The sequence below is a fragment of the Craurococcus roseus genome, assembly GCF_039523795.1.
In the GTDB taxonomy this organism is placed as follows: Bacteria; Pseudomonadota; Alphaproteobacteria; order Acetobacterales; family Acetobacteraceae; genus Craurococcus; species Craurococcus roseus.
The window spans coordinates 38973-94879 of record NZ_BAAAFZ010000028.1; the positions used below are offsets into that span (position 1 = coordinate 38973).

Annotated in this window: 53 protein-coding genes (1 of these 53 only partly in view); 29 read left to right on the forward strand and 24 right to left on the reverse strand. The window is 71.9% G+C overall.

The window, feature by feature from the left end:
• The 3 genes from minC to minE all read left to right on the forward strand — a co-directional run.
• Positions 1-385 (forward strand): septum site-determining protein MinC (gene minC / locus ABD067_RS11360; RefSeq protein WP_343895406.1); only part of this gene is annotated, 385 nt, incomplete at its 5' end.
• A gap of 73 nt (positions 386-458) precedes the next feature.
• Entirely contained in the window at positions 459-1280 is an 822-nt protein-coding gene (gene minD / locus ABD067_RS11365) for a septum site-determining protein MinD (protein ID WP_343895407.1), read from the forward strand.
• On the forward strand, positions 1280-1594 hold the full coding sequence (gene minE, locus ABD067_RS11370) for a cell division topological specificity factor MinE (RefSeq protein ID WP_343895408.1): 315 nt from the start codon (positions 1280-1282) through the stop codon (positions 1592-1594). Before minD ends, minE begins: the two co-directional genes overlap by 1 nt.
• A gap of 44 nt (positions 1595-1638) precedes the next feature.
• Here minE and ABD067_RS11375 read toward each other — a convergent pair whose 3' ends face one another.
• The 4 genes from ABD067_RS11375 to ABD067_RS11390 form a co-directional block, all read right to left on the reverse strand.
• On the reverse strand, positions 1639-3186 hold the full coding sequence (locus ABD067_RS11375) for a SpoVR family protein (protein ID WP_343895409.1): 1548 nt from the start codon (positions 3184-3186) through the stop codon (positions 1639-1641).
• Entirely contained in the window at positions 3183-4493 is a 1311-nt protein-coding gene (locus ABD067_RS11380) for a YeaH/YhbH family protein (RefSeq protein ID WP_343895410.1), read from the reverse strand. Before ABD067_RS11380 ends, ABD067_RS11375 begins: the two co-directional genes overlap by 4 nt.
• Positions 4494-4531: 38 nt before the next feature.
• Entirely contained in the window at positions 4532-6466 is a 1935-nt protein-coding gene (locus ABD067_RS11385) for a PrkA family serine protein kinase (protein WP_456305245.1), read from the reverse strand.
• Between the two features lie 272 nt (positions 6467-6738).
• Positions 6739-7560 (reverse strand): SDR family NAD(P)-dependent oxidoreductase, encoded by an 822-nt coding sequence (locus tag ABD067_RS11390; protein WP_343895412.1) that lies wholly within the window; start codon positions 7558-7560, stop codon positions 6739-6741.
• Between the two features lie 114 nt (positions 7561-7674).
• Between ABD067_RS11390 and ABD067_RS11395 the strand changes: the two genes are divergently transcribed.
• Genes ABD067_RS11395 through ABD067_RS11415 form a run of 5 tightly spaced genes read left to right on the forward strand, consistent with a single transcriptional unit; the run spans position 7675 to position 12683 of the window.
• The gene (locus ABD067_RS11395; RefSeq protein ID WP_343895413.1) at positions 7675-8568 is read left to right on the forward strand and encodes a dihydrodipicolinate synthase family protein; all 894 of its coding nucleotides are present in this window, start codon (positions 7675-7677) and stop codon (positions 8566-8568) included.
• Positions 8565-9350 carry an SDR family NAD(P)-dependent oxidoreductase gene (locus tag ABD067_RS11400; protein WP_343895414.1) on the forward strand — a complete coding sequence of 262 codons (786 nt, stop codon included), beginning with the start codon at positions 8565-8567 and terminating at the stop codon, positions 9348-9350. The genes ABD067_RS11395 and ABD067_RS11400 overlap by 4 nt, the downstream gene beginning before the upstream one ends.
• 30 nt (positions 9351-9380) lie before the next feature.
• Positions 9381-10697, forward strand: a complete 1317-nt coding sequence (gene hisD / locus ABD067_RS11405) for a histidinol dehydrogenase (protein WP_343895415.1) — start codon at positions 9381-9383, stop codon at positions 10695-10697.
• Positions 10694-11566: an isocitrate lyase/PEP mutase family protein gene (locus ABD067_RS11410; RefSeq protein ID WP_343895416.1), complete on the forward strand. Its 873-nt coding sequence runs from the start codon at positions 10694-10696 to the stop codon at positions 11564-11566. Before hisD ends, ABD067_RS11410 begins: the two co-directional genes overlap by 4 nt.
• 16 nt (positions 11567-11582) lie before the next feature.
• A complete protein-coding gene (locus tag ABD067_RS11415; protein ID WP_343895417.1) occupies positions 11583-12683 on the forward strand; it encodes an alpha-hydroxy acid oxidase in 1101 nt (366 codons plus the stop codon).
• 19 nt (positions 12684-12702) lie between these two features.
• Here ABD067_RS11415 and ABD067_RS11420 read toward each other — a convergent pair whose 3' ends face one another.
• From ABD067_RS11420 to ABD067_RS11430, 3 genes are all read right to left on the reverse strand, one after another.
• On the reverse strand, positions 12703-13131 hold the full coding sequence (locus ABD067_RS11420) for a hypothetical protein (RefSeq protein WP_343895418.1): 429 nt from the start codon (positions 13129-13131) through the stop codon (positions 12703-12705).
• On the reverse strand, positions 13132-13452 hold the full coding sequence (locus ABD067_RS11425) for a hypothetical protein (protein WP_343895419.1): 321 nt from the start codon (positions 13450-13452) through the stop codon (positions 13132-13134). It abuts the gene before it with no gap.
• An 89-nt stretch (positions 13453-13541) separates the two neighbouring features.
• The gene (locus ABD067_RS11430; RefSeq protein ID WP_343895420.1) at positions 13542-14708 is read right to left on the reverse strand and encodes an acyl-CoA dehydrogenase family protein; all 1167 of its coding nucleotides are present in this window, start codon (positions 14706-14708) and stop codon (positions 13542-13544) included.
• Between the two features lie 164 nt (positions 14709-14872).
• On the opposite strand from ABD067_RS11430, the gene pepN reads away from it, so the two are divergent.
• Entirely contained in the window at positions 14873-17527 is a 2655-nt protein-coding gene (gene pepN / locus ABD067_RS11435; RefSeq protein ID WP_343895422.1) for an aminopeptidase N, read from the forward strand.
• A 113-nt stretch (positions 17528-17640) separates the two neighbouring features.
• On the opposite strand, the gene ABD067_RS11440 is transcribed toward pepN, so the two are convergent.
• Together ABD067_RS11440 and ABD067_RS11445 are read right to left on the reverse strand one after the other, a co-directional pair.
• A complete protein-coding gene (locus ABD067_RS11440; protein ID WP_343895423.1) occupies positions 17641-18840 on the reverse strand; it encodes a DJ-1/PfpI family protein in 1200 nt (399 codons plus the stop codon).
• A gap of 111 nt (positions 18841-18951) precedes the next feature.
• Positions 18952-19425: a VOC family protein gene (locus tag ABD067_RS11445; RefSeq protein ID WP_343895424.1), complete on the reverse strand. Its 474-nt coding sequence runs from the start codon at positions 19423-19425 to the stop codon at positions 18952-18954.
• Positions 19426-19643: 218 nt separating this feature from the next.
• Between ABD067_RS11445 and ABD067_RS11450 the strand changes: the two genes are divergently transcribed.
• Positions 19644-20711: a GlxA family transcriptional regulator gene (locus tag ABD067_RS11450; RefSeq protein WP_343895425.1), complete on the forward strand. Its 1068-nt coding sequence runs from the start codon at positions 19644-19646 to the stop codon at positions 20709-20711.
• Between the two features lie 58 nt (positions 20712-20769).
• On the opposite strand, the gene ABD067_RS11455 is transcribed toward ABD067_RS11450, so the two are convergent.
• Entirely contained in the window at positions 20770-21747 is a 978-nt protein-coding gene (locus tag ABD067_RS11455; protein ID WP_343895426.1) for a Bug family tripartite tricarboxylate transporter substrate binding protein, read from the reverse strand.
• Positions 21748-21926: 179 nt separating this feature from the next.
• Between ABD067_RS11455 and ABD067_RS11460 the strand changes: the two genes are divergently transcribed.
• Positions 21927-22910 carry a Bug family tripartite tricarboxylate transporter substrate binding protein gene (locus ABD067_RS11460; RefSeq protein WP_343895427.1) on the forward strand — a complete coding sequence of 328 codons (984 nt, stop codon included), beginning with the start codon at positions 21927-21929 and terminating at the stop codon, positions 22908-22910.
• 21 nt (positions 22911-22931) lie between these two features.
• Here ABD067_RS11460 and ABD067_RS11465 read toward each other — a convergent pair whose 3' ends face one another.
• Both ABD067_RS11465 and ABD067_RS11470 read right to left on the reverse strand, forming a co-directional pair.
• A complete protein-coding gene (locus ABD067_RS11465) occupies positions 22932-23081 on the reverse strand; it encodes a hypothetical protein (protein ID WP_343895428.1) in 150 nt (49 codons plus the stop codon).
• 187 nt (positions 23082-23268) lie between these two features.
• Positions 23269-24828 carry an acyl-CoA carboxylase subunit beta gene (locus tag ABD067_RS11470; RefSeq protein ID WP_343895429.1) on the reverse strand — a complete coding sequence of 520 codons (1560 nt, stop codon included), beginning with the start codon at positions 24826-24828 and terminating at the stop codon, positions 23269-23271.
• A 98-nt stretch (positions 24829-24926) separates the two neighbouring features.
• Between ABD067_RS11470 and ABD067_RS11475 the strand changes: the two genes are divergently transcribed.
• Positions 24927-25472 (forward strand): Uma2 family endonuclease, encoded by a 546-nt coding sequence (locus ABD067_RS11475; RefSeq protein WP_343895430.1) that lies wholly within the window; start codon positions 24927-24929, stop codon positions 25470-25472.
• On the opposite strand, the gene ABD067_RS11480 is transcribed toward ABD067_RS11475, so the two are convergent.
• Complete coding sequence (locus ABD067_RS11480; RefSeq protein ID WP_343895431.1) at positions 25473-25772, reverse strand: CopG family ribbon-helix-helix protein; 300 nt, start codon at positions 25770-25772, stop codon at positions 25473-25475.
• Between the two features lie 254 nt (positions 25773-26026).
• On the opposite strand from ABD067_RS11480, the gene ABD067_RS11485 reads away from it, so the two are divergent.
• The 5 genes from ABD067_RS11485 (at position 26027) to ABD067_RS11505 (ending at position 30444) form a co-directional block, all read left to right on the forward strand.
• On the forward strand, positions 26027-26665 hold the full coding sequence (locus ABD067_RS11485; RefSeq protein ID WP_343895432.1) for an imm11 family protein: 639 nt from the start codon (positions 26027-26029) through the stop codon (positions 26663-26665).
• A 195-nt stretch (positions 26666-26860) separates the two neighbouring features.
• Entirely contained in the window at positions 26861-28054 is a 1194-nt protein-coding gene (locus ABD067_RS11490; RefSeq protein WP_343895433.1) for an acetyl-CoA acetyltransferase, read from the forward strand.
• Positions 28051-28398, forward strand: a complete 348-nt coding sequence (cutA, locus tag ABD067_RS11495) for a divalent-cation tolerance protein CutA (RefSeq protein WP_343895434.1) — start codon at positions 28051-28053, stop codon at positions 28396-28398. Before ABD067_RS11490 ends, cutA begins: the two co-directional genes overlap by 4 nt.
• Positions 28399-29173: 775 nt before the next feature.
• A complete protein-coding gene (locus ABD067_RS11500; protein ID WP_343895435.1) occupies positions 29174-30115 on the forward strand; it encodes a DnaJ C-terminal domain-containing protein in 942 nt (313 codons plus the stop codon).
• Positions 30112-30444, forward strand: a complete 333-nt coding sequence (locus ABD067_RS11505) for a hypothetical protein (RefSeq protein WP_343895436.1) — start codon at positions 30112-30114, stop codon at positions 30442-30444. The genes ABD067_RS11500 and ABD067_RS11505 overlap by 4 nt, the downstream gene beginning before the upstream one ends.
• A 250-nt stretch (positions 30445-30694) precedes the next feature.
• On the opposite strand, the gene ABD067_RS11510 is transcribed toward ABD067_RS11505, so the two are convergent.
• Both ABD067_RS11510 and ABD067_RS11515 read right to left on the reverse strand, forming a co-directional pair.
• Positions 30695-31294, reverse strand: coding sequence for a phosphatase PAP2 family protein (locus tag ABD067_RS11510; RefSeq protein ID WP_343895437.1), 600 nt, complete (start codon positions 31292-31294; stop codon positions 30695-30697).
• 120 nt (positions 31295-31414) lie between these two features.
• On the reverse strand, positions 31415-32575 hold the full coding sequence (locus tag ABD067_RS11515) for a bifunctional 2-C-methyl-D-erythritol 4-phosphate cytidylyltransferase/2-C-methyl-D-erythritol 2,4-cyclodiphosphate synthase (protein ID WP_343895438.1): 1161 nt from the start codon (positions 32573-32575) through the stop codon (positions 31415-31417).
• A gap of 98 nt (positions 32576-32673) precedes the next feature.
• Here ABD067_RS11515 and dusB point away from each other — a divergent pair, with 98 nt between their 5' ends.
• The 10 genes from dusB (at position 32674) to ABD067_RS11565 (ending at position 44461) form a co-directional block, all read left to right on the forward strand.
• Complete coding sequence (gene dusB / locus ABD067_RS11520; protein WP_343895439.1) at positions 32674-33801, forward strand: tRNA dihydrouridine synthase DusB; 1128 nt, start codon at positions 32674-32676, stop codon at positions 33799-33801.
• Positions 33798-35006, forward strand: a complete 1209-nt coding sequence (locus ABD067_RS11525) for a two-component system sensor histidine kinase NtrB (protein ID WP_343895440.1) — start codon at positions 33798-33800, stop codon at positions 35004-35006. Before dusB ends, ABD067_RS11525 begins: the two co-directional genes overlap by 4 nt.
• Complete coding sequence (gene ntrC, locus ABD067_RS11530; protein ID WP_343895441.1) at positions 35003-36451, forward strand: nitrogen regulation protein NR(I); 1449 nt, start codon at positions 35003-35005, stop codon at positions 36449-36451. Before ABD067_RS11525 ends, ntrC begins: the two co-directional genes overlap by 4 nt.
• A 137-nt stretch (positions 36452-36588) precedes the next feature.
• Entirely contained in the window at positions 36589-38895 is a 2307-nt protein-coding gene (locus ABD067_RS11535) for a sensor histidine kinase NtrY-like (RefSeq protein ID WP_343895489.1), read from the forward strand.
• Positions 38885-40318 carry a nitrogen assimilation response regulator NtrX gene (gene ntrX / locus ABD067_RS11540; RefSeq protein ID WP_343895442.1) on the forward strand — a complete coding sequence of 478 codons (1434 nt, stop codon included), beginning with the start codon at positions 38885-38887 and terminating at the stop codon, positions 40316-40318. The genes ABD067_RS11535 and ntrX overlap by 11 nt, the downstream gene beginning before the upstream one ends.
• A 7-nt stretch (positions 40319-40325) precedes the next feature.
• Positions 40326-41201, forward strand: coding sequence for a D-amino-acid transaminase (locus tag ABD067_RS11545; protein ID WP_343895443.1), 876 nt, complete (start codon positions 40326-40328; stop codon positions 41199-41201).
• Entirely contained in the window at positions 41198-41884 is a 687-nt protein-coding gene (locus ABD067_RS11550; protein WP_343895444.1) for an HAD family hydrolase, read from the forward strand. Before ABD067_RS11545 ends, ABD067_RS11550 begins: the two co-directional genes overlap by 4 nt.
• Positions 41885-41938: 54 nt before the next feature.
• Positions 41939-42259, forward strand: a complete 321-nt coding sequence (hfq, locus tag ABD067_RS11555; protein ID WP_343895445.1) for an RNA chaperone Hfq — start codon at positions 41939-41941, stop codon at positions 42257-42259.
• Positions 42260-42323: 64 nt separating this feature from the next.
• Positions 42324-43622, forward strand: coding sequence for a GTPase HflX (gene hflX / locus ABD067_RS11560; RefSeq protein ID WP_408871542.1), 1299 nt, complete (start codon positions 42324-42326; stop codon positions 43620-43622).
• A gap of 38 nt (positions 43623-43660) precedes the next feature.
• Positions 43661-44461 carry an inositol monophosphatase family protein gene (locus ABD067_RS11565; RefSeq protein WP_343895446.1) on the forward strand — a complete coding sequence of 267 codons (801 nt, stop codon included), beginning with the start codon at positions 43661-43663 and terminating at the stop codon, positions 44459-44461.
• 228 nt (positions 44462-44689) lie between these two features.
• Here the strand turns inward: ABD067_RS11565 and mazG are convergent, their stop codons facing one another.
• From mazG to ABD067_RS11610, 9 genes are all read right to left on the reverse strand, one after another.
• Entirely contained in the window at positions 44690-45493 is an 804-nt protein-coding gene (gene mazG, locus ABD067_RS11570) for a nucleoside triphosphate pyrophosphohydrolase (RefSeq protein WP_343895447.1), read from the reverse strand.
• Between the two features lie 177 nt (positions 45494-45670).
• Entirely contained in the window at positions 45671-46468 is a 798-nt protein-coding gene (locus ABD067_RS11575) for an MBL fold metallo-hydrolase (RefSeq protein WP_343895491.1), read from the reverse strand.
• A gap of 20 nt (positions 46469-46488) precedes the next feature.
• Positions 46489-47265 (reverse strand): TatD family hydrolase, encoded by a 777-nt coding sequence (locus ABD067_RS11580; protein WP_343895448.1) that lies wholly within the window; start codon positions 47263-47265, stop codon positions 46489-46491.
• Positions 47266-47284: 19 nt separating this feature from the next.
• Positions 47285-48829: a methionine--tRNA ligase gene (gene metG, locus ABD067_RS11585; RefSeq protein ID WP_343895492.1), complete on the reverse strand. Its 1545-nt coding sequence runs from the start codon at positions 48827-48829 to the stop codon at positions 47285-47287.
• Between the two features lie 5 nt (positions 48830-48834).
• Positions 48835-49872, reverse strand: coding sequence for a DNA polymerase III subunit delta' (locus ABD067_RS11590; RefSeq protein WP_343895449.1), 1038 nt, complete (start codon positions 49870-49872; stop codon positions 48835-48837).
• Positions 49872-50516 carry a dTMP kinase gene (gene tmk / locus ABD067_RS11595; protein WP_343895450.1) on the reverse strand — a complete coding sequence of 215 codons (645 nt, stop codon included), beginning with the start codon at positions 50514-50516 and terminating at the stop codon, positions 49872-49874. Before tmk ends, ABD067_RS11590 begins: the two co-directional genes overlap by 1 nt.
• A gap of 9 nt (positions 50517-50525) precedes the next feature.
• A complete protein-coding gene (locus ABD067_RS11600) occupies positions 50526-51776 on the reverse strand; it encodes a D-alanyl-D-alanine carboxypeptidase family protein (RefSeq protein WP_343895451.1) in 1251 nt (416 codons plus the stop codon).
• 81 nt (positions 51777-51857) lie between these two features.
• Positions 51858-52781, reverse strand: coding sequence for a septal ring lytic transglycosylase RlpA family protein (locus ABD067_RS11605; RefSeq protein WP_343895452.1), 924 nt, complete (start codon positions 52779-52781; stop codon positions 51858-51860).
• The gene (locus tag ABD067_RS11610; protein ID WP_343895453.1) at positions 52778-53773 is read right to left on the reverse strand and encodes a lytic murein transglycosylase; all 996 of its coding nucleotides are present in this window, start codon (positions 53771-53773) and stop codon (positions 52778-52780) included. The genes ABD067_RS11605 and ABD067_RS11610 overlap by 4 nt, the downstream gene beginning before the upstream one ends.
• Positions 53774-53954: 181 nt before the next feature.
• On the opposite strand from ABD067_RS11610, the gene ABD067_RS11615 reads away from it, so the two are divergent.
• The gene (locus tag ABD067_RS11615) at positions 53955-55121 is read left to right on the forward strand and encodes a helix-turn-helix transcriptional regulator (RefSeq protein WP_343895454.1); all 1167 of its coding nucleotides are present in this window, start codon (positions 53955-53957) and stop codon (positions 55119-55121) included.
• A 93-nt stretch (positions 55122-55214) separates the two neighbouring features.
• Positions 55215-55907, forward strand: the beginning of a protein-coding gene (locus tag ABD067_RS11620; RefSeq protein ID WP_343895455.1) for an MmgE/PrpD family protein. The gene runs 708 nt beyond the window's last position; the window shows 693 of its 1401 coding nt (coding positions 1-693); the start codon lies at positions 55215-55217; its stop codon lies beyond the right edge, outside the window.

Here is a 55907-nt window from a genome sequence, read left to right on the forward strand (position 1 = left end):
GGCCCCCGTCGGCGAGGCCGCCGCCGCCGCGCCGCCGCCGCCGCCCGCGGACGTCCGCGCGTCCCTGATCATCTCGGACCCGGTGCGGTCCGGCCAGCGCATCCACGCGCAGGGTTCGGACCTCGTCGTGGCCTCCACCGTGAACCAGGGCGCCGAGGTCATCGCCGACGGCAACGTCCACGTCTACGGCGCCCTGCGCGGCCGGGCGGTGGCCGGCGCCGCCGACGACCACAACGCGCGCATCTTCGCCCTCACCTTCGATCCCGAACTGGTCGCCATCGCGGGATTCTACGCGGTGCGCGAGAACCTGGGCGAGGTGCCGAAGGGGCGCGCCGTGCAGGTGCGGCTCGACGGGGAGCAGATGCGCTTCGAGGCGCTTGGATAGGAACGGGCCGCGTCGTGGGGCACCGGGGACCGGGAACCGCCCGAGGGGGCATGGCACAGGGGGAAACAGCGCCATGGCGCAAGTGATCGTCGTCACGTCCGGCAAGGGCGGGGTGGGCAAGACCACGACCAGCGCCGCGTTCGCCACGGGCCTCGCGCAGCGCGGCAAGAAGACGGTGGTGATCGACTTCGACGTCGGCCTCCGCAACCTCGACCTCATCATGGGCGTCGAGCGGCGGGTGGTGTTCGACATCGTCAACGTCATCCAGGGCGAGGCCAAGCTCAACCAGGCCCTGATCCGCGACAAGCGCGTGGACACGCTCTCCATCCTCCCGGCCAGCCAGACCCGCGACAAGGACGCGCTGACCCGCGAGGGCGTGCAGACCATCATCGACGAGCTGCACGAGGACTTCGACTTCATCCTCTGCGACAGCCCGGCCGGCATCGAGAAGGGCGCGCTGCTGGCGCTCTACTTCGCCGACCAAGCGGTGGTCGTCACCAACCCCGAGGTGTCGTCCGTGCGCGACTCGGACCGCATCCTCGGCGTCCTCCAGTCCAAGTCGAAGCGCGCGGAGGAGAAGCGGGACAAGGTGAAGGAGCACCTGCTCGTCACCCGTTACGACCCGCTGCGCGCAGAGCGCGGCGAGATGCTGAAGCTCGACGACGTGCGCGAGATCCTGGCGATCCCGCTGCTCGGCGTGGTGCCGGAGAGCGAGAGCGTGCTCCGCGCGTCCAACACCGGCACGCCGGTGATCATGGACAGCGAGAGCATGGCGGGGAGGGCCTACAAGGACGCCGTCGGGCGCTTCCTCGGCGAGGAGATCCCGCACCGCTTCCTGGAACCGGAACGCCGCGGCGGCCTGTTCAAGCGCCTGTTCGGGGGGAGGGCCGCCTGATGAAGTGGCTCGAACTCTTCCGCGCCAAGAAGGCGGCCGAAGCGGAGCCGCCTGCCCCTTCCGCGTCCCAGGCCAAGGAGCGCTTGCAGATCGTGCTCGCGCACGAGCGCATCGGCCGCGCGCGCGAAGATTTCCTGCCCAAGCTCCAGCAGGAGTTGGTGGCGGTGGTGGCGCGCTACGTCGCCATCGACCCGGGCAAGGTGAACATCAACCTCGACCGCGGCGGCGACATGTCCACCCTGGCGATCGAGATCGAGCTGCCGGGCGCGAAGCCCGCCGGCGCGGCCATGCAGAGGGCCGCCGCCGCCGGCTGAAACGGGGAGGGGCGGCAGCGCCGCCCCGATCCGGGTCCGGAGTCTCAGCCGCCAGGCGGCGACACCGCGTGCTCGCGCAGCACGGCGCCGTTGGACGGGTCCACCTCGCGCAGCACCACGTCGTAGCCCCACAGGCTGGCCAGGTGGCGCAGCACCTGCCGCGCCTCGCCTTCCTGCAACAGCCGTCCCGCATCGGTGCGGTGCTCCAAGACCAGCTTGCGGTCGCCGATGAGGTCCACGTCCACCACCTGGATGTCCGGATCGGTCCAGGCCGGATCGTAGGTGCGGGCCAGCGCCCGGCGCACGTTCCGGTAGCCCTGCTCGTCGTGAACCGCGTCCACCCGCAGCACCGGCTCCGCGGCGTCGTCCACCACCTGGAACAGCCGCAGCTTGCGCATCAGGCGCGGGCTGAGGAACTGGAGCACGAAGCTCTCGTCGCGGTACTCCGCCCAGGCCTCGCGCAGCACCGGCATCGGGTCGCCGCAGCCGGCCCAGTCGGGGAACCACTCGCGGTCCTCGCCCGACGGCTCCCGGCAGATGCGCTCGATGTCCTCCATCATGGCGAAGCCGAGCGCGTAGGGGTTGATGCCGCCGTAGCGCCGGTCGTCGAAGTCCGGCTGCATCACCACGCTGGTGTGCGAGTGCAGCGCTTCCAGCAGCGCGCCGTCGGTGAGGCGCCCCTGCTCGTGCAGCCGGTTGAGGATGCGGTGGTGGACGTAAGTGGCGCAGCCCTCGTTCATCACCTTGGTCTGGCGCTGCGGGTGGAAGTACTGCGCGATGTTGCGGACGATCCGCAGGATCTCGCGTTGCCAGGGCGCCAGCAGCGGCGCGGTCTTCTCCAGGAAGAAGAGGATGTTCTCCTGCGGCAGTTGCAGCAGCGCGCGCCGCTTGTCGTCCTCGCTGGCCGAGGTCGCCGCGGCCGGCTTGTTGGGCAGGGTGCTCCAGAGCACGTCGTAGATGCGCTCGTCGTGCTCGCGCCGCTCGCGCTCGCGCTTCTCCTCGGAGCGCAGGTCGATCGGGCGCCGCCGCTGGCGGTGGACGCCGTAGTTCATCAGCGCGTGCGCCGAGTCGAGCAGCCGCTCCACCGCCGCCTCGCCGTGCTTCTCCTCCGCGCGCTGCACGTAGGCCTTGGCGAATTCGAGGTAGTCGAGGATGCCCTTGGCGTCCGTCCAATCGAGGAACAGGCGGTTGTTGCGGAAGAAGTGGTTGTGGCCGAACGCCGCGTGCGCGATCACCACGGCCTGCAAGGTCGCGGTGTTCTCCTCCATCACGTAGGAGAGGCAGGGGTCGGAGTTGATGACGATCTCGTAGGCGAGGCCGCGCAGCCCCTTCCGGTACAGCGCCTCGTGGTGCGCGAAGTGCTTGCCGAAGGACCAATGGCGGTAGAACAGCGGCAGGCCGACCGAGGCGTAGGCGTCGAGCATCTGCTCGGCGCTGATGACCTCGATCCGGTTGGGGTAGACTGACAGCCCCATCTCGCCGAGCGCGATCTCCTCGCAGGCGTCGTGGATGCGGCGCAGCGTCCCGAAGTCCCACTCCGCGCCGGTGTACAGCGGCTCGTGGGCCTTGGCGGCGGCCGTGGTGGTGCTCATGCGCGCGCCCCTTCGCCGCCGGCCGGTTGCTTCTGGAACAGTTCGCGGAACACCGGGAAGATCTCGCGGCGGTGCCGGACCTTCTTCATCGCCATCGGCGCGCCCATGGCCACCAGCGTCTCGTAGGTGCGCCACAGGTCGGTCGGCCCGCGCGGGAAGCCCGGCATCCCGTGCTCGCCGTCGCGCCCGACCTCGATGTAGGCGTAGTACTGGCAGGCCGGCAGGATCTCCTCCGTCAGCAGCCGCGCCGTGCGCTGGCTGTCGCCGGAAGCGTTGTCGCCGTCCGAGGCCTGGGCGGCGTAGATGTTCCAATCGGCCGGCGGGTAGCGGTCCGCCACCACGCGCCGCATCTCCTCCAGCGCGGTCGAAACCAGCGTCCCGCCCGTCTCGCGGCTGTTGAAGAAGGTCTCCTCGTCCACCTCCGCCGCCTCGTGGGTATGGCGGATGAACACCAGCTCCACATGCTTGTACCGCCGCTGGAGGAACAGGTAGAGCAGCACGTAGAAGCGCTTGGCGAGGTCCTTCATGTCCTCCGTCATGGAGCCGGACACGTCCATGAGGCAGAACATCACCGCCTGCGCCACCGGGCGCGGCACCGGCTCGAAGCGCCGGTAGCGCACGTCAACCGGGTCGATGTAGGGGATGCGCTGCGTCCGGCGGCCCATGCGCTCCAGTTCGGCGCGGAGCGCGGGCAACCGGTCGTCCGGGTCGCCTTCCGCCTCCCGCCGCGCGATCTCCTCGCGCAACGCCTCCGCCTCTTCCGGCTTGGGCCGGCGGAGGGCGATGCGGCGCGACAGGCTGTTCCGCATGGTGCGGGCGATCGAAAGGTTGGCCGGCGAGCCGCTGACGGCGTAGCCCGCCCGGTGCCACGCCGGGTCGGACCCCTCGACCAGCCGCCGCTTGGCCATCTCCGGCAGTTCGAGGTCGTCGAGGAAGAGGTCGAGGAACTCCTCGCGCGTCAGGACGAAGCGGAACTCGTCTTCGCCCGACCCGTCCGGGCTGCCCTCGCTGCCGCCGCCCCCGCCGCCGCCGCCCGGCGGGCGGGGGATCTCGTCGCCGGCCCGGTACTCCTTGTTGCCGGGCAGCACGTGGTCGCGGACGCCGCCGTCGCCGTGGTGGAAGGTCGGTTCGCGGATGCCGTGCAGGGGGATCGACACCTCGCCGCCGGAGTCGGCGCTGCGGATGCCCCGCTTCGCCGAGGCATCGCGCACCGCGTCCTGCACCAGCGCCTTGGCGCGGCGCAGGAAGCGCTGCCGGTTGGGTAGGCTGCGGCCGCTCGGATTAAGGCGTCGGTCCAGGATCTGCATTCGCGCCTTCCGCGGGAGGGTTGCGGGCGGGCCGGTCGTCAGCCCGCCTGCTTCACCCGCATGTACCATTCCACGAGCCGCCGCACCTGCCTTTCCGTGTAACCGCGCGCGGTCATGCGGGACACGAACTCCGTGTGCTTCTTCTCGGTCTCGCCGTCCTTCTTGGAGCCGAAGGAGATCACCGGCAGCAGGTCCTCCACCTGGCTGAACATCCGCCGCTCGATCACCTCCCGGATCTTCTCGTAGGAGGTCCAAGACGGGTTCTTGCCGGAGTTCTTGGCCCGGGCGCGCAAGGAGAACTTCACGACCTCGTTGCGGAAGTCCTTCGGGTTGGCGATGCCGGCCGGCTTCTCGATCTTGGTGAGCTCCTGGTTCAGCAGCTCGCGGTTCATCATCTGGCCGGTATCGGGGTCCTTGAAGTCCATGTCCTCGACCCAGGCGTCGGCGTAGGCCACGTAGCGGTCGAAGAGGTTCTGTCCGTAGTCGTTGTAGGACTCGAGGTAGGCCTTCTGGATCTCGTTGCCGATGAACTCGGCGTAGCGCGGCGCCAGCTCCGCCTTGATGGCCTCCAGGTAGCGCTTCTCCACCTCGTCCGGGTACTGTTCCCGGCGGATCGCCTGCTCCAGCGCGAACATCAGGTGCACCGGGTCGGCGGCGATCTCGGTGGTGTCGTGGTTGAAGGTGGCGGCCAGCACCTTGAAGGCGAAACGGGTGGAAGCACCGTCCATGCCCTCGTCCGGGCCGGCGGCGTCGCGGTACTCGGACAGGGTCTTCGCCCGCGGGTCCGTCTCCTTCAGGCTCTCGCCGTCGTAGACCCGCATCTTGGCGTAGAGGTTCGAATTCTCGTGCCGCTTGAGGCGCGAGAGCACCGTGAACCGCGCCAGCATCTCCAAGGTGGCCGGGGCGCAGGGCGCCTCCGCCAGCTCCGAGCCGCGCACCAGCTTCTCGTAGATGCGCTGCTCCTCCGTCACCCGGAGGCAGTAGGGCACCTTGATGACGTAGATGCGGTCGATGAAGGCTTCGTTGTTCTTGTTGTTGCGGAAGCTCTGCCACTCCGCCTCGTTGGAGTGGGCCATGATGATGCCCCCGAAGGGGATGGCGCCGATGTTCTCGGTGCCGATGTAGTTGCCCTCCTGCGTCGCGGTGAGCAGGGGGTGCAGCATCTTGATCGGCGCCTTGAACATCTCGACGAACTCGAGGATGCCCTGGTTGGCGCGGTTCAGGCCGCCGGAGAAGCTGTAGGCGTCGGGGTCGTTCTGCCCGAACATCTCCAGCTTGCGGATGTCCACCTTGCCGACGAGAGACGAGATGTCCTGGTTGTTCTCGTCGCCCGGCTCGGTCTTCGCCACCGCGATCTGGCGGAGGCGCGACGGGTTGAGCTTGACCACCCGGAACTTCGAAAGGTCGCCCTCGAACCCGTCCAGGCGCTTCAGGCACCAGGGGCTCATCAGCCCGGTCAAGCGCCGGCGCGGGATGCCGTAGCGCTCTTCCAGCGTGGTGCCGAGGCGCTCCGCGTCGAACAGGCCGAGCGGGCTCTCGAACACGGGGCTGATCTCGTCGCCTGCCTTGAGCACGTAGATCGGCTCCGCCTCCATCAGCGCCTTGAGCCGCTCGGCGAGGGACGACTTGCCGCCGCCCACCGGCCCGAGCAGGTAGAGGATCTGCTTGCGCTCCTCCAAGCCCTGCGCCGCGTGGCGGAAGAAGCCGACGATCCGCTCGATCGTCTCCTCCATCCCGAAGAACTCGGAGAAGGCCGGGTAGACGCGGATGGTGCGGTTCAGGAATATGCGGCCGAGCCGCGGATCCTTGGCCGTGTCCACGACCTTGGGTTCGCCGATCGCCTTCAGGATGCGCTCGGGCGCCGAGGCGTACATCCCCGGATCGGTGCGGCACGCCTCCAGGTATTCGGCGACCGACATATCCGCTTCCCGCCGCGCCTCGTAGGAGCGGGCGTAGTCTGCGAAGATGTCCAACGTCGTATCCATGCGACAACCCCCGGCAGCGTTGCCAATCCCCCTGGCGACGCTTTGAATATGGTGCCTGCGATGCGCCTTAAAGGTAAAGTTTTATTGCGGAGACGCACCGCGATTGCGTATTTTAGCGCGTTCTCCGGCAGGAGCGGTGCAGAAGAGCACAGGGCGACTCACAACGTTTTCAAAATGAGCCGGTTCGGCCACACGGCCCGCAGCCCGCGCCGTGCGGGCGAGGCTCGCCGCACCCGACTTGCGGCCCCCTGCTTGGCGCGTCAGTCGTCGTCCGCGCCGGCGGCGACGCCGGCCAGGGTGCCGCCGTCCACCACGATGCTCTGCCCGGTCATGAAGCTGCCGGCCGGGGCGGCGAGGAATACGGCGGCGCCGGCGATCTCGTCCGGCTCCCCGATCCGCTTCAGCGGCGTTTCACGGGTGCGTTTGCTGTAAGTGTCCGGGTTCTCCCAGAGGGCGCGCGCGAAGTCCGTGCGGACCAAGCCGGGGGAGATGCAGTTGGCCCGGATGTTCTTCGGCCCCCACTCCACGGCGAGGTTGCGGGCGAGTTGCAGGTCCGCCGCCTTGGTGATGGCGTAGGCCCCGAGCATCGCCGACCCCCGGTAGCCGCCGATGGACGAGACGATGACGATGGACCCGCCCCCGCGCCCCTCCATGGAGGGGATGCACATGTGGGCCAGCCACATGTTCGACTTCACGTTGGTCGCCATCATCTTGTCGAAGACCTCGTCCTCCATCGTCATGGCCGGGCCGAAGTGCGGGTTGATGGCGGCGTTGCAGACCAGCACGTCCACCCCGCCCCAGCGCTCCACCGTGGCGTCCACCAGCGCCTGGAGCTCCGGCTTGCGGCCGATGTTGCAGGCCACCGCGAAGGCCTCGCCGCCCCGCGCCGCGATGCCGTCCACCACCTCCTGGCAGGCCGCGAGCTTCCGGGACGAGACGGCGACTTTGGCGCCGTGCTGGGCCAGCCGCTCGCAGATCGCCCGGCCGATGCCGCGCGACCCCCCGGTCACGATGGCGGTCTTGCCGGACAGGTCGAACAGGTTGGCGGCGGAGGCGGCGGGCGCGGTAGCGGCTGGGGGCATGGCGGTCTCCTCTTTGCTTCGTTGGGCCGAGTCTCCCGGCGCGGCTGGCGGGGCGTCAAGGCGGCGGCAACCGCGCCGTCTGGACGGCCGCCCGCGCTCGGATAGGCTCGCCGCATGAGCGGCAACGGTTTCCACGGCGTCTTCCCCTATCTCGTCTCGCCGGTCGGACCGGACGGCCGGGTGATCGAGGGCGAGTTGCGCCGGCTGGTGGACCACCTGATCGCCGCCGGCGTCCACGGCCTGACGCCGCTCGGCAGCACCGGGGAGTTCGCCTACCTCGACGCCGCCCAGAAGCGGCGGGTGGTCGAGGTGGTGGTGGAGCAGGCGAGGGGCCGGGTGCCGGTGGTGGCCGGCGCCGCCGCGACCACCACGGCGGAGGCGGTGCGGCAGGCGAAGGAGTGGGCGGCGATCGGAGCCGACGGCATCCTCGCCATCATGGAGGCCTACTTCCCGGTGCCGGAGGCCGGGGTGGTGTCCTACTTCCAAGCGGTCGCCGACGCCACGGACCTGCCGGTGGTGCTCTACACGAACCCGAATTTCCAGCGGAGCGACCTGTCCCTTTCGGCGGTCGAAGCGCTCTCGCGCCACCCCCGGATCGGTTACATCAAGGACGCCTCCAACAACACCGGCCGGCTGCTGTCGGTCCTGATCCGGACGGGGGGCCGGATGAAGGTCTTCGCCGCCTCCGCCCACGTGCCGGCGGCGGTGATGCTGATCGGCGGGGTCGGCTGGATGGCCGGCCCGGCCTGCGCCGTCCCGCGCGAGAGCGTGCGCCTCTACGAATTGTGCCGCGACGGCCGCTGGCCGGAGGCGATGGCGCTGCAACAGCCGCTGTGGCGGCTGAACGAGCTGTTCGCGGCCCACTCGCTCGCCGCTTGCATCAAGGGCGCGCTCCAGCTCCAAGGCTTCGCGGTTGGCGACCCCCTGCCGCCGCAACCGCCGCTGTCCGAAGCCGGCCGGGCCGCCGTGCAAGAGGCGCTGGACGCCATGCGGGACCTCGCCGCGTGAACGACGCCGCCAAGCCGCCCGAACTGCCCCGGACGCCGAGCTTCCGCCTCGACGGGCGGCGGGCGCTGGTGACGGGCGCCGGGCGGGGCATCGGCCTGGGCGCCGCGGCGGCCCTGGCGGCCGCCGGGGCGCGCGTGACGCTGCTCGCCCGCGGCGCCGCGGAGATCGAGGCGGCCACCGAGGCGATCCGCGCGGCCGGCGGCGAAGCGGACACCCTGGCGCTCGACCTGGGCGACGTGGGGGCGGTGCGCGTCGCCGTGGAGGGCCGCCCGGCCTTCCACGTCCTGGTCAACAACGCCGGCACCAACCGCCCGGCGCGTTTCCAGGACGTGGCGCCGGAGGATTTCGACTCGGTCATGGCGTTGAACCTCCGCGGCTGCTTCTTCGCGGCGCAGGCGGTGGCGAGGGCGATGATCCGGGACGGGGTGGCGGGCTCCGTCATCAACGTGTCGTCGCAAATGGGCCAGGTCGGCGGGCCGGAGCGCAGCGTCTACTGCGCCTCCAAGTGGGCCATGGAGGGCTGGACCCGCGCCATGGCCCTCGACCTCGCGCCGCACGGCATCCGCGCCAACACCCTCTGCCCGACCTTCATCGAGACGCCGTTGACCAAGCCCTTCTTCGAGCGGCCGGGCTTCCGCGACTGGGTGCTCTCCAAGATCAAGCTCGGCCGGGTGGGGCAGGTGCAGGACCTGATGGGCGCCGTGGTGTTCCTGGCGTCCGACGCCTCGGCGCTGATGACCGGGACGGCGCTCACCGTGGACGGGGGCTGGACCGCGGACTAGGACACCGGGAAACGGGACGGAAACCGAGCGATGGCACGACACCTCAAGACCGCCGCGGCGGCGGCCGGCAAGCCCGAAGCCGATGCCGGTGTCCGCGCCACCGTGGAGCGCCTGCTGGCCGACATCGCCGCGCGGGGCGACGCCGCGGTCCGCGAGCTGTCGGCCAAGTTCGACGGCTGGGACCGCGACGACTTCCGTTTGACCGACGCCGAGATCCGGGCCTGCATGGCGGAACTCTCCGCCCAGGACCTGGAGGACATCCGCTTCGCCCAGGCCCAGGTCCGCAACTTCGCCGAGCACCAACGCGCCGCCCTGCGCAACGTGGAGGTGGAAACCCTGCCCGGCGTGGTGCTCGGCCACAAGAACATCCCGGTGAACTCGGTCGGCTGCTACGTGCCCGGCGGCAAGTACCCGCTGCTCGCCTCCGCCCACATGTCCGTGCTGACCGCCAAGGTGGCCGGGGTGCCGCGCGTCGCCACCTGCGCGCCGCCCTACGGGGGCCGCCCGGCCCCGGCCATCGTCGCGGCGCAGCACCTGGCCGGCGCCGACGTCATCTACTGCCTCGGCGGCGTGCAGGCGGTGGGCGCCATGGCGCTGGGGACGGAGCGCATCCCGGCGGTGGACATGCTGGTCGGCCCCGGCAACGCCTACGTGGCGGAAGCCAAGCGCCAGCTCTACGGCCGCGTCGGCATCGACCTCTTCGCCGGCCCGACCGAGACGCTGGTGATCGCCGACCGCGCCGGGGCGGACGCCGAGCTCTGCGCCACCGACCTCCTCGGGCAGGCGGAGCACGGCCCGACCTCGCCCGCCATCCTCCTGACCGACGACGAGCGCCTGGCGCGCGAAACCATGGCCGAGGTGGAGCGCCTCCTCGGCATCCTCCCCACCGCCGAGATCGCCCGCCGCGCCTGGCACGACCACGGCGAGGTCATCCTCTGCGACGGCTTGGAGGAGATGGCGCGCGAGGCCGACCGCATCGCCTCCGAGCACGTCCAGGTCATGACCCGCGACGACGACTTCTTCCTCCGCGCCATGACCAACTACGGCGCCCTGTTCCTCGGCCCCCGCACCAACGTCTCCTACGGCGACAAGGTGATCGGCACCAACCACACCCTGCCGACTGGCCTCGCGGCGCGCTACACGGGCGGCCTCTGGGTCGGCAAGTTCCTCAAGACCGTCACCTACCAGCGCGTGCTGACCGACGAGGCGTCGGCCCGGATCGGCGCCGTCTGCTCCCGCCTTTGCATGTTGGAGGGTTTCGCCGGCCACGCCGAGCAGGCCAACGTCCGGGTGCGCCGCTACGGCGGCCGCAACGTGCCATACGCCTCGGCGGTGCCGGCCGAATGAGCAGCGTTTCCGACCGCCGCCGCAGCTTCCGCGCCATCCTGGCCGGCGACGCCTGCGTCCACCCCGGCTCGGTCTTCGACCCCATGTCGGCCCGCATCGCCGAGGACCTCGGCTTCGAGTGCGGCATGTTCGCCGGCTCCACCGCCTCGCTGACGGTGCTCGGCGCCCCGGACCTGATCGTCCTGACCCTCACCGAATTCGCCGAGCAGGCCCGGCGCATCTGCCGCGCGGTGAAAACGCTGCCGCTGCTGGTGGACGCCGACCACGGCTACGGCAACGCCCTCAACGCCATGCGGACGGTGCAGGAGCTGGAGGCCGCCGGCGTCGCCGCCATGACGCTGGAAGACACGGTGCTGCCCCGCACCTACGGCGACGGCAAGACGGCGCTGCTCTCCCTGGAAGAAGGACTCGGCAAGGTGCGCGCCGGACTGGCGGCGCGGGAGGACCCGGCCTTCTGCGTCGTCGCCCGCACCGGCGCCGTGTCCGTCACCGGCCTGGATGACGCGGTGGAGCGCACCCGCGCCTACACCGCCTCCGGCGCCGACGCGCTGTTCTACACCGGCGTCCGCACCCGCGCCGAGCTGGACGCGCTGGCCGCCGTCGCCACCGTGCCGATCATCCTCGGCGGCGTGGCGGGCACGGAGCTGGGCGACCGCGCCTACCTCGCCGCGCGCGGCGTGCGCATCGCGCTGCAAGGCCATCAACCGATCATGGCGGCGGCGCGCGCCGTCCACGACACGCTGAAGGCGCTGCGCGAGGGCACGAAGCCGGCCGACCTGCCGGGCCTGCCCGCGCCCGGCCTGATGGCCTCGGCCACGCGCGACTCGGACTACAAGAAATGGACCCGCGATTTCCTCGGCGGGGCGTGAGGGAGGGAACAAGGCGATGCTGAGCGAAACCGAGGGCGACTTCCTCACCCTGCATGAGTTCGTCAAGGCGGCGAAGGGCAAGCTCAGCGCCAACACCTGGGACTACCTGGTCGGCGGCACCGAGACCGAGACGACGATGCTGCGGAACCGGCAGGCGCTGGACAGCCTCGCCTTCCGCCCGCGCGTGCTGCGCGACGTCTCCAAGATCGACACCTCCGTGGACTTCTTCGGCCGCAAGATCGCGTTGCCGGTGATGCTCGCCCCCGTCGGCGGCCTGGAAAGCTTCGACCCGGAAGGCGGCGCCCCGGCGGCGCGCGGCGCGGCGAAGTTCGGCGTGCCGACCATGGTCTCCTCCGTCACCCACCCCGGCCTGGAGGAGATGGCGGAAGCGGCGGGGCAGGGGCCCAAGGTGTACCAGCTCTACGTCCGCGGCGACGCCGCCTGGATGGACGAGGTGGTGAAACGCGCCGTGGACCGCGGCTACGACGCGTTCTGCCTCACGGTGGACACCGCCATCTACAGCCGGCGCGAGCGCGACATCGCCAAGCGCTTCGTCAAGCCCTGGCGCGCGCGCGCCATGGGCGTGGGCTTCCAGGCGGCGCTGAACTGGGACGACGTGAAGCGCTTCAAGGACCGGCACCCGCGCGTGCCGCTCGCGCTCAAGGGCATCGCCACCGCCGAGGACGCGGCGCTGGCCTGCGAGCACGGCGTCGAGGTGGTGTACGTCTCCAACCACGGCGGCCGCCAACTCGATCACGGCCGCGGCGCCATCGAGGCGCTGCCGGAGGTGGTGCGCGCCGTCGAGGGCCGCGCCAAAGTCTGGATCGACGGCGGCTTCAGCCGCGGCAGCGACGTGGTGAAGGCCATCGCGCTCGGCTCCAGCCTGGTCGGCATCGGCCGGCTCTACTGCTACGCGCTGACGGCGGCGGGCGAGGCGGGCGTGACCCGGATGCTGGAGCTGCTGGAAACGGAGTCGCACGAGGTGATGGGCCTGCTGGGCGTCACCGCCTTCGACCAGCTCGACCCGGCCTACGTCCACCCGGCGGTGCCCGTAGTGGCGCCAGGGGTGCACAGCGCCTTCCCTCTGACCAACCTTTCGGACGCGGGCTACCGATAGCAGCTATCGAAGGCAGATATCAGCCGAAAAGCCGCAGTTGCTTACCGGCGGCGTACAGCGCCGTGAGCAAAGCAACAGTCCCGGCGATGACGACCGGCATCTGCCACCAACTCGGCACCCGACCGATGGCGGTGGCAACCGCGCCGTCAAAGCGCCGGGTCACGTCGTCCATGCGGCGGCCCAGGTCGTCCAGGCGCTTGCCGAGATCATCGAAGCGGCTGTTGAAGCCGTCCATCTTGGCGTTAATTGTGGCGACTCCCATCTCAACGCCTCGCAAGCGCTCCTCGATGCCCTCGACGGCATCGCCTAGCTCCCCCACTCGCCGCGCCAAGTCGCCGATGCCGGGATCGTCAGGACCTCCGGTGGGCGGCCCTGATGACGCCCGAAGGCGATCGCGCAATTCCTTGTTCTCTGCGAGCAGGCGGGAGACCTGATCCGAGCCTACCACTCAAAATTCCCTCGCCTTCTGGATTGTCTGCAAATACTCCATAAGACTCCGGTCCGAATCGTCGAGAGCCGACAAAAGGTTTTTTCGAAGGTCTTCCGTCAAGAAGTTCTTCTTCGCATCTGCCTCTATTATGGCTTTGATCGTGCCATTGAGGGCATTGTAGCCACCCAGCAAGGTTTCTTGCGACCTGAGCAGCGTTTCGTGTGAGGTCAGCAACTTCTCGATCTTGGTACCAAGATCGGCCATTACATCGCCGGAGTTTTTCGCCTCGCCCACCTCGCCCTGTCCTTCCGCCGCTCCGGCGGTGCCGGTCGGTAGCATTCTGACCACCGCAGAATTGGATGGAAAGGTACGCCACGCAATAGCCGTAACGATCCCGCGCTCCGCCGCAGCCTGTCAGCCACAGCGCGTCAATAGCTCTTCGGCAGTCCCAACACCCGCTCAGCGATGTAGCAGCACACCAAGTTCGGACTCACCGGCGCGATCCAAGGGATCATCGCCTCCCGCAAGAGCCGCTCCACGTGGTACTCCTTCGCGTACCCGAACCCGCCGTGCGTCATCACCGCGTTCTGGCACGCCTTCATCCCCGCCTCGGCCGACAGGTACTTGGCCGCGTTCGCATGCGCCCCGCATTCCAAGCCCTGGTCGTAGCGCCACGCCGCGTTGAGGCACATCAGCCACGCCGCTTCCAGCGCCATCCAGTCCTGCGCCAGCGGGTGCTGCACCGCCTGGTTCTGGCCGATGGGCCGGCCGAATACCACGCGCTCCCGCGCGTAGTCCGCCGCCCGCCGCAGCGCCGCCCGGCCGATGCCCACCGCCTCCGCCGCGATCAGCACCCGCTCCGGGTTCAGCCCGTGCAGGATCTGCCGGAAGCCCCGGCCCTCCTCGCCGATGCGGTCCTCGACGGGCACCTCGAAGTCCTCGAAGAAGATCTCGTTCGAGTCCACCGCCTTGCGGCCCATCTTTTCGATCTCGCGCACGCTGGCGCGCGCCCGGTCGAGGCGCGTGTAGAACAGGCTTATCCCGTCCGCCGGGCTGCGGCACTGCTCGATCGGCGTGGTGCGCGCCAGCAGCAGGATGGTGTCCGCCACCTGCGCCGTGCTGATCCAGACCTTCTGCCCGTTGACGACGTAGCGGTCGCCCCGCCGCTCCGCCCGCGTCTTCAGCCGCGTGGTGTCGAGCCCGGTGGTCGGCTCCGTCACGCCGAAGCAGGCCTTCACCTCGCCCCGCGCGATGGGCGGCAGCATCCGCGCCTTCTGCTCCGCCGTGCCGAACACCACCACCGGGTTCAGCCCGAAGATGTTGAGGTGGACCGCCGTCGCCCCCGACATGCCGGCGCCGGACGCGGCGATCGCCTCCATCATGATCGTCGCCTCGGTGATGCCGAGGCCCGAGCCGCCGAACTCCTCCGGGATGCAGATGCCGAGCCAGCCGGCCTCGGCCATGGCCCGGTGGAAGTCGTGCGGGAAGCCGCCCTCGCGGTCCCGCTGTAGCCAATAGGCATCGTCGAAACGGGCGCAGACCCCCGCCACGCCCTCGCGGATGGCCTCCTGCTCCGGGCCCAGCGCGAAATCCATCCCCTCAGTCCTCCGAACCCGACGCCGCCCTGCGGGATGCGCCGTCGCCGCCGGCCGGTCAACGGGCCTCGCCGGGCCGCGCCCCGGTGTGGATAATGCGCCGGACCGCCCCACCTCCTTGGCGCGCCGCCCCGCGCGTCCGCCCTCCAGGAAGAGCACCGGCAATGGCCGCACCAGACACCGCGACGGCGCCCCGCGCCATCCACCGCCTCGACTACCGCCCGCCCGCCTTCCTGGTGGACAGCGCCGACCTCCACTTCGACCTGGACCCGGCCGCGACGGTGGTGCGCTCCACCCTGGTCCTCCGCCGCAACCCGAAGGCCGAGGACCGCCACGCCCCGCTCCGCCTGGACGGCGAGGGCCTGACCCTGCTCGGCATCAAGGTGGACGGCGTCCCGTTCCCCAAGACGCACTACACGCTGGGCGAGGACGGGTCGCTGACGGTGCCGAACCCCTCCGACATCCTGGTGCTGGAAACCGAGGTCCGGATCGCGCCGGAGGAGAACACCGCCTTTTCAGGCCTCTACACCTCAGGCGGCAACTTCTACACCCAGTGCGAAGCCGAGGGCTTCCGCCGCATCACCTTCTTCCCCGACCGCCCGGACGTGATGACGCGCTTCACCGTCGCCATCACGGCGGACAAGGCGCGCTACCCGGTGCTGCTCTCCAACGGCAACCCGGCCGGCGCCGGGGACGGGGAGGGCGGCAAGCATTGGGCGAAGTGGGAGGACCCGCACCCCAAGCCTTCCTACCTCTTCGCCCTGGTCGCGGGCGACCTCGTCGCCGTCTCCGACTACTTCACGACGAAATCCGGCCGCGACGTGGTGCTCAACATCTGGGTCCGCGCCGGCGACGAGGACAAGTGCGCCTACGCCATGGACAGCCTCAAGCGCTCCATGAAATGGGACGAGGAGGTGTACGGCTTCGAATACGACCTCGACGTGTTCAACATCGCCGCCGTGTCCGACTTCAACATGGGCGCGATGGAGAACAAGGGCCTCAACGTCTTCAACACCAAGTTCGTCCTGGCCAAGCCCGACACCGCCACCGATGGCGACTACCAGGGCGTCGAGACCGTCATCGCCCACGAGTACTTCCACAACTGGACCGGCAACCGCGTGACGTGCCGCGACTGGTTCCAGCTCTCCCTCAAGGAAGGGCTGACCGTCTTCCGCGACCAGCAGTTCAGCGGCGACCAGGGCAGCCGCGCCGTGAAGCGCATCCGCGACGTGCGCGGCCTGCGCGCCGCCCAGTTCCCGGAGGACGCCGGCCCGATGGCGCACCCCGTGCGCCCGGACAGCTACATCGAGATCGACAACTTCTACACGCCCACCGTCTACCAGAAGGGCGCCGAGGTGGTGCGCCTGCTCCACACCCGCATCGGCGCGCAGGCCTTCCGCCGCGGCATGGACCTCTACGTCGAGCGCCACGACAACAGCGCCGCCACCATCGAGGACTTCCGCGCGGCGATGCAGGACGCTTCGGGGGTCGACCTCTCCGCCTTCGCCAAGTGGTACGAGCAGGCCGGCACCCCGGAGGTGACGGCGGAAGGCGAGTACGACGAAGCCGCCCGCCGCTACACCCTCACGCTGCGCCAGAAGACGCCGCCCACCCCTGGACAGCCGGAGAAGCGACCGCTGCCGATCCCGGTCGCCATGGGCCTGCTCGACGCCGGAACCGGCCGCGAGCAGCCGACGCGCCTCCAGGGCGAGAACGAGGCCCGCACCGGCACCCGCACCCTGATGCTGGAGGACGCCGAAGCCCGCTTCGTGTTCGAGGACGTGCCGGCGCCGCCCGTGCCCTCGCTGCTCCGCGGCTTCTCCGCCCCCGTGAAGCTGAAGGGCCTGCCCCTCGACCAGCTCCGCACGCTCGCCGCGCGCGACACCGACCCCTTCACCCGCTGGGACTCCGGCCAGCAATACGCCGCCGCCGTCATGCTGGGGATGGTCGCCGCCCACCGCCGCGGCGAGCCGCCCGGCTTCGACCCGGCCCTCGCCGAAGCCGTCCGCGCCAACCTCGCCGGCGCCGACGCCGACCCGGCCTTCGCCGCCGAGGCCCTGCCGCTGCCGGGCGAGGGCTTCCTCGCCGACCAGATGGACCTGGCCGACCCCGAGGCGATCCACCTCGTCCGCCGCCACCTCCGCCGCCGCATCGGCGCCGAGTGCGCCGACGCCCTCCGCGAAACCTACGAGCGCCTCGCCGACACCGGCCCCTACAGCCCGGACGGCGCCTCCATCGGCCGCCGTTCGCTCCGCAACGCCTGCCTCGCCTACCTCGCCGCCGCGGGGGAGGACGGGATGCGGCTCGCCCGGGCGCAGTTCGACGCCGCCGCCAACATGACCGACGTGCTCGCCGCCTTGTCGCTCCTCGCCGAGTCGGAGGAGCACGGGCCGGCGGCGCTCGCCGCCTTCCACGCGCGGTGGCGTGGCGACGAGCTGGTGGTGGACAAGTGGTTCTCCATCCAGGCCATGTCCGCCCAGGCCGGCACCGCCGCCCGGGTCCGAGAACTGCAACGCCATCCGGACTTCAGCCTCCGCAACCCGAACCGCGTGCGCTCCCTCCTCGGCGCCTTCGCCAGCGGTAACCCCTACCGCTTCCACAACCGTTCGGGCGAGGGCTACGCGCTCCTCGCCGACGCGGTGATCGCCCTCGACCCGATCAACGCCTCCACCGCGGCGCGGCTAGTCGGCCCGCTCGGCCTGTGGCGCCGGCAGGCGCCGCCGCTCTCCGGGATGATGCGCCGCGAGCTGGAGCGCGTGCTCGCCGCGCCGAACCTGAGCAAGGGCACCTACGAGAAGGCGTCGAAGGGGTTGGCCTGAGGCCCCGCATCGGCCGATCCCGGAGCAGCCGGGCTGGGCGGGATGCGGGACTCGACCCTGAAGACCAACCGAGCGCGCCGCATCTGGCGCAGGCGGGTTCCGCGGCACTCGGATCAGAAGCCGGGTTCGCGCCAGAGCCGCGCCGATCCCATAGCCTGCGCCTGGAGCATGGCGCCGTCCTTGGGGTACTCGAGCTGCATGGCCACGAAGTCGGCCGTCCGTGTCCCGTAGCGGTTGGCGATGCCCTGGAGCGCCCGATCCAGCGCCCTTGCCGGTGGCAGGCCCTCGATCGCCGGCAGCAGCCGCTCCGCCGGCCAGCTCGTGGCCACTTGCTCGGGGATGATGCGGATGCCGCCGCGGCTCCGCTGCGCGGCCGCCGTTTCGGCGAAGGTCACGGCGCTTGACCGGTAGGTCCGCGACCATGCGTCCGCGACGAGGGCCAGCGAAACCTCGTCCACGCCCGGCGCGAGCGGCAGGCCGAGCCGCTCATGGTTCCAGAAGGCGAGCCGATTCCCGACCGCCGTCAGCGCGAAGGGGCGCGTGAGGGCGAAGGCGCCGCTGTCGTGGCCGGCGTCCCACCGCGCGAGGCCGAGGTCGCGGCCGACCACATCGGCCCTCTCGCGCCCCGCGATGGCCTCGATGAGCGTGAGCGACATCGGCATGGAAGCGGTGATCCCAGTCGTCGTTGCGACCCCCGCGTCCACCACCAGCCGCCGGTCCGCGACGTAGCGGACATTCGGATGCCGTTCCCGCAGCTCCCCCAGATAGTACCAGTGGGTCGTCGCCCGCTTGCCATTGAGCAGCCCCGAGGCGGCCACGATCTTGGCCCCGGCGCAGACGCCGATGATGGTCGCACCCTTACCAGCCTGGCCCCTGATCCACCGCAGGACGGCCGGGTCGTCGTCGCGGCGCATGGCCGGGACGACGACATGGTCGGCGCCCTCGGGGTGCCGCGCGTCGAACTCCGCGATCGTCGCTTCCGGCTCGACCTTGAGGGCCGGGTAGAGCGTCAACGGCCCCGGTTCGGTCCCGAGCGCCACGACATCGGCGACACCGGCGCGCCGGAGGATGCCGAAGGGCATGAGGTAGTCGGTGACTTCGGTGCCGGCATTGGCGCCCAGGATCGCGATCAGCGGGCGCCGGCGCTTCGGCGGCTTCAAGGCCGCGAGCGCGGCATCCGCCTCGTCCTGCGCGATCGGCGCCGCCGTCCCGGCGCGCGGCGCCGGGGGCAGCGAGAAGATCCAGCCTACGCCGATCGCGGAGGGGAGCGCAGCAGCGGCCAAGCCGCCCCACAACACGAGCCGTCGTTCCATGGCACGCTGGTCCTGCGGTCGCCCGCGGGTGGTGTCTCGGTGTGGGTGTCCGCGTCGGGCGGGGCGCGGACACCTTCGGCGGCGGCTCGGCCGCGAGCGGCGCGAAGGGCGTCAGCCGCGCCGCGCCGCCTCGATGGCGGCGACGTCGATCTTCCTCATGGTCATCATGGCCTCGAACGCGCGCTTCGCCTCGCCGCCGCCGGCCGCCATCGCCTCGGTCAGCACGCGCGGGGTGATCTGCCAGGAGATCCCCCACCGGTCCTTGCACCAGCCGCACGCGCTCTCCTGGCCGCCGTTGCCGACGATGGCGTCCCAGTAGCGGTCGGTCTCCTCCTGGTCGTCGGTGGCGATCTGGAACGAGAAGGCTTCGTTGTGCTTGAAGTTGGGCCCTCCGTTGAGGCCGATGCAGGGGATGCCCGCGACGGTGAACTCGACCGTCAACGCGTCGCCCTCTTTGCCGGCCGGGTAGTCGCTGGGCGCGCGGTGCACCGCTCCCACCCTGCTGTCAGGGAACGTCTTGGAGTAGAAGCGGGCGGCTGCCTCGGCGTCCTTGTCGTACCAAAGGCAGATCGTGTTCTTTGGCATCACCCATCCTTTCCATGCGAGTCCGATTTCCTCGGCCCTGCTTCTCCAACCGGCCGATCTTGGCGTCCCCGTCCGCTCGGCCTCGGCGTCGGACATGCGGTCCTTGGCTGAAGAGCTTAAGCCCCCGCCGAGGCGCCATCCGCCGGCGCTTTCGCTTGACGCGGAGCCTACGGGCGTCGCGTCCTGTCCGAAACGCCACAAATCGGGCGAATCCTGCCATGGGCCGCGCCACCGCCATCGTCGTCTTCCCCGGCTTCCAGTTGCTCGATGCGGCCGGGCCCGTGGCCGCCTTCGAGATTGCGGAGCGGCTCCGTCCCGGGAGCTACGACCTGGCGCTGCTGGCCCCGTCCGGCGGGAGGGTGGCGAGTTCCTCCGGGCTCGCGCTCGCGGCCCGGCCCCTGCGGCGGCGGCGGCCCATCGACACGGTCGTCGTGTCGGGCGGCGACATCGTCCGGTCCATGCCGGCCGCGCGGGAGGTCGTCGCCTGGCTCCGGCGCGTCAAGGCGCGGCGCGTCGCCAGCGTCTGCTCGGGCGCCTATCTCCTTGCCGAGGCCGGGCTGCTCGACGGAAGGCGCGCCACCACCCACTGGGCCAGCACGGACGACTTCGGCCGGCGCTATCCGAAGATCAGGTTGGAGGCGGAGCGCATCTTCGTCCGGGATGGCGACGTCTGGACCTCGGCCGGCATCTCGGCCGGCATCGATCTGGCTCTGGCCCTCATCGAGGACGACCTGGGGCCGCAAATCGCGCGCAGGACGGCGCAGCAGCTCGTCGTGCACCAGCGCCGGCCCGGCGGGCAGTCGCAATTCTCGGCCCTCGTGGAGCTGTGCGGGCGGACGGGCCGCTTCACCGGTCTGATCGAGTGGATGCGGGCGCGCCTCGCCGAGCCGCTGACCGTCGAACGCCTCGCCGACCGCGCCGCCATGAGCCCGCGCAACTTTGCCCGCGCCTTCGCGGCGGAGACGGGAACCACGCCCGCGAAGGCGGTCGAGCGCCTGCGCCTGGAAACGGCCCGAACGGCGGTCGAAAGCGGCCACGCGCCTCTGGAGCGCATCGCCGAGACGGCCGGCTTCGGCGATGCCGGCCGCATGCGCCGCGCCTTCCTCCGCGGCTTCGGCCAACCGCCGCAAGCGCTGCGGCGGGCCGCCCGGATCTCGGCACAGCCACGGGCAGGCGCCGCTCCGTGTGACGCTCGGCCCCCGGAGCGCTGGAAGGAGCCACGAAGGGCTGCTCCGGGTGGTTTCGCATCTCCGGAGCGGCCCTCCAGGACGCCAACGCCATCCTGATCGCAGGGCGGCTCGCGATCCGATGCCGCAAACCGCCCTCGGAAGCCGCAGCGCGCGGTCAGCCCACCTGGATGTTGTTGGCCCGGATCACCTCGCGGAACTGCTCGCGCTGCTGCTTGAGGTAAGCCGCGAACTCGGCCGTGCCGAGCGGCCGCGGGTCCACCCCGGTCGCGGCGAGCCGGTCCTTCACCTCCTGGGACGCCGTGGCCTTGGCGCATTCCGCCGCCATCCGCTCGATGATCGGCTGCGGCGTGCCCGCCGGGAACAGGAAGCCGCCCCAGGCGCTCGCGTCGAAGCCCCGGAGATCCGGGTGGCGGGCGAGGGGTGGGATCTCCGGTGCCAGCACGCTGCCATCCTTGAGCGTGATGCCCAAGCCCCGCAGCGCGCCCTGCCGCACCAGCGGCCCGGTCGCCGCCAGCGTGTCCACCGCGAAGTCCACCTGCCCGCCGACCACCGCGCTCAACGCCGGGCCGCTTCCCTGGAAGGGCACGTGCACGGTGTCCACCTTGAGCGGGCTCAGCATCATCAGCGTGATGAGGTGCGCCGCCGCGCCGGCGCCGGAGGTGGCATAGGTGTACTTCCCCGGCTCGGCCCGCAGCCGCGCCACGAACTCCTCGACGGTGCGCGCCGGGAAGTTGTTGTTGACGGTGAGCAGGTAGGCGTTCACCCCGAACATGGCGACCGGCGCGAAGTCCTTCTCCACGTCGTAGGGCGTCTTCTGCACCAGAGGCGCCGTCGTGATCGGCCCCAGCGAGCCCATCAGCACCGTGTAGCCGTCGGGCGCCGACTTGGCCGCGGCGTCCGTGCCGATCATGCCGCCGGCGCCGGCCTTGTTGTCGGGCACGATGGGCTGGCCGATCCCCTCGGACACCTTCTGCGCCACCACGCGGCCGATCAGGTCGGTGGCCTGTCCCGGCGGCCAGGGGACGATCATGCGGATCGAGCGGTTCGGGTAGGCGCCCTGGGCGGAGCCAGGGCCGGCGACGGCGGTGGCGGCGCCCGCGGCGGCCCCGAGAAGGACGGAACGGCGGTTCATCTCTTGTCTTCCTCCCTGCGGCGCCGGCCTGCGCCGGCGCTCCCGGCTGCATGCTAGGGTCGCAACCATCGCGGCGCCAAACGCGCGCCCGTGAACCGGTCCGCGCGGCGCCGGACCGGCGGCGTCTTGATGCGCGGCCGGAGGCGCATCCAGACTGCCGGCCCAGGAGGAAACGCCTCATGCATCGCCGCCGGATGCCGAAGCTCGCCCTCGCCCTGACGGCGCTCGCCGCCGCCGCCGCCGCGCCCGCCGCCACCGCCCAATGGGCGCCGGACCGTCCGGCGCGCATCCTGGTGGGCTTCGCCGCCGGCGGCACTGGCGATCTGGTGGCCCGCACCGTGGCGGAGGTGGCCGCGCCCCGGCTCGGCCAGCCCGTGGTGGTGGAGAACCGCGCCGGCGCCAACGGCATGATCGCCGCCGAGGCCGCCGCCCGCGCCGCGCCCGACGGCCTCACGATGCTCCTGTGCCCGACCGGCAACATGACCATCCTGCCGGAGCTGCCCGGCGCCCGCCTGCCGGTGGACGTCCGCACCGAACTCGTGCCCGTGGCGAACGTGGCGCTCTCCACCTACGGCATGGTGGTCGGCGCCGCCGCGCCCTGGCGGACGGTGGCCGAGTTCGTCGAGGCCGCGAAGGCCCGGCCCGGCGCCCTGTCCTTCGCCAGCGTCGGCACCGGCAGCGCGCAGCACCTGGCCGGCGAGCGCCTGAAGCGGGCGGCCGGCGTCGAGCTGCTGCACGTCGCCTACCGCGGCGCCTCGCTCGCCGCCGTGGACCTGATCGCGCGGCGGGCCGACGCCATGATCACCAACCTCGGCGACGTGGCGCGGCAGGTGCAGGGCGGCGAGCTGCGCCTGCTGGCGCTCGGCGACGCCGCCGGCCACCCGCTCTTCCCCGACGCCCCCAAGCTCGGCGACACCCTGCCCGGCCTGGAGGTGACGAGCTGGCTCGGCATCTGCGGCCCCCGCGGGCTGCCGCCGGAAACCGTGGCCGCGTGGTCCCGCGCCATCCTGGACGGCCTGGCCGAGCCCGCCATCGCGCGGCGCCTCGCGGATAACGGCCTGCGCCCGCTGCCCGAGGGCCCGGAGGCCTTCGCCGCCCGCATGGCCCGGGACCGCGCCGCCTGGGGCGAGGTGATCCGGGCCGCGGGCATCAAAACCGAATAGGCGCCGCGGACGAGCGCGCCCTCAGCCGGCGACGGAGTCGGGTCGGTCGCCGGGCCGCGGCGCGGCGGCGGAAGCGCGGGACGAGGCAGCGCCGCCGCGGCCATCGGGGCGGGCGCCGAGGCCGAGGCCCATCAGGAACAGGAGCGCGGTGGCGAGGATCCATTCACTCATCGGGCTGACCTCCGGAACCACCACCCAACGCGGCGCAGAGGCTTTGAGTTTCTATATCGAAATGACAACCGCCATCACACGTCCGGGCGCGCAACGCCGCCGCACCTCAAGCCATCTTTCTTGCATATACAATATCTTATGGCAAAAACGTGAGAGCTAAAGTGATCTATCAACCTCACCGCCCGCATCAAGGCCTGAGCGCGAACCGCCTCTGCCCCGGTTCGAGCAGCTTCTCAGCCAAGCCCGCGAACTCGCAGAGAAGACGCCGGGTGCGCCGCGGGTCGATGATCTCCTCCACCCAGAATGCCTCCGCCGTGCGGAACGGGCTCCGCAGCTTGCTCAACCGCTCCTCGATCTCCGCGAGCTTCGCCGCCCGGTCCGGCGCGGCATCGATCTCCGCCCGGTACGCCGCCTCGATCCCGCCCTCCAGCGGCAGCGACCCCCACCGCGCCGAGGGCCAGGCGTAGCGGATGGAGAACCGCCCCGCCGGCTGGTGGACCACGCCGGCCACCCCGAAGGCGTTCCGGAGGATCACCGTGCACCACGGCACCGTGGACTGGTTCACCGCCGCCATGGCCCGTACGCCCCAGCGGATGGTCGCTGCCCGTTCCGCCTCCAGCCCGACCATGAAGCCCGGGCAGTCCATCAGGTAGACGACCGGCAGGTGGAAGGTCTCGGCCAGGTCCACGAAGCGCACCACCTTGGCGCAGGCGTCCGCCGTCCAGGCCCCGGCGAAGTGGAACGGGTCGCCCGCCAGCACCGCCACCGGCAGCCCATCGAGCCGCGCCAGCCCGGTGAACACCGGCCGCCCGAACCACCGTCCCAGCTCGAACACGCTGCCGCGATCGCACACCGCCTCGACGATCGGCCGCACCTTGTACGGCCGCCGGTGGTCGCGCGGGATGGCGGAAAGCAGCCACCCGTCCTCCCGCCCCGGGTCGTCGGCCGAGGGCTGTCGCGGCGGCAGCTCCCACACGGAGGAGGGGAGGTAGGAGAGGAACCGCCGCGCCGCCTCGAAGGCCGCCTCCTCGTTGTCCACCGCGTGGTCCACGGCGCCGGCGCCGGTCTGGATCTCCCAGCCGCCCAACTCCTCCTTGGAGCGCGGCTCGCCCAGCGCCGCCACCACCGGCGGCCCGGCCACGAACATCGCCGAGCTGTCCTTGGTCATCACCGAGTAGTGGCTCGCCGCCAGCCGCGCCGCGCCCAGCCCCGCCACCGAGCCGAGCCCGAGCGCCACCACCGGCACCCGCGACAGGTTGTCGCCCGTGTGGTGGTACAGCCACGTCCCGCCGATGCCGCCCGGCAGGTTGGCCCGCCCTGTGGTCTCGATGGTCTTGACCGAGCCGCCGCCGCCCGAGCCCTCGATGATGCGCACGATCGGCAGCCGCAGGTCGGCCGCCATGCGCTCCGCCATGATCGGCTTGTCGCGGATGGTGGCGTCGGCGCTGCCGCCCCGCACGGTGAAGTCGTCGCCCACCACCACGACAGGCCGCCCGGCGACCAGCCCCCGGCCCATCACGCAGTTCGACGGCGTGAAGCCCCGGAGGTCGCCCTTCTCGTCGTAGGACGCCCGCCCGGCGATCGCGCCGATCTCGTGGAAGGAGCCGGCGTCGAGCAGCCGCTCGATCCGCTCCCGCACGGTGAGCCGCCCGCCGTCGTGCTGGCGCTTCACCTTGTCCGGCCCGCCCATGGCGCGCGCCAGCGCCTCCCGCCGGGCCAGCTCGTCGAGTTCCGGTTGCCAACTCATCCGCCGCCGCGCTCCTCGCCTTGACGGCGATTTGACCACGGCGGGGCGGGCGAGGGGAGGGTGCGGCGCGGCCGGTCCGGCCGTGCTATCGTGCCATCATGAGCGCGTCGCTGAAGCCGCTGACCTTGGACGAGTTCCTCGCCTGGGAACGCACCCAGCCGGTGCGCTACGAGTTCGACGGCACGCAGCCCGTGGCGATGACGGGCGGCACCATCGCCGCCGACCGCGTCGCCCGGCGCCTGCTGCGAGCGCTCGACGGGCGACTCAAGCCGCCCTGCGAAGCCTTCGGCGAGAACGTGAAGGTGCTGACGCCCACCGGGCGCGTCCGCTACCCGGACGTGAAGGTGGCCTGCGGCGACTTCGACCCGACCGACGATCGCGTGGACCCGGTGGTGGTGTTCGAGGTGCTATCGCCGACCACGGAGATGACCGACCGCCGCGTGAAATCGGCCGAGTACGCGTCCATCCCCAGCGTGATGGCCTATGTCCTCCTCGCGCAAGACCGCCCAGCGGCGACCGTGCTGCGCCGCGCATCGGGGTGGGAGCCGGAGGAGATCGAAGGGGCTGAGGCCGTGTTTGATCTACCGGAGATCGGCGTCGCGTTTCGCCTGACCGAACTCCACGCGGACGCCGGCGGGGTCTGATCAGCCTCGACATTCCGGAGGCGCCGCGTCGGCCTCTCCGGCTTCCAGCCGCGCCAGCCAAGCGTCCACAGCCTCGCCCGTCGCCTGCCGGCCCGTGGCCTCGTACTCGGCCCAGGCCGCGAGCGCATCGGTGCGCAACCGTTCCCGCGCTTCCTCCCGCGCGAGGTACTGGGCAATGGCCTCGCGCATGAGCCAATTCGGCGTGCGGCGCCGTGAGTCGGCGAGCCGCCGCAGCCGGTCGCGCAACTCGGGATCGAGCTTGAGGCTCGTCGTGACGGCGCCGGACGACGGTGCGGCCATGTTGGTGTTACCAGGTGACACTTACACCCGAGCCGCCCAGGTCTGCCACCTCGGCTTATCGGCCTGTGCTACCATACCGTATGAGCGCGTCGTTCAAGCCGCTAACCTCGGAAAGGTTCCTGGCTTGGGAGCGCGTTTAGCCGGTGCGCTACGAGTTCGACGGCTGTAGCCCGAAGCTGTCCGCGATGACGGCGCGCCCGGCCGAGAGCGGAGCGGTCGGATCGCCGCCACGCCGCCGCGGTGCTCGTCAGGTGATGCCCGAGCCGCGCTTCTACGAACTGGAAGCCAAGGTCATGCGGCAGTGGCCCGGCGTCGAGTGGGTGAACCGGGTGGGGCACGGCCGCGCGCCGAACGCGCCGGGGCCCGACCCTTACGGGCACGTCGGCGGCGGCCGAGGCTGGGACTGCTGGCCCATGAAGGGCGAGCCGACGCCCGTGTTCCGCACCAGGCAGCGCCACGCCGAGCGCCTGGCCGACGCCTGCTACTTCGCCGGCCCTTCCTGGCTGCTCGCCTCGGCGGGCCTCGCCGGGCTGCTGCGTGGGCTGCAGCGCGGGGACGTCGAGCTGCTGCCCGTCGAGGTGCGGCTGGGCGACGGCACGGCGCTGCCGGTGGGCGCGTTCTGCATGGTGGATGTGACGCGCCTGGTGCCGGCCTACGACGCCGGCGCGATGGGGCGGCGCATCGTCCACGAACCGGTAGGCCGCCGCTACGACCCGGACCTGCCCGCGCGCCCCTTGCTGCGGCCGGACATCCCGGACGGGCTGAACCTGTTCCGCGACGAGGTGTCACCCGTCAGCATGTACGCCTCGCGCGCGGTCCGCGACGCCTGCCGCGCGGCCAAGTACACGCGCAGCCTGGACTTCCTCCCTGCCGAGACCTCGCAGCGGCGCTGAGCCAAACTCCCAAAAGGAAGCCAAGTCCTGTTTGAGCTTGAGCAGCCGTTGAAGTCACCGACCGATAGATCTGTTTGAAAGCCCCACTACTTCCAAGGCAGGATGGTTGCAGCGGTGGAGGCAGCATCAGAGACCCCTTTGGCCCACCCGCCTCGCCACCCTATCTCTTCCCCAACTACGGAGGAGGACCAAAGCATGTCGGACGCCAGGAGCGGCACCCCGGAAGCCTGCATCGTCGGCTGGGCGCACTCGCCCTTCGGCAAGCTCGACGAGCCCGACCTCGAATCACTGCTCGCCCGCGTCGGCCGCGCCGCCATCGAGGACGCCGGCATCGAGCCCTCCGAGGTGGACGCCGGCTTCGTCGGCGTGTTCGGCGAGGGCTTCACCCCGCAGGGCTTCCCGTCCTCGCTCGTCCTCCAATCCATCCCGGAGCTGCGCTTCAAGCCGATCACCCGGTTCGAGAACGCCTGCGCCACCGGCAGCGCCGCCATCCACGGCGCGCTCGACTTCCTCGCCGCCAAGCGCGGCCGCTTCGCCCTCGTCCTCGGCGCCGAGAAGATGACCGCGACCCCCGGCCCCAAGGTCGGCGACATCCTGCTCTCCGCCAGCTACCGCAAGACCGAGCAGGACATCCGGGGCGGCTTCGCCGGCGTCTTCGCCCGCATCGCCGAGAGCTACTTCCAGCGCCACGGCGACCAGTCGGACGCGCTCGCCGCCATCGCCGCCAAGAACCACAAGAACGGCGTGGACAACCCCTGGGCGCAGATGCGCAAGGACCTCGGCTTCGAGTTCTGCCGCCGCGAGAGCGAGAAGAACCCCTTCGTCGCCCCGCCGCTCAAGCGCACCGACTGCTCTTTGGTCTCGGACGGCGCCGCCGCCCTGGTCATCACCGACGCCGAGACGGCCCGCGCCATGGGCAAGGCCGTCCGCTTCCGCGCCGCCGTGCAGGTGAACGACCTGCTGCCCATCGCCGCCCGCGAGATCACCCGCTTCGAAGGCCCGGCCGAGGCCTGGAAGCGCGCCCTGGACCAAGCCGGCCTGAAGGGCGTCACCGACCTCTCCTTCGTCGAGACGCACGACTGCTTCACCATCGCCGAGCTGATCGAGTACGAGGCGATGGGCCTGGCGCCGGAAGGGCAGGGCGCCCGCGCCGCGCTGGAGGGCTGGACCGCCAAGGACGGCAAGCTCCCGGTCAACCGCTCCGGCGGGCTGAAGAGCAAGGGCCACCCCATCGGCGCCACCGGCGTTTCCATGCACGCGCTGACGGCGATGCAGCTCACCGGCCAGGCCGGTGCGATGCAACTGCCCAAGGCCGACCTCGGCGGCGTCTTCAACATGGGTGGCGCCGCGGTGGCCAATTACGTCTCCATCCTCGAACGCGCGCAGTGACGACCGAAGGCGACCAGGTCCTCTCCGTCTACGTCACCGCCGCCGACGCCGAAGAAGCGCGGCGGATCGGCCGCGCGCTGGTGGAAGAGAACCTGGCCGCCTGCGTCAACATCCTCCCCGGCCACACCGCCATCTACCGCTGGGAAGGAAAGGTGGAAGAGGGCGCCGAGTGCGCCTTCCTCGCCAAGACCACGGCGGGGCGCTTCGACGCGCTCCGGGCCCGTGTCCGCGCCCTGCACAGCTACGACCTGCCCTGCATCGTCGCCTTCCCGGCCGAGGCGGGCGACCCGGAGTTCCTCGATTGGGTGCGCGCCGGCGTCGTCCCGCAGCGAGCCCCGCCGTAGGCCGCCGGCGGGAATGCCTCGCCAAACCGGAACAAAAATGGTACAATCACTTCGCAAGATGGCGGAGGCGAGCCCTTGGTCGGAAACCCGTCGAGCCCGATGCGAAGCCCCGGGAGTCGCCATCTCCAAGGCCAACGCCACGGCCTGGCGCCATCGCGCCCGATCGCGGCAGGAGCGCCCAACCCGGCCGCCGCCGGCGGGACCGGAGCATTTGCCCGAAAGCAGCAAAATCCACCGCGCAACCGGCCAAGCGGCCACGCGAAGAGCGGACGCGGCGATAGGGCCCGATGGCTGGGCCGGAGCGGCACCAGGATGCCGGACCCTTGCCGCGCCAAGCCCGGCCTTTTGTCCGAAAGCGGCAAGAGGCGGCGCGTCGATGCGGCAGCCTGGCCGGGCCAGGGGGAGCAGGGCACGCCACGCCCGCGCCGCATCGGGTCTGGGCTTTTGTCCGAAAGCGACGAAAGGCTTCGTGGGAGCAGCGATCCCATGAAGCGGAAGCCGGACGCGGCCTCACGGGCCGGCGGCCGAGCCGCGGCGAAACCGGCGCGGCACGCTCGCCCGGCGCCGAAGCCGAGCATTCGTCCGAAAGCGGCAAAAGACGACCGAGGACCAGCCAGGCGAACAGCGCACCCCGGGTACGCCGCGAAGGGCCGGCCGGAGCCGAAACTTTTGTCCGGAAGCCGCTTGAGCCGGCGAGGCGGAGCCGGCGAGGCGGCGCCGGAGCGGCGGCCGTGCCGGGCCACCGGCCTCCGCGCGGGATGAAGGACGGGTCGCAATGGACGATCCTTACAAGATACTGGGCGTCGAGCGCACCGCCTCCGCGGACGAGATCCGCAAGGCCTATCGCACTCTCGCCAAGCGCTGGCACCCGGACACCAACCCGGACAAGCCGGAGGCCGAAGCGCGCTTCAAGGCGGTCAGCGCCGCCTACGCCCTGTTGTCCGATCCCGACCAGCGCGCCCGCTTCGACCGCGGCGAGATCGACGCCTCCGGTGCCGAACGCGCCCCGCCTCCTCCCCCGGGCGCCGGCGGCGGGTGGCGAGACTGGGCCGACGCCCCGGGCGGCGCCCGCTACCGCTCCTCCGCGGGCGGCTTCGGCGATTACTTCGACGAGTCCGACCTGGAAGACTTCCTGTCCCGCGCCTTCGGCGGCGCGGCCGGAGGGCGCGGCGGCGCCCCGCGCGGCCCGAGGCGCGGCGCCGACGTGCGGGCGTCCTTGCAGGTGTCCTTCCTCGACGCGGCGCGCGGCGCCTCGCGCGAAGTCACGCTGCCGGACGGCCGCGCCGTGCGCCTTTCCATCCCCAAAGGCGCCGAAACCGGCACTGTGCTCCGCCTCGCCGGCCAAGGGATGCCCGGCACCGGCGAGGGCGCCCCGGCGGGCGACCTCCTGGCCGTGCTCGAAGTCCAGCCGCACCGCTTCTTCCGCCGCGAAGGCAACGACATCGTGGTCGACCTTCCCGTGACGCTGAAGGAAGCGGTGCTCGGCGCCAGGGTGGAGGTGCCCACGGTGGACGGCCCGGTGACGCTGACCGTCCCGCCCCGCTCGGGCGAGGGCACGCGCCTCCGCCTGCGCGGACGCGGCGTGAACGGCGGCCACCAATACGTTGTCCTCAAACCAATTCTCCCGACCGAACCGGAGCCCGAGTTGGAGGAGTTCCTGAAACGTTGGGCCTCGCGCGACGCGCGCGACCCCCGCGCCGGGATGCTCGCGCCATGATCGCGCTGGAAACGGTGGCCGAGCGCTTCCCGCAGCTCGCGCCCGACGAGCTGACGCTTTGGATCCAGCGCCGTTGGGTCCGCGCCGAGCGCGGCCCGGACGGTGCGTGGCGCCTGACCGAGATGGACGTGGCCCGCGTCGGCCTCCTGGTGGAACTCCGCGTCACCTTGGAGGTGACGGAGGACCTGATCCCGCTCGTGCTGTCGCTCATCGACCAGCTCTACGACGCCCGCCGCGCCGTCCGCGCCCTCCTCGCCGCCCTGGACGAGCAGCCGGCGGAGGTGCGCCGGGCGGTGCTGGCAGCGGCGCGGCAGGAACCGCACAGGTGACGCCGCCCGCGAGGCGCCGCGACGGCAGAACCGCAGGCACGGTCCGCGGCCCGGCCCGTCGCTCGACGGTGAATCGCGCCTCCGCGGCGCCGGACCAGCAGCGCCGCCGACGCGTGCGGTCGCCCCGGGCGGCGGGCCGAGCCCGCGGCAAGACGCATACGTTGGCTGTGGGCCGCGCCTCCGCGGCAATGGACCAGCGTCTCCCCCGCCTGCGGTCGCTCCCGCCGACGGGCTTGGTCCGCGGCGCGGCCTACCCCTTCACGGTGGACCGCACCTCCGCCGCGATGGACCGGAGCGCCGCCTCCGCGTGCAGCTTGGTGCCGTGCAGCGTCAGCACCGCGATGAGCGACACGGCGGCCACGACCGCCATCCCGGCGCGACCGCGGCCGGCGGACCGCACCTCCTCCTCGGCCCGGCGCGGCCCGGCCAGCCAGGCGAGCGCCAGGACGCCGGCCATTCCCACCGCGCCGCCGACCAGCACGTCGGCCATGCTGTGGTACCGCAGCGCCCAACGGCTGAAGCCGAACAGCGCGCCGAACGCCGCGCCGGCGAACAAGGCGACCGCCAGCCGCGAGGCGAAGCGCCGGGCGACCAGCGTCGCCAGGCCGGCGTACACCACGATGCCGGCGGCGGTGTGCCCGCTCGGGTTACCCAGGCCCCTGATCGAGCCGGAGCCCAAGACCACAAAGACCATGAGCTTAAGCACCAGCATCGCCGCGAAGGTGCCGGTGACGGCCAGGGTCCAGGCGATGGCCTCGCGGCGCTTGCCGACCAGCGCCAGGGACAGCGTGACCAGGCCCGTCAACGGCAGCAGGACGCCGAGGTCAGCGAAATCGGTGAGGAAGTGCATGGCCGCCCCGTACCACGGCCGTGCCGCCGCGTCGGCTTACGAACCGGTCACGGTTATAACGATCCGTCTGGCGGTTACCGGCGGGCTCGACCGTTCCGCGTTCACGGGAACGGGCCGCCGCTACCCAGGCGGCAGCAGCAGCATCGCCGCCGCCTGCGCCGCGATGCCCTCGCCGCGCCCCGTGAAGCCCAGCCGCTCGGTGGTGGTGGCCTTCACGCCGATCCGCGACGGTTCCACGCCCAGCAACTCCGCGAGCCGCGCCTGCATGGCGTCCCGGTGCGGCCCGACCTTCGGCCGTTCGCAAAGCAGAGTCACGTCGGCGTTCGCCAGCACCCCGCCGCGGTCCGCGATCCGCGCCGCGGCGTGGCGCAGGAACCGGGCGCTGTCCGCGTCCTTCCAGCGCATCTCGCTCGGCGGGAAATGCCGCCCGATGTCGCCCTCGGCCAAGGCCCCGTAGATCGCGTCGCAAAGGGCGTGGATGCCGACATCGGCGTCCGAATGCCCGTCCAGCCCGAACTCGCAGGGCACGCGGACACCGCACAGCACCATCGGCCGCCCGGCCGCAATCCGGTGCACGTCGAAGCCGGTGCCGACCCGCGGCATCAGCCCGGCGGACAGGCCCGCCGCCACCCGGGAAAGATCCTCGGGGAAGGTGATCTTCACGTTGCTTTCCGATCCCTCCACCAGCGCCACCGCCCCACCCACCGCTTCCAGGATCCCCGCGTCGTCCGTCGCCTCGCCCGGGGCGGCGCGGTGCGCGGCCAGCAACTCGGGGAAGCGGAAGGCCTGTGGCGTTTGCGCCCGCCACAAGCCCTCGCGAGGCACGGTGGAAACGATCCGCCCCGACGCGTCGCCCCGCTTCAAGGTGTCCGTCACGCGTTGCGCCGGGATGGCGCCCGGCGCTTCGGCCAGCGCCGCCAGCAGCCGCGCCACTGTCCCCGCCGGTACCACCGGCCGCGCCGCGTCGTGCACCAGCACCGCGTCGGCGGCCGGCCCGGCGGAGGCGAGCGCCTCCAGCCCCGCGCGCACGCTCCGCTGCCGCGTGTCGCCGCCCGGCACCGGCGCGAGCACGCCGGGCAGCCCGTCGAGCAGCGCCGCCACCCGCGCTTCCTCGCCGGGGGCGCAGACGGGGAGGAGGCGTTCCACCAACCCGTCCCGCAGCAGCGCCTCCGCTGCGTGGCGGAGCACCGGACGGCCGAGCAGGGGCAGGTACTGCTTGGGCGCGTCGGCGCCGAACCGGGCGCCGCGGCCGGCGGCCATCAGGAGGGCGGAAACCTGCATGGGCGCGGGGTCTAGCGGCCCTTCGCTGCTCGGAACAGTGGCTTGTTGCGCGATGCCGTGTTGCGCCGCCGCCGCAGGTCGCGTAGTTTGCCCAAATCATGAGCATCGCTGCGCCCGCAACTCCAGCGGCGGCTGGTTCTTCGGTTCCCGCCCTGCGGCCGATCGACCTCGGCGGCGGCGTGCGGATCGCAACACCCGTGTACCTCGCGCCGATGTCGGGCGTGACCGACCTGCCGTTCCGGCGCCTCGCCCGGCGCCTCGGCACCGGCATGGTGGTCAGCGAGATGATCGCCAGCCAAGCCATGGTCCGCGAGAACCGGCAGACCTTGAAGATGGCCGAGGTGGACGGCTTCGGAGCGCCCTCCGCCGTGCAACTCGCCGGCTGCGACCCGGAGGTGATGGCCGACGCCGCGCGGCTCGCCGTGGACCGCGGCGCCGCGGTGGTGGACATCAATTTCGGCTGCCCGGTGAAGAAGGTCGCGGTCGGCCAGCAGGCCGGCAGCGCCCTGATGCGCGACGAGATCCGCGCCGCCCGCATCCTGGAAGCGACGGTGCGCGCCGTCCCGGACGTGCCGGTGACGCTGAAGATGCGGATGGGTTGGGACCATTCGAACCTGAACGCCCCGGTGCTCGCCCGCGTGGCCGAGGGATCCGGCATCCGCCTCGTGACCGTCCACGGCCGCACGCGCCAGCAGCTCTACACCGGCACCGCCGATTGGGATTTCGTCCGGAAGGTGAAGGACGCCGTCCGCATCCCGGTGCTGGTCAACGGCGACATACTGACGCCCGAAGGCGCGGCCGAGGCGCTCCGCCGCTCCGGCGCGGACGGGGTCATGCTGGGGCGCGGCTGCTACGGCCGCCCTTGGTTCCCGCGCCAGGTGGCGGAGCACCTCGCCACCGGCCGCGCGGCCGCCGAGCCCGCGCTGGCCGAGCAGCTCGCGGTGCTGCTGGAGCACCTCCGGGACATGCTGTCCCACCACGGCACCGTCACCGGCCTCCGCTTGGCCCGCAAGCACGTCGCTTGGTACTCCAAGGGCCTGCCCGGATCGGCGGAGTTCCGCGCGCGGGTCAACACGCTGGACGACGCGCCGGCCGTGGAAGCGCTGATCGAAGGCTTCTACCGCCCCTTGCTGGACCAGGGCCTGGAAGCGGCGCGCGCCGCCTTCCACGCGCGCGGCGTGTCGAAGGAGGCCGAAGGCGCCGCGGCGGGGAGGCTGGCCGCGTGACGGCGGGCGCGCTCGCCGCCAAGGCGCGCGGCCCTCGCCCCGCGGCGGCGACCGCCGCGCCCGTCACCGTGCCCGGCGCCTCGGCCATCCTGTCGTCGCTCCCGACCCCCACGGTGGTGCTCGACGGCGAGAACCGCTTCCGCTTCGCCAACTCGGCCGCGGAGGGCTTCTTCGGCTTGTCCGCGCCCTCCCTCGCGGCGCTCGCCTTGGCCGACCTGCTCCCCGAAGACGGGCGGCTATTCGCCTTGTTGGCGCAGGTGCGGGCGCACGACGCGCCGGTGTCGGACCACGACTTGGTGCTGGAAAGCCCGCGGTTGCAACGCCGCGGCGTAGTGTCGGCGCACGGCGCCCCGTTCCCCGACCTGCCGGGCGGGGTGGTGCTCACCTTGCAGGACGGCTCCACGGCGCGGATGCTCGGCCGGCAGCAAGACTTCCTCGGCGCGGCGCGCGGCGCTTCTGCCATGGCCGCCATGCTGGCGCACGAAGTGAAGAACCCGCTGTCCGGCATCCGCGGCGCGGCGCAGCTTCTCGAACAGGGCGCCTCGGAGGGCGACCGCGAGCTGTGCCAGCTCATACAGGACGAAGTGGATCGCATCCGCGGCCTGGTGGACCGGATGGACATGTTCTCCGACCGGCCGGTGGAGCTGGAGCCGGTGAACATCCACCAGGCGCTGGACCACGTGAAGCGCGTCGCGCAGAACGGTTTCGCCGCGCACCTGCGGATCGTCGAGGAGTACGACCCTTCGCTCCCGCCCGTCTGGGGCAACCGCGACCTGCTGGTGCAGATCCTGCTGAACCTGGTGAAGAACGCCGCCGAGGCCGCGGCGGCGGAAGGGCGCGCGGCCGAGGGCCGCGGCGAGATCGCGCTGTCCACCGCCTACCACCACGGGGTGCGGATCGCCGTGCCCGGCAGCAAGGAGCGGATGCACCTCCCGCTCGTGGTGAGCGTGCGCGACGACGGGCCGGGCATCCCCGACGCGGTGCGCGCCACCCTGTTCGAGCCTTTCGTTTCGACCAAGCGCGGCGGGCAGGGGCTGGGACTCGCCCTCGTCGCCAAGCTGGTGGCGGACCAGGGCGGCTTGATAGAGTGCGACAGCCGGCCCGGCCGCACCGTGTTCCGCCTGCTGCTGGCCATGCCGCCGGCGCGGGGCGGCGCCAAAGGCCGCGGCGGGTCCAGGGCCGGCGACGGGGGAGGGGCGCGGTGAGCGACGGCGGCCGGACCATCCTCATCGCCGACGACGACCGCGCCATCCGCACCGTGCTGAGCCAGGCGCTCGGCCGCTCCGGCTACCAGGTGCGCGCGACCTCCTCCGCGTCCACGCTGTGGCGCTGGGTGGAGGACGGCGAAGGGGACCTGGTCATCACCGACGTGGTCATGCCGGACGAGAACGGCCTCGACCTCGTGCCGCGCATCCGCCGCGTCCGGCCGGAGCTGCGCGTCGTGGTGATGAGCGCGCAATCCACCTTCATGACCGCGGTGAAGGCCGCCCAACGCGGCGCCTTCGAATACCTGCCCAAGCCCTTCGACCTGAAAGAGTTGCTCGCCATCGTGGAGCGGGCGCTCGCCGCGCCGCAGCGCGCGGAGCAGGAAGCGGGCGACGACGCCGAGGAGCGCCTGCCGCTGATCGGCCGCAGCGCGGCCATGCAGGAGATCTACCGCACCGTCGCGCGGCTCACGACCACCGACCTCACGGTGATGATCACCGGCGAGTCGGGCACCGGCAAGGAGCTGGTGGCGCGCGCGCTGCACGACTACGGACGACGCCGCGCCGGGCCGTTCGTCGCCGTCAACATGGCCGCGATCCCGCGCGAGCTGATCGAGAGCGAGCTGTTCGGCCACGAGCGCGGCGCCTTCACCGGCGCGCTCAACCGCGGCGTCGGGCGCTTCGAGCAGGCGGCCGGCGGCACGCTGTTCCTCGACGAGATCGGCGACATGCCGGCGGAGGCGCAGACCCGGCTGCTGCGCGTGCTGCAAGAGGGCGAGTTCACCACCGTCGGCGGCCGGCAGCCGGTCAAGGCCAACGTCCGCATCGTGGCCGCGACCCACCGCGACTTGCAACAATCCATCCGGCAGGGGTTGTTCCGCGAGGACCTGTTCTACCGCCTCAACGTCGTCCCCATCCGCCTGCCGCCGCTCCGGGAGCGCGCGGAGGACGTCTCGTTGCTGGCCCGTCACTTCCTCGACCGCGCCCGCGCTTCCGGCCTGCCGCAGAAGCACCTGAGCCCCGACGCGCTGGAACGCCTGAAGGCGCACAAGTGGCCGGGCAACGCGCGTGAGCTGGAAAACCTGATGCGGCGCCTCGCGGCGCTTTATCCGCAGGAGCAGATCGGCGCCGACGCGGTGGCCGGCGAGCTCGCGGAAGCCGGGTCGGCCGGCGGGGGCGGAGGCGTGGGGCCGCGCGCCGAGACCTTGGAACAGGCGGTGGAACGCCACCTCCGGCCCTTCGTCGCCGCGCACCGCGACGGGCCGCCGGTGCGCGACCTCTACGACCGCGTGCTCGCCGAGGTGGAGCGGCCGCTGCTGCGGCTCGTGCTGTCGGCGACGCGGGGCAACCAGATCAAGGCGGCGGCCATGCTGGGATTGAACCGCAACACGCTCCGCAAGAAGATCCGCGAACTCGACCTCCCGGTCGTGCGGGGCCTCGGTTGATGGGCGTCGTGCGGCGCTACGTCCTCGGCGGCGGCCTGCGCCGGGGCGCCGCCGCGCCCTCCACGCCGCCGCCACCCGGGGAGGCGCCGGCCGCAGCCGCGCCGCGGGGCGGGTTGGGCGCGAGGATCGCCGACCTGATGCTCGGGCGCGGCATGACCCTGGGCCTCGCGCTGGGCGCGCTGGTGCTCGGCGTCGCCACCTTCTCCGTGCTGTCGAACGGCAGCCCTTTCGGCCCGCGCCGCGACGGCGTCGTGGTCGCCATGGTGCTGGTCAACCTCGCGGTGCTTCTGCTGCTGGGCGCGTCGTTGGCCGGCCGTCTGGTGCGGGTGTGGGCGGAGCGCCGCCGCGGCTCCGCCGGCTCGCGCCTCCACGTCCGGCTGGTGCTCCTCTTCAGCGGCGTCGCGGTGGTGCCGGCGTTGCTGGTCGCCGGCTTCGCCGCGCTGTTCTTCAACCTCGGCATCGAGACCTGGTTCAGCGACCGCGTCCGCACCGCCCTGGAAGCCAGCCTCCAGGCCAGCCGCGGCTACCTGGAGGAGCACCGCAACACCATCCGCGGCGACGCGCTCGCCATGGCGGCGGACCTGTCGCGCACCCGCGTGCTGCTGCCCGACAACGGCATCGCTTTCGCCCGCGTGCTGGCCACCCACACCACGCTCCGCAACCTGACCGAGGCGGTGGTGTTCGACCCCGCGACGCAGCGGGTGATCGCCAACTCCGGCTACACCACGTCCTTCACCCTCGACCCGCCGGGCGAGGACGCCATAGCCGACGCCCGCCTCGGCGACGTGGCGGTGATCCCCAGCGGGGAGCGGGTCCGGGCGCTGGTGTCGCTCGACTTCGGGCAGGGGTGGATGCTGCTGATCGGCCGGCCGCTCGACGCCACCGTGCTGACGCACCAGCAATCGGTGGAGCAGGCGGTCGCGCAGTACGTGGAGCTGGACCGCAACCGCTCCGGCTTGCAGATCACCTTCGTGATGATCTTCGCCATCGCGGCGCTGCTGGTGCTGATGGCGGCGGTGCTGATCGGCCTCGTGCTGGCTAACCAGCTCGCGCGGCCGATCGGCCGGTTGATCGTGGCTGCGGAGCGGGTGCGGGGCGGCGACCTGTCCACCCGCGTCCAGGAGGGCTCGGCGGACGACGAGGTCGCCAGCCTGTCCCGGGCCTTCAACCGCATGACCAACCAGCTCGCGGCGCAGCGCGGCGAGCTGATGCAAGCCTACCGCCAGATCGACGAACGGCGGCGCTTCACGGAAACGGTCCTCGCCGGCGTGTCGGCCGGCGTGGTCGGCCTCGACACCGAGGGCCGGATCAACCTGCCGAACCGCCGCGCGAGCGAGCTGCTCGGCCTGGACCTGGACGCCGCCATCGGCCTGCCGCTCGCTTCCCTCGTGCCGGAGTTTGCGCCGTTGCTGGCCGCGGTGCATGGCGGCGGCGCCGCGACTCCGGAGAAGGCCCGCACCGCCGAAATCCGGATCGGCGCCCCTTCGAACCGCCGCACCCTGCTGGCCCGCATCGGCGTCGAGTTGCAGGCCGGGGCGGGCGGCGGCGGGCGCGAGGTCACAGGCTACGTCCTCACCTTCGACGACATCACCGAATTGCTGTCGGCGCAGCGCAAGGCGGCCTGGGCCGACGTGGCGCGGCGCATCGCGCACGAGATCAAGAACCCGCTCACGCCCATCCAGCTCTCGGCGGAGCGGCTGAAGCGCCGCTACCTCAAGGAGATCCAGTCCGACCCGGAGACCTTCAAGGCATGCACCGACACCATCGTGCGGCAGGTCGGCGACATCGGGCGCATGGTGGACGAGTTCTCCGCCTTCGCCCGGATGCCGCAGCCGGTGATCCGGCCGGAGAACCTCGGGCAGCTGATCCGCGAGGCGCTGGTGCTGCAACGGGACGCGCACCCGGAGATCGAGTACGTCATCTACCAGCCGGGCGCGGCGCCGGTGGTGCCCTGCGACCGCCGGCTGCTCAACCAGGCGCTGACGAACCTGTTGCACAACGCGGCGGATGCCATCGCCATGCGCGTGGCGGCGGAGGCGATGGGCGCGCTGCAGCGCGCGCCGGGCGAGACCGTCGGACACATCACCGTGCGCGTGGCGCAAAAGCCGGACGCGGTGGAGATCGCCGTGGAGGACGACGGGATCGGCCTGCCGCAGGGCGACGAGCGCGACCGCCTCGCCGAACCTTACGTGACCCACAAGGCCAAGGGCACCGGGCTCGGCCTTGCCATCGTCAAGAAGATCATGGAGGACCACGGCGGGAAGCTCGGCCTCGAAGACGCCGCGGAAGGCAGCGGCGCGCGCGCGGTGCTGTCCCTCCCTTGGCGGCAGTCGCTCGACCGCGGCCCGCCCGGCGACGGCGACGGCGACGGCGGCGCGGTGCCGCCGGCGGAGGCCGAGACACACGAGAGCAGCATGATGAGGCGCGCGCAGCATGGCGCATGAAGTATTGATCGTGGACGACGAGCCCGACATCCGGGCCCAGATCGAGGGCATCCTCGAAGACGAAGGCTTCGAAACGCGGGTCGCCCACAACAGCGACACGGCCCTCGCGGCCTTCCGGGCGCGGCGGCCGTCGCTCGTCGTCCTGGACATCTGGTTGCAGAACTCGCGCCTGGACGGCCTCGGCATCCTCGGCGAGATGCTGCGGGAGGAGCCGCAGGTGCCCTGCGTGATGATCTCCGGGCACGGCACCATCGAAACCGCCGTCCGCGCCATCCAGCAGGGCGCCTACGACTTCATCGAGAAGCCGTTCAACTCCGACCGCCTGCTCCTGATAGTCAGCCGCGCGCTGGAAGCGGCCCGCCTCAAGCGCGAAAACAGCGAGCTGAAGCTGCGCGCCGGCGCCGAAACCGAGCTGGTGGGCAACTCGCAACCGATGGCGCAGCTCCGCGCCGCGATCGAGCGCGTGGCGCCCACCGGCAGCCGCGTGCTCATCACCGGCCCGGCTGGGTCCGGCAAGGAGGTGGCGGCGCGCATGATCCACGCCCGCAGCCGCCGCGCTGACGGGCCCTTCGTGGTGCTGAACTGCGCCACCCTGAACCCGGGCCGCTTCGAGGAGGAGCTTTTCGGCGTTGAATCGGCCGCCGCCGACTCCGCGGCCGCCCCGCGCCGCGCCGGCGTGCTGGAGCGCGCCCACGGCGGCACGCTGCTGCTGGACGAGGTGGCCGACATGCCGCTGGAAACCCAGGGCAAGATCGTCCGCGCCTTGCAAGAACAGGGCTTCGAGCGGGTCGGCGGCTCCTCGCGGGTGAAGGTGGACGTGCGGGTGCTGGCCACCACCAACCGCGACCTCCAGGCGGAGATCGCCGCCGGGCGCTTCCGCGAGGACCTTTATTACCGCTTGGCCGTGGTGCCGCTGCGCACGCCCGCGCTCCGCGAGAGGCGCGAAGACGTGCCGGCGCTGGCGCGGCACTTCATGGCGCGCTCCGCCGCGACCTCCGGGATGGCGGCGCGGGAGATCGGCGAGGACGCGCTGGCCGCGCTCCAGGCCTACGACTGGCCGGGCAACGTGCGGCAGCTCCGCAATCTGGTGGACTGGCTGCTCATCATGGCGCCGGGCGACGCGCGCGAGGCCATCCGCGCCGAGATGCTGCCGCCCGAGGTGGGGTCCGCGGCGCCGGCCATGCTCAAGCTCGACCGTTCGAGCGAGATCATGACGCTGCCCCTGCGCGACGCGCGCGAGCTGTTCGAGCGGCAATACCTCGAAGCGCAGTTGCTGCGCTTCGGCGGCAACATCAGCCGCACGGCGAACTTCGTGGGCATGGAGCGCAGCGCGCTGCACCGCAAGCTCAAGTTCCTCGGCGTCCACGCCGAGGACCGCGCGCCGGCGGCGGCCGCCCAGCCGGCCGCCAGCGCCAACCTTTGACCGGCACATGGCGCGCGTCGCCTACGTGAACGGCCGCTGGCTCGACCAGAGGGTCGCTTCGGTCAACATCGAGGACCGGGGCTACCAGTTCGGCGACGGCATCTACGAGGTGGTCCACGTCTTCCGCGGCCGCTTCGTGGACGAGGACCGCCACCTCGCCAGGCTCGACCGCAGCCTGCACGAGATCAGGCTGCCCGAGCCCATGCCGCGCGCCGCGCTGTTGCAGGTTATGCGGGAGCTGGTGCGGCGGAACCGCGTGGCCGAGGGCCTGCTCTACATGCAGGTGACGCGCGGCGTTTCCCGGCGCGACCACGCCTTCCCCCGGCGGCCCGTTCCGCCGGCGCTGGTCATGACCGTCAAGCGCATCCCGCCCTACCCGAAGGACGTGGACGCCTGGGCCGCGTCGGCCGTCACCCGGCCGGACCTCCGCTGGGCGCGGCGCGACATCAAGAGCGTGAACCTGCTGCCCAACGTGCTGGCGCGCCAGGAAGCCCGGGAAGCGGGGGCGACCGAGGCCATCCTGTTCGACGAACGAACGGGCGTCGTCACCGAGGGGGCCGCCACCTCGTTCTGGATCGTGGACGAGCGCGGCGCGCTCCGCACCAGCCGCCTCGGCCACGCCATCCTGCCCGGCTGCACGCGGGAGGCGCTGGTCGCCGAGCTGGCCGAGGCCGGCATCGCCCACGAGGAAGGGGACTTCACGCTCGGCGACGCGCGCCGGGCCAGGGAAGCCTTCCTCACCTCCGCGACCTCCTTCGTGAAGCCCATCACGAACCTGGACGGCGAGCCGGTGGGCGAGGGCGGGGTGGGGCCGGTGACGCGGCGCCTTTTCGACCTGTTCGCGCGCCACGTCCAAGGCGGCCCGAGGAACGCGCCGGCGTGACGCCGCCCGACCTCCTCCGGCCCGCCGCCGTGGTCTGGGATTGGGACAACACGCTGGTGGACGGCTGGGCGGCCATCGCCGCCGGGCTGAACGCCGCCTTCGCCGCGTTCGGGATGCCGGGGTGGACCGTGGAAGAGGTGAGGGGGCGGGTGCGCCGCTCGCTCCGCGAAAGCTTTCCCGAGACGTTCGGCGCGGATTGGGAACGGGCGCGCGACATCTTCTACGCCGAGGTCCGGGCGCGGCACCTCGGAGTTCTGTCGCCGATGCCCGGCGCGGCGGGGGCGCTCCGCGCGGGCGCGGCGCTCGGGGCCCCGATGGCGGTGAACAGCAACAAGCAAGGGCCCTTGCTGCGGGCCGAGGCCGCGCACCTGGGCTGGGCGGGAACGTTCCGGGCGTTGATCGGCGCGGGCGACGCGGGGGCGGACAAGCCGGACCCGGCGCCGATGCGCCTCGCGCTCGAAGCCTGCGGCGTGCCGGCAGGCCCTTCGGTCTGGTACGTCGGCGACACGGCGCTCGACATGCAGGCCGCGCGCGCGGCGGGCTGTGCCGCCGTCCTGGTCGGCGACGCGGAGCACGACGGCGGCGTCGCCAACGCGATGCCTGACGCCGCCTTCGCCGATTGCCATGCGCTCGCCGCGCACCTGCTCCGCCTTGCCAAGACCCCCCCTCCTGCGGGAATGTGAGGGTGGGCAGGGGAGCCCCGCGAGGGCAGCCCGCATAAGAAGAAGGACCGCGCCGTGGCCGCCGAGAAGTCCCAGAACGTGCAGGACGTGTTCCTCAACCACGTTCGCAAGAGCAAGACGCCGGTGACGATCTTCCTGGTCAACGGGGTCAAGCTGCAGGGCATCATCACCTGGTTCGACAACTTCTCCGTTCTGCTCCGCCGGGACGGGCATACGCAGCTCGTCTACAAGCACGCCATCAGCACGGTGATGCCGGGCGCCCCCATCCAGTTGTTCGATGCCAGCGCGCCGCGTGAGGGCGCGGCCGCGGCGGTGCAGCGCGAAGGGACGACCCTGACGATGACCCGTGAGGTCAATCCTGCCACAGGAGGCTGACCCGGCCGATCCGCCCGACCCGGCGAACGACCGGACCGACCAGGGTCCGACCCTCGCCGCCGTCATATTGCCCTACGAACGGGTGCGGCGGCCCGGCGCCGCGGGCGGCGGCCAAGCGGCGGCGGCGGAGGGCCTGCCGCGCGCCGCGGAAGCGCGCCTCGCGGAAGCCACGGGCCTCGCCGGCAGCATCGGCGTCACCATCGTCCACTCGGCCATCCTCCCCCTCCGCGAAAGGCGGCCGAGCACCTTGCTGGGCGAGGGCCAGGTTGAGGCGGTCAAGAAGGACGTCGCCGGCAAGTCGGTGACGGTGGCGGTGGTGGACGCGTCGCTCACGCCGGTGCAACAGCGCAACTTGGAGCGTGCCTGGGGCTGCAAGGTCATCGACCGGACCGGCCTCATCCTGGAGATCTTCGGCGAGCGCGCCCGCACCCGCGAAGGCTCGCTCCAGGTCGAATTGGCGCACCTGGAGTACCAGCGCACCCGCCTCGTGCGGTCTTGGACCCACCTGGAGCGGCAGCGCGGCGGTTTCGGCTTCCTCGGCGGCCCCGGCGAGTCGCAGATCGAGATAGACCGTCGCCTGATCGGCGAGCGCATAGTCAAGATCAAGCGCGAGCTGGAACAGGTGCGCCGCACCCGCGGCCTGCACCGCCGCGCCCGTGAACGGGTCCCCTACCCGGTGATCGCGCTGGTCGGCTACACCAACGCCGGCAAGTCCACCCTGTTCAACGCCCTCACCGGTGCCGGCGTCCACGCCGAGGACCAGCTCTTCGCCACCCTCGATCCGACGATGCGCGCCATCGGCCTGCCCTCCGGCCGCACCGCCATCCTGTCCGACACGGTGGGGTTCATCTCCGACCTGCCGACCCAGCTTGTGGAAGCCTTCCGCGCCACGCTGGAGGAGGTCGCAGCGGCCGACGTGATCCTCCACGTCCGCGACGCCGCGCACCCGGACACGGCGGCGCAGCGCCGGGACGTGCTGAAGGTCCTGGGCGAGATGGCCGAAGGACCGAACGCCGCCCTCGACGGGGGCTGGCAGGCCCGCATGATGGAGGTGCTGAACAAGGCTGACCTGCTCGGCGGCACCGGCGAGGTGATCGGCGGCGACCCCGGCGCGGTGGCCGTCTCCGCCCTGACCGGCGAGGGCCTGCCCGAACTCCGGACCGCCATCGACGCCCGGCTCTCCGCCGGGATGGAGTTGGTCGACTACGACATCCCGGCCGCCGACGGCGCCCGCCTCGCGTGGCTCTACCGGCACGGCGAGGTGGTCAACCGGGAGGAGCGCGAGAGCGGCGACCTCGCCGTGACCGTCCGCCTCTCGCCCGCCGACCGCGCCCGCTTCGAACGCGACCCGTTCTCCGGGTGAGTCCGGCGCCGCGCTTCGACCTCCGGACGGCGACCGCGGTGGCCGACCTGCTCCGGGACGCCGCCCGGGCGGAGGTCATGCCCCGCTTCCGACGCTTGGCCGCCGGGGCGGTGCGGAACAAGACCGGCCCCCTGGACTTGGTCACGGACGCCGACGAGGGGGCCGAACGGGTCATCGCCGCCGGCCTCGCGGCGCGTTTCCCCGGCTGCCTCGTGGTGGGCGAGGAAGGGGCCGCGGCCGACCCGGGGCTGCTCGGGCGCTTGGCCGACGCCGACCTGGCCTTCGTGGTGGACCCCGTGGACGGCACCGCCAACTTCGCGGCCGGCCTGCCGCTCTTCGGGTGCATGGCCGCCGCCATCCTGCGCGGAGAGGTGGTGGCCGGCTGGATACACGACCCGCTTGGCGACGACACGGCGATCGCGCTGCGGGGCGAGGGTGCCTGGATCGAGGCGCCGGGCGGTGGAGGTCGGGTGCCGCTCCGGGTGGCGCCGCCGGCGCCCTTGGAGCGGATGGTCGGCGACCTCTCCTGGACCTACCTGCCGGAGCCCCTGCGCACCCGCGTGGCGTCGCGCTTGCCGCTGCTCGCCGGGACGGTGGGCCTGCGCTGCGCCGCCCACGCCTACCGCTCGGTGGCCAGCGGGTACCTGCACCTGCTGCTGTTCAACCGCCTGATGCCTTGGGACCACGCGGCCGGTTGGCTGCTGCACCGCGAGGCCGGCGGCCACTCGGCCGGTTTCGACGGCCAACCCTACTCGCCGTTGCGGCACGGGGGCGGGCTCATCTGCACGCCCGACTCGGCGTCCTGGCAAGAAGCCAGGGCTAGGTTGCTAGAGGCCTAGGCCGAAATACCTAGAGAATCGACGAGCTAGGACCGTTTTTGTTCTTGTTTTGTCCAGAAGTGTCAACCGGTGCTTTGCACAGGTAAACAACCGTAAACTTCCCTGGAAATTCCTTACAAATTCAGCAAAGGATTTGCTCCGCCAAGCTGCATGGTGCTGTTAAGCAATTAACAGTGTCAATGGTTTTACTGGCTCGCCGAAGTGAGCTGAGGCCTTGGCGGCGCGGCGTCAGCCTTCAGCCGCTTTGACCGCCCGCCACTCGGCTTCCATCGCATCAAGGCCGGCATCGGCGGGCGCGAGGCCGCGCGCGGCCAGGCGTTGTTCGACACCATGGAAGCGGCGTTCGAACTTGCCGTTCGCCGAACGGAGGCAGTCTTCTGGGTCCAGGTCGAGCTTGCGCGCCAGGTTGGCGAGGACGAAGAGCAGGTCGCCAACCTCGTCCTTGAGCCGGGCCGGGTCGGCCGTCGGCATCTCGGCCCGCAGTTCGGCCGCTTCCTCTTCCAACTTGTCCAGGACCGAGGCGGCGTCCGGCCAGTCGAAGCCGACGCGGGCGGCGCGGCGGGTGAGCTTGGCGGCACGGCTCAAGGCGGGGAGGGCGCCTGGCACCCCGGCCAGGGCGCCGCTCTCCCGCCTGGCGGCGCGTTCGGCCGCCTTTTGCGCTTCCCAGGCGTCCGTTTGGGCCTGCGCATCGCGGGCCGGCGCGTCGCCGAAGACGTGCGGGTGGCGCCGGACCATCTTCGCTGCGACGGCCCGGGCCACGGCCGCGAAGTCGAACCGGCCGGCCTCCTCGGCCATGCGGGCGTGGTAGGCGACCTGGAACAGCAGATCCCCGAGTTCGTCCAGCAGCGCCGCAAAGTCCGGGCCGGCCCCGATGGCGGCCGCGACCTCGTACGACTCCTCGACGGTGTAAGGCGCGATGGAGGCGAAGTCCTGGACCTGGTCCCAAGGGCAACCGGCGACGGGGTCGCGCAGCCGGGCCATGACGGAGAGCAGTTCCAGCAGGGCGGTTTCGGGCGGGGAGGAACCGGTCATCGGGCCTGCTTAGCATCGCGCCCGCGTCGCGCGCCGTGGCCCGTACGCCAATGCAAGCGACGTTCCGCCTACAAACCCCGGTTATCCCCAGGTTCCACCTGCCGCATAAGATATATTATGGAAAATAAAAGGTCTGTGGATAAGCTGGGGAAACCTCGCAGCCGGCGTCCGGGCCGCTCACGCCAAAGGTACGTCCAGAACCATCCCGTCGAAGCCCGGCTCTATGCCGGCCGGCAGCGCCCGCAACAAGCTGCGGTAGTCCATCGTCGTGCCCATGTGGGTCAGTATGGTGCGCCGCGGCCGCAGCCGCTCGACCCAATCGAGCACTTGGTCGAGGTTCGCGTGGACCGTGTGCGACCCGCGCCACAGGAAGCAACCCACCACCCAGGTGTCCAAACCCTCCAGGGCCGACAGGCTCTCGTCCGGCAGCGTCACCACGTCTGTCGAGTACGCGAAGCGGCCGATGCGGACGCCCAGGCTGTCCATCACGCCGTGGTCCTGGCGGAACACCTCCACGGGCAAGCCGGCAGTCTCGAAACGTTCTCCGTAGTCGACCCTCCGCGGCTCCAGGGCGGGACGAAAGAAGAACGGCGGCGTCGGCCCGATGAAGGCGTAGTCGAAGCGGTCGTCGAGCTTCTGCAAGGTGGTCCGCGTGCCGATCGCCTCCAGCACCCGGCCGGTCACCCGGTTGACCTGCCGCAGGTCATCGATGCCCAGGATGTGGTCGGCGTGGGCGTGGGTGAACAGCACCGCGTCCAAATGTGCCGCGCGCGCCGCCAGCATCTGCCGGCGGAGGTCGGGCCCGGCGTCGATCAGCAGCCGTCGGCCGTCGGGCCCTTCGACCAGGGCCGAGGTCCGGCTCCGCTGGTTGCGGGGCTCGGCTGGATCGCAGGCGCCCCATTCGCCCCCCTCGCCTTCGCCGCCGATCAGCGGCACCCCGCCCGAGCCGCCGCAGCCGAGGATGGTGACGCGCAGCACGGAGGCGCGCGGCCGGCCTAGGCCGTGGCCTTGGCGAACAGGCGGTGGAAGTTCTCGGTGGTCGCCGCCTCGATCTCGGCCGGGCCGACGCCGCGCACCGCCGCCAGCGCCTTGGCCGTGTGGACCACGTGCGCCGGCTCGCACCGCTTGCCGCGGAACGGCACGGGCGCGAGGTACGGGCTGTCGGTCTCCACCAGCAAGCGGTCGCCCGGCAGATCGGCGGCGATGGCGCGGATCGCCTCGCCGTTGCGGAAGGTCAGTATGCCGGAGAAGGACACGTAGCCGCCCAGGCGCACCGCCGCCTCCGCGAGCCCCCGGCCGGACGAGAAGCAGTGCAACAAGAAGGGAAACGGCCCGCCGGCGCGGTGCTCCTCCTCGAGGACGGCCCGGATGTCGTCGTCTGCGTCGCGGGCGTGGATCACCAAGGGCAGCCCGGAAAGCTGGGCGGCCTTGATGTGCCGCCGGAACGCCTCCTTCTGCACGTCGTGTGGCGCCTTGTCATAGAAGTAGTCCAGCCCCGACTCGCCGAGCCCGATGACGCGGGGGTGGTCCGCCATCGCCAGCAACTCCGCGACCGTGGGCAGCGGCGCTTCGCCGACCCGCTGCGGATGCACGCCCACCACGCCCCAGACCTCCGGGAACCGTTCGGCCAGGGACCGGACGACCGCCGACTGGTCGCCGCGGATGCCGATCGTGACCATGCGGCCCACCCCGGCCTCCCGCGCCCGCGCGATCACGTCCGGGATCTCAGCGTCCTCGAACGTGTCGAGATGGCAGTGGCTGTCGATGAGCATGGGGGTTCCGTGGCAGGGGTTAGGTGGCGGCGGCCAGGGCAGCCGTGTCTATCTTGCGGAACAGCGGTTCCGGCGGCGGCAGCGCCGCGCCGCCCGGCAGCGGCGCCGCCAGCGCGGCGAGGCTCCTGCCCTCGCCCGCGGGCACGCCGAGTTGGTCCAGCAGCCTGCCCATGGTGTCCGGCATGAAGGGCTGCAAGACGATGGCGTAGGCCCGCAACGCCGTGTGCAGGTGCCGCAGCGCCGCGGCCATGCGCGCCTGGTCGGTCTTCTTCAAGGCCCAGGGCTGCTGCTGCGTGATGTAGCCGTTCGCGTCCCGGACGGACTGGAAGACCGTTTCCAGCGCCGTGTGGAAAAGCTGCGCGTCCAACGCTTTGCCCACCGCCGCCGGCAACGCGTCGAGGCCGTCCAGCAGCGCCCGGTCGGCCTCCGTCCGCTCGGCTTCGCGGGGCAACTCGCCGCCGCAATTCCGCTGGATCAGCGTCAGCGTCCGCTGCGCCAAATTGCCCAGACCGTCCGCCAGCTCGCCGTTCAACCGGTTGACCAGCGCCCGGCGCGAGAAGTCGCCGTCGTTGCCAAACGGCACCTCGCGGAGCAGGAAGTAGCGCAGCGGGTCCAGGCCGAACTCCTCGACCAGCGCCAGCGGATCGATGGCGTTGCCGAGGGACTTCGACATCTTCTGCCCCTCGATGGTCCACCAGCCGTGGGCGAAGACCCGCTTCGGCGGCGCGATCCCGGCGGCCTGGAGGAAGGCCGGCCAATAGATGGCGTGGAAGCGCACGATGTCCTTGCCGACGAAATGCACGTCGGCCGGCCAAAAGCCCCAGCGCGGGTCGGGCTCGTCCGGGTAGCCGGCTGCTGTGATGTAGTTGGTGAGCGCGTCCAGCCACACGTACATCACGTGCGCCGGGTCGCCCGGCACAGGGACACCCCAGGAAAAGGAAGTGCGGCTGATCGAGAGGTCCTGCAACCCGGACCGCACGAAGCTCATGACCTCGTTCCGCCGGCCCTGCGGCGCGATGAAGTCCGGGTTCTCCTCAAAGAAGCGGAGCAGCCAGTCGCGCCACTTGGACAAGCGGAAGAAGTAGGACGGCTCCCGTACCCATTCGACGGGCGCCCCGGATGGGGCGTACTTCACGCCATCCCGCTCCGTCAGCTCGTCCGGGCCGTAGAAGGCCTCGTCCCGCACCGCGTACCAGCCCTCGTAGTGGCCGAGGTAGATCTCGTCCCGCCGCGCCAGCTCTTCCCAGAGTGCTTGGCAGGCGCGCTTGTGCCGCTCCTCGGTGGTGCGGATGAAGTCGTCGTTCGAGAAGCCCATCCGCTCCGCGAGGTCGCGGAAGTGCTGGCTGACTTGGTCGGTGAACGCCTGCGGCTCCATCCCGGCGTCGCGCGCCGCCTTCTCCACCTTTTGCCCGTGCTCGTCCGTGCCGGTCAGGAAAAAGACCTCCCTGCCCTCCAGCCGCTTCCACCGCGCCAGCACGTCGGTGGCGAGCGAGGTGTAGGCGTGGCCGATGTGCGGCTTGTCGTTGACGTAATAGATCGGGGTCGTGACGTAGTATCGGGACATGGGACTCACCGGCGGCTTTCCGGAGCGGGCCTTAGCATGGCCAGCCCGCTGAGCAGCGCCTGCTTGCGGTCGAGGTTCAGCCGCTCCGTGTCATCGGCGAGCCGCCCGAGGCCGTCCCAGAGCGCGGACCACTCCGCCAAGGGGCGCGCGGACACCCAGGGCGCCGCGCCGCCGGCCCGCGCCGCCTGCCGGAGCGCGGTTGAAAGCCCGCGCCGGAGCAGGAACACGAACAAGGGCAGCGCCGCCGGGTCGCGCCGGCCCGCGACCTTGTCGGCCACCGAGTGCAGCAGCTTGGCGTCGAGCCGCGGCATCCCAGCGAAGACCTCGTCCACCGCCGCCTGCATGGCGAGCCCCTCCCCCTCGGCCAGCGCCAAGGCGCGGCCCGGGCAGCCGTCGGCGATGCGGCCGAGCGCCGCCCGGTCGGCGGCGCCCATCCCCGGCAGCCAGGACGCGAGCAGCCGGTTCATCGCCGGCTCGGCCAGCGGGAACAGGTCGAGGCGGCGGCAGCGGCTGCGGATGGTGGGCAGCAGCCGGTCGGGCTGCGCGCTCACCACCAGCAGCACCGTGCGGGGCGGCGGTTCCTCCAGCGTCTTGAGCAGGATGTTCGGGACCACCCCGCGTTCCGCCCGCTCCAGGTCCTCCACTACCACCACGCGCCAACCGCCCTCGGCGGCGGTGTGCGCCATGAAGCGCACGGCGGCCCGCGCGTCCTCGGCGCGCAGCACCTCCTTCTTGCCCTTGTCGCCCGTGGACGGCGCCAAGGTGAACAGGTCCGCGTGCGCCCCGGACGACACGCGCCGGAACACCGGGTCGCCCTCCGGCACATGCAGCGGCGTCGCCCCTTCCCCGCCCGGCGGCTGCCCGGCCAGCAACCAGCGCGCGAAGCGGTAGGCGAGCGTCGCCTTGCCGAGCCCCGTCGGGCCGGCGAGGAGCCAAGCGTGGTGCAGCCGGCGCGCGCGCGCCGCCTCGGTCATGGCCCGCGCCGCCTCGTCGTGGCCGACCAGGACGGGGTTGGCGCGGGGTTCGGGCGGGAGTGCGGCCATCAGGGCAGCGCCAAGCGCTTCTTCACCGCCGCCGAAATCGCGGCCGCCACGTCCTCCGGCGGACCGGCCGCGTCGAGCACGACGCAGCGCCCCGGCTCGGCTTCGGCGATGGCGAGAAAGCCGGCGCGCACCCGCGCGTGGAAGGCCGGGTCCAGGGCCTCGTAACGGTTGGCCTCGCCCCGCGCCGCCGCACGGGCCAGCCCCGACTCGGGGGGCAGGTCGAGGATGAGCGTCACGTCCGGCCGCAGGGGGCCCAGCGCCGTTTCCGCCAAGGCGTCGAACACGGCGCGCGGCACGCCCTGGCCGAAGCACTGGTAGGCGAGCGTCGAGTCGGCGAAGCGGTCGCACACCACCCACATGCCCGCTTCCAGCGCCGGCCCGACCGAACGCGCCACGTGCTCCCGCCGCGCCGCGAAGTGCAACATGCACTCCGCCACGCCATCCCAGGGGCCGGAGCCGAGCAGCACGCTCCGGATCGCCTCCGCGCCGGGCGCCCCGCCGGGCTCCCGGGTCAGCAGCACCGGCAGGCCGCGCGCCGACAACGTCTCCGCCAGGACGCGGGCCTGGGTGGACTTGCCGGCCCCTTCCCCGCCTTCCAGCGTGATGAACCGGCCCCGTCCGGATGCGGCGGCCGCGCGCGCCATGCCCCGTCCCTAGCGCGACGAGATGAGGTGTTCGAGCACCGCCGGGATGCGCGGCACCAGCCCCAGCCGGTTCACGTCGGTGCCCGCCAGCAACGGCAGCGACATTGGCGGCACGCCCTGCCCGGACACCTCCAGCCGCCCCAGTTCCTTCCCCTTGGCCACCGGCGCCGCCACCGGCGCGTCGTAGCGCAGTCGCGCCTGGAGGTTGCGCCGCCACTGCTTCGGCAACGTCACCACCACGTCGCGCGCGCCCACCAGCGGCACCGTGCGGCGGTCGCCGAGGTGGACGGGCACCTCCTCCACGGTCTCACCGGCGCGGAACAGCGACACGTTCTCGAACTCGCGGAAGGCCCATTCAAGCAGCCGCTCGCTCTCCTCGCCCCGCGCCCGCATCGTCGGCAGGCCGTTGAACACCAGGACGAGGCGCCGCTCGCCGCGCTTGGCGCTCGCGGTCAGGCCGTAGCCCGCCTCCTCGGTGTGCCCGGTCTTCAACCCGTCGGCGCCGGGAACGCGCGCCAGCGTCGGGTTGCGGTTCTCCTGGCTGATGTCGTTCCAACGGAAGGAGCGCTCGTTGTAATAGGAGTAGTACTCCGGGAACTCGGAGATGATGCGCTTGGCCAGCCGCGCGAGGTCGCGGCAGGTGGTGCGGTGCTCCGGGTCCGGCCAGCCGGTGGCGTTGCGGAAGGTGCTCGAGGTCAGGCCGATCTCGCGCGCCTTCTCGTTCATCGCCTCCGCGAACTGCTGCTCCGAGCCGGAGATGGCCTCGGCGAAGACGATGCAAGCGTCGTTGCCGGACTGCACGATCACGCCCCGCATCAGCGCCTCCACCGGCACCGTGTTGCCGACGTGGACGAACATCTTGGAGCCGCCCATGCGCCAGGCGCGCTCGCTCACCGGCAGTTCCTGCTCGAGCTTCAGCCGTCCCTGCTTCAGCATGTCAAAGACCATGTACATGGTCATCAGCTTCGACATGGAGGACGGCGGCATCCGCTCGTCGGCGTTCTTCTCCAGGAGCACCGCGTCCGTGTCGTAGTCGACCACGAAGGCCTGCTTGGCGATGGTGTCGAGCGGCCCCAGCGGCGTGGTCGCGGGCGAGGTCGGCGGCCCGCCGGCCTGGGACGCGCCGCCGCCCTGCCTCCCCCCGCCCCGTTGCGGCCGTCCTCCCTGCGCCGAGGCCGGCAACGGCGGCAGGAGCGTGGAGGCGAGCGCAGCCCCGGCCGGCAGGAGCAACGAACGGCGGCGGCGAGGGACGGGCGGCATAGCTGAAAAAGCTCCGGAGGGTATTCGCCTGATTGGATACTATTTCCAGAGGCTCCGGCTCAAGCTCCGCCCGCAGCCTCCTCAGTCCAAAACGATTCTCGCGTCCGGAATAGCACGACGGAGCGCCGCTTCCAGCGCCCGGTCCGCCTCGCCCGCCGAGACGAACGGGCCGACGCGCACCCGGTATTGCGGTTGCCGACCGGGGCCGACGGCCTCGGCCGCACCGCCGACCGCGGCGGCGCGGCGTTCGGCGAGGTCGCGGCGGAAGAAGGCGCCCGCGTCCACGAAAAGCCGGGACGGCACGGTACCGCGTTGCACCACGTCCTCGGGCAAGCGCGCCGGCGGACCTGTCGGCGGAGCCGGAACCTCACCGGCCGGTGACGCCATGGCCGGGCGTGATCCCGCGATGTTGCCGCCACCGGCGGCGGCCCGGGTTCCCGGCGGCGGGGCGAGTTGCTCCCGCTCCACCGCGGCGATGGGCGCCGAGGCGATGGCCAAGCGCGGCCCTTCCGCCCCGGGAAGCCCCGCGCTGGCGATCCGGCTCGCCTCGGCATCGACGGCGATCCGGACCCTCGCCGGCTCGTCCGGCCGCACCCCCAGGAGTTCCGCGGCGCGGCGCGACAGGCCAATGACGCGGCCGGGCCGCTCCGGGCCGCGGTCGTTCACCCGAACCCGCACCTCCCGCCCGGTGTCAAGGTTCCAGACGCGGACTACCGACGGCAGTTGGAGGGTGCGGTGCGCCGCCATCAACGCGGCCGGGTCGTAAGCCTCTCCGTTGGCCGTCGGGCGCCCGCGGCGACCGTCGGGCAGCACCGCCACCAAGCCCGACTCCTCCAAGCCGTGGGCCTCGCGCGGGTAGGACCACACGCCCCCGAGGCTGTAAGGCTCGCCCACCAAGAAGCGCGGGTTGCCCGGGGAAGAGGACTGCGACGACGCGCAGGCCGCCGCGCCGGCCAACATGGCGGCGAAGACGGGCGGAACCCATCGCCGCCCCGGAGAGGTCAAGCCACGCGGTCCGACAGCAGCCCCACCGCCAAGCCGTAATTGACCGGCGGGTTGTAGCGGCGGATTACCCGCAGGTTGTGCCCGCCGAGGAACACCTTCCCAGCCGAGCGGTTGGGCTGCACCAAGCCCATCTCCACCTCGCTAACGGGCAGCGGACCGCCGTCCGCCCGGCGGAAGCCGAGCCGCGCCCACTCGCGGAGCGGGCGCTTGTTGTCGGCGTCGTACCGCTCCACCGGACCGGGCGGCAGCACCTCCAAGCCCCAGGGCTCGCCTTCTCGCCAGCCGTGGCGAGAGAGATAATGCGCGATGGAACCTAGCGCGTCGGCGCGGCTGTCCCAGATGTCGCGCCTGCCGTCGCCGTCGAAGTCCACCGCCAGCCGCTCGAAGTTGGACGGCATGAACTGGGGTTGCCCCATGGCGCCGGCCCAGCTCCCGCGCATCCGTCCGGGCGAGATGTGCCCGCTATCCAGCACCCTGAGCGCGGCGAGCAACTCGGACCGGAAGTAGGCGGAGCGCCGCCCGTCGTAGGCCAGCGTAGCCAACGCTTCGATCACCCCGAAGCCACCGGTGTTGGTGCCGTAGTTGGTTTCCATGCCCCAGATCGCCGCGACCACACGCGGCGACACGCGGAAGCGAGTCTCGATGGCGTCCAGCAGGCGCCGGCTCTCGGCGAAGGCGCGGCGCCCGTTCTCGACCCGTGTGGCGGAGACGATCTTCTCGCGGTATTCCTCCCAGGTCATGCCGGGCCCTTCCGGCTGGAACCGATCGAGTTCCAGCACGCGCGGGTTCGGCTTCAGGCCCGCGAAGGCGCGTTGGATCGTCCCTGCCGAAACGCCCGCTCGCCGCCCATCGGCCCGCACGCCATCGAGAAAGGCTTCGAAGCCGCCGCTGGCGGCCCTGGCGCGATCCGGGGCGCCCGCGGCGAAAAGAGGAAGCGCCAGGGCGGTGGCGCCGAGTACGGCGCGCCGTTGGGCGGAAGAACGGTGTCGCATGGACCGCAGAGGTGCCACGACGCCCGATCAACCGCAACGTGCAATTCAGCTTGGCGGCGCGGGCATTTCGCAACCTGGGAGCCGTTGCGGCTTCGGAGGTGACGGTGTGTGCTCGACCGCACAGATCGCGGGTGCAAACCGTCACAAAAAGATAATCGGGCCACTCCCCACGGAGATCGCGATGCCGGAAGGACGCCTTCTCGCCCTGACCGAGCAGATCTACGACGCCGGCGTCGGCGGGACGCCGTGGTCCATCGTGTGCGGCGGCCTCAAGGCCCTGGTCGGGGCGCGCTCCGCTTCTCTGATGGCCGGGGACTTCGCCGCCGGCCATCCGGAGATCCTCTACCACGCCGAGATACCGGAGGACGCAGCGGCGGCGTACCGGCGGCACTACCGCAAGGTGGACCTGTGGACGAACCGCGCTTCGCGGATCATGGCCCAGCCGGGCGCCGCGGCCGGACCGGTGCGCGTCTTCACCAGCGGCGGCCTGGTGTCCGACCGCGAGTTCGTTCGAAGCGAGTTCTACTGTGACTTCGGCCGGAAGCTCGGGTTGCGCTACGTGGTGGGCACGGTGGCGTCGCTCGGCGCCGGCGGTACGATGCCGATCGGCCTGCACCGGCCCGATGGCGCCCCGCCCTTCGCCGACCGCGAGCGGCGGTTGCTCGAGCACCTGCTCCCGCACCTCCGCCGTTCCTTGCAGGTCCGCCACCGCCTCGCGGCCCCGGCGGCGCTGGCCGACGGCCAATCCGTGCTGGACGCGCTGCCGACCGGCGCTCTGGTCGTGGACGCAGAAATGCGCGTGCTCGCGGCAAACTTCGCGGCCGAGGCGCTCGCCGAAGGCGGCGCGGGCCTGGCCATGCGGCGGGAGGCCGGGTTGGGCGGCGGCGCGGCGGTGTTCGCCCGCGCGCGTCGCCGCACGGAGAACGCCGCCCTGGTCTTTCTCGTCCGGGCCACGGCGCTGGGCGGCGCGCCAGGCGGCGTCGTGCGCCTGCATGACGACGACGGCACGAAGGCCGTTGTCGCGTCGGTGGCGCCCCTGCCCAAGCGGCTCGCGGGCGGGTCGGGCGCTGGCCGGGTCACGGGGCAAGCGCTGGTCCTGCTGCGTGACCTGTCCGCCCCGCTTGCCCCCCCACGGCTCGGCACCCTGCGCGAGCTGTTCGGCTTGACACGCGCCCAGGCGGAGGTGGCGCAGGCCCTGGCCGGCGGCACCACGAAGAAGGCCGTCGCCGCCGGGCGCGGGTCGCGGGAGTCGACGGTCCGCACGCACGTCCGCGCGGTGCTGGACAAGACCGGCGCCGCCAACCTCCGCGAGTTGGAGCGGCTGTTGGCGGGCGTCCAAGGGCTGTAGCCCTGAAGCCGGGCCACCGGCTTTCGCGGGCCGGGCTGCACAGGAGCGCCGCTCCTGTCTAGAATGGCGCCAAAGCCCCGGAGGAAACCCCAAATGGCCGCCGTGACCGCCCAACTCGCCTCCTACTGCGCCTCGCTCGACTTCGCCGCGCTGCCGCCGGCGGTGCAGGAGCGCACGCGGTTCCTCGTGCTCGACCTCGCGGGCAACATCCTTCGCGGCAGGCACGACGCCGAAAGCAGCCCGGCCCTGCTCGCCGCCGCCCGCACACTGGGTCTGGCCTGCGGCGGCTCCGCGGTGCTCGGCGACTGCGCGCGCTACACCCCGGCCGGCGCCGCCCTGCTGAACGGCGCCTTTGCCCACAGCCTGGATTTCGACGACACCCACGCCGCCGGAACGCTCCATCCCGGCGCCCCGGTGATCCCAGCGGCGCTCGCCGCGGCCGAGATGGCCGGCGCCGACGGCCGCACCACCTTGTCGGCCATCGTCGCCGGCTACGAGGTGACGTGCCGCTTGGCGCTCGCCCTGCCAGGCGGCGACCACTACGACCGCGGCTACCACCCCACCGCCACCTGCGGCGCCTTCGGAGCCGCGGCCGCCGCCGCGCGGGTGTTCGGCCTGTCCGCCGCCCGGATCGAGGACGCCTTCGGCATCGCCCTCAGCCAGTCCGCCGGCAGCCTGCAATTCCTCGCCAACGGCGCCTGGACCAAGCGCTTCCAGGTGGGCTGGAGCGCCATGGCCGGCCTGTCCGCCGCCGTGCTCGCGCGCGAGAACTTCCGCGGCGCCGCC

Excerpts from the sequence above, each read along its gene's own strand:
- ABD067_RS11590 (WP_343895449.1), bottom strand. The coding sequence starts at position 49,872 with ATGGCCGCACTCCCGCCCGAACCCCGCGCCAACCCCGTCCTGGTCGGC.
- minD (WP_343895407.1), top strand. The coding sequence starts at position 459 with ATGGCGCAAGTGATCGTCGTCACGTCCGGCAAGGGCGGGGTGGGCAAG.
- ABD067_RS11500 (WP_343895435.1), top strand. The coding sequence starts at position 29,174 with ATGGACGATCCTTACAAGATACTGGGCGTCGAGCGCACCGCCTCCGCG.
- ABD067_RS11430 (WP_343895420.1), bottom strand. The coding sequence starts at position 14,708 with ATGGATTTCGCGCTGGGCCCGGAGCAGGAGGCCATCCGCGAGGGCGTG.
- tmk (WP_343895450.1), bottom strand. The coding sequence starts at position 50,516 with ATGGCGCGCGCGGCCGCCGCATCCGGACGGGGCCGGTTCATCACGCTG.
- ABD067_RS11450 (WP_343895425.1), top strand. The coding sequence starts at position 19,644 with ATGGGCCGCGCCACCGCCATCGTCGTCTTCCCCGGCTTCCAGTTGCTC.
- hisD (WP_343895415.1), top strand. The coding sequence starts at position 9,381 with ATGGCACGACACCTCAAGACCGCCGCGGCGGCGGCCGGCAAGCCCGAA.
- ABD067_RS11535 (WP_343895489.1), top strand. The coding sequence starts at position 36,589 with ATGCTCGGGCGCGGCATGACCCTGGGCCTCGCGCTGGGCGCGCTGGTG.
- minE (WP_343895408.1), top strand. The coding sequence starts at position 1,280 with ATGAAGTGGCTCGAACTCTTCCGCGCCAAGAAGGCGGCCGAAGCGGAG.
- pepN (WP_343895422.1), top strand. The coding sequence starts at position 14,873 with ATGGCCGCACCAGACACCGCGACGGCGCCCCGCGCCATCCACCGCCTC.
- ABD067_RS11470 (WP_343895429.1), bottom strand. The coding sequence starts at position 24,828 with ATGAGTTGGCAACCGGAACTCGACGAGCTGGCCCGGCGGGAGGCGCTG.
- ABD067_RS11445 (WP_343895424.1), bottom strand. The coding sequence starts at position 19,425 with ATGCCAAAGAACACGATCTGCCTTTGGTACGACAAGGACGCCGAGGCA.
- ABD067_RS11415 (WP_343895417.1), top strand. The coding sequence starts at position 11,583 with ATGCTGAGCGAAACCGAGGGCGACTTCCTCACCCTGCATGAGTTCGTC.
- mazG (WP_343895447.1), bottom strand. The coding sequence starts at position 45,493 with ATGACCGGTTCCTCCCCGCCCGAAACCGCCCTGCTGGAACTGCTCTCC.
- ABD067_RS11455 (WP_343895426.1), bottom strand. The coding sequence starts at position 21,747 with ATGAACCGCCGTTCCGTCCTTCTCGGGGCCGCCGCGGGCGCCGCCACC.
- ntrX (WP_343895442.1), top strand. The coding sequence starts at position 38,885 with ATGGCGCATGAAGTATTGATCGTGGACGACGAGCCCGACATCCGGGCC.
- ABD067_RS11380 (WP_343895410.1), bottom strand. The coding sequence starts at position 4,493 with ATGCAGATCCTGGACCGACGCCTTAATCCGAGCGGCCGCAGCCTACCC.
- ABD067_RS11440 (WP_343895423.1), bottom strand. The coding sequence starts at position 18,840 with ATGGAACGACGGCTCGTGTTGTGGGGCGGCTTGGCCGCTGCTGCGCTC.
- ABD067_RS11410 (WP_343895416.1), top strand. The coding sequence starts at position 10,694 with ATGAGCAGCGTTTCCGACCGCCGCCGCAGCTTCCGCGCCATCCTGGCC.
- ABD067_RS11600 (WP_343895451.1), bottom strand. The coding sequence starts at position 51,776 with ATGCCGCCCGTCCCTCGCCGCCGCCGTTCGTTGCTCCTGCCGGCCGGG.
- ABD067_RS11610 (WP_343895453.1), bottom strand. The coding sequence starts at position 53,773 with ATGCGACACCGTTCTTCCGCCCAACGGCGCGCCGTACTCGGCGCCACC.
- ABD067_RS11480 (WP_343895431.1), bottom strand. The coding sequence starts at position 25,772 with ATGGCCGCACCGTCGTCCGGCGCCGTCACGACGAGCCTCAAGCTCGAT.
- ABD067_RS11515 (WP_343895438.1), bottom strand. The coding sequence starts at position 32,575 with ATGCAGGTTTCCGCCCTCCTGATGGCCGCCGGCCGCGGCGCCCGGTTC.
- ABD067_RS11545 (WP_343895443.1), top strand. The coding sequence starts at position 40,326 with ATGGCGCGCGTCGCCTACGTGAACGGCCGCTGGCTCGACCAGAGGGTC.
- dusB (WP_343895439.1), top strand. The coding sequence starts at position 32,674 with ATGAGCATCGCTGCGCCCGCAACTCCAGCGGCGGCTGGTTCTTCGGTT.
- ABD067_RS11615 (WP_343895454.1), top strand. The coding sequence starts at position 53,955 with ATGCCGGAAGGACGCCTTCTCGCCCTGACCGAGCAGATCTACGACGCC.
- ABD067_RS11375 (WP_343895409.1), bottom strand. The coding sequence starts at position 3,186 with ATGAGCACCACCACGGCCGCCGCCAAGGCCCACGAGCCGCTGTACACC.
- ABD067_RS11390 (WP_343895412.1), bottom strand. The coding sequence starts at position 7,560 with ATGCCCCCAGCCGCTACCGCGCCCGCCGCCTCCGCCGCCAACCTGTTC.
- ABD067_RS11465 (WP_343895428.1), bottom strand. The coding sequence starts at position 23,081 with ATGAGTGAATGGATCCTCGCCACCGCGCTCCTGTTCCTGATGGGCCTC.
- ABD067_RS11395 (WP_343895413.1), top strand. The coding sequence starts at position 7,675 with ATGAGCGGCAACGGTTTCCACGGCGTCTTCCCCTATCTCGTCTCGCCG.
- ABD067_RS11475 (WP_343895430.1), top strand. The coding sequence starts at position 24,927 with ATGAGCGCGTCGCTGAAGCCGCTGACCTTGGACGAGTTCCTCGCCTGG.
- ABD067_RS11505 (WP_343895436.1), top strand. The coding sequence starts at position 30,112 with ATGATCGCGCTGGAAACGGTGGCCGAGCGCTTCCCGCAGCTCGCGCCC.
- ABD067_RS11425 (WP_343895419.1), bottom strand. The coding sequence starts at position 13,452 with ATGCTACCGACCGGCACCGCCGGAGCGGCGGAAGGACAGGGCGAGGTG.
- ABD067_RS11580 (WP_343895448.1), bottom strand. The coding sequence starts at position 47,265 with ATGCTCATCGACAGCCACTGCCATCTCGACACGTTCGAGGACGCTGAG.
- ABD067_RS11460 (WP_343895427.1), top strand. The coding sequence starts at position 21,927 with ATGCATCGCCGCCGGATGCCGAAGCTCGCCCTCGCCCTGACGGCGCTC.
- ABD067_RS11485 (WP_343895432.1), top strand. The coding sequence starts at position 26,027 with ATGCCCGAGCCGCGCTTCTACGAACTGGAAGCCAAGGTCATGCGGCAG.
- ABD067_RS11510 (WP_343895437.1), bottom strand. The coding sequence starts at position 31,294 with ATGCACTTCCTCACCGATTTCGCTGACCTCGGCGTCCTGCTGCCGTTG.
- ABD067_RS11490 (WP_343895433.1), top strand. The coding sequence starts at position 26,861 with ATGTCGGACGCCAGGAGCGGCACCCCGGAAGCCTGCATCGTCGGCTGG.
- metG (WP_343895492.1), bottom strand. The coding sequence starts at position 48,829 with ATGTCCCGATACTACGTCACGACCCCGATCTATTACGTCAACGACAAG.